This is a genomic window from Streptosporangium sp. NPDC006930, assembly GCF_040635605.1.
GTDB lineage: Bacteria > Actinomycetota > Actinomycetes > Streptosporangiales > Streptosporangiaceae > Streptosporangium.
The window spans coordinates 1-54,789 of the sequence record NZ_JBEYID010000025.1; the positions used below are offsets into that span (position 1 = coordinate 1).

At 68.9% G+C, this 54,789-nt stretch carries 41 protein-coding genes, 1 tRNA gene and 1 pseudogene; 26 read left to right on the top strand and 17 right to left on the bottom strand.

Translation table 11 applies throughout. The features are described 5' to 3' along the window. Window positions 1–270: 270 nt before the first annotated feature. The 3 genes from ABZ664_RS32620 to ABZ664_RS32630 all read right to left on the bottom strand — a co-directional run bounded on the left by ABZ664_RS32620 (window position 271) and on the right by ABZ664_RS32630 (window position 4,635). On the bottom strand, window positions 271–1,203 hold the full coding sequence (locus ABZ664_RS32620) for a hypothetical protein (protein ID WP_362518510.1): 933 nt from the start codon (window positions 1,201–1,203) through the stop codon (window positions 271–273). An 877-nt stretch (window positions 1,204–2,080) separates the two neighbouring features. Then, on the bottom strand, window positions 2,081–2,866 hold the full coding sequence (locus tag ABZ664_RS32625) for an AraC family transcriptional regulator (protein WP_362518514.1): 786 nt from the start codon (window positions 2,864–2,866) through the stop codon (window positions 2,081–2,083). Further along, window positions 2,863–4,635, bottom strand: a complete 1,773-nt coding sequence (locus tag ABZ664_RS32630; RefSeq protein WP_362518520.1) for an asparagine synthase-related protein — start codon at window positions 4,633–4,635, stop codon at window positions 2,863–2,865. Before ABZ664_RS32630 ends, ABZ664_RS32625 begins: the two co-directional genes overlap by 4 nt. Window positions 4,636–4,700: 65 nt before the next feature. On the opposite strand from ABZ664_RS32630, the gene ABZ664_RS32635 reads away from it, so the two are divergent. From ABZ664_RS32635 to ABZ664_RS32655, 5 genes are all read left to right on the top strand, one after another. After that, window positions 4,701–5,234 (top strand): TIGR03086 family metal-binding protein, encoded by a 534-nt coding sequence (locus ABZ664_RS32635; RefSeq protein ID WP_362518526.1) that lies wholly within the window; start codon window positions 4,701–4,703, stop codon window positions 5,232–5,234. Between the two features lie 99 nt (window positions 5,235–5,333). Further along, a complete protein-coding gene (locus ABZ664_RS32640) occupies window positions 5,334–6,860 on the top strand; it encodes a von Willebrand factor type A domain-containing protein (protein ID WP_362518531.1) in 1,527 nt (508 codons plus the stop codon). 147 nt (window positions 6,861–7,007) lie between these two features. Continuing rightward, a tRNA-Ala gene (locus ABZ664_RS32645) sits at window positions 7,008–7,080 on the top strand. Between the two features lie 574 nt (window positions 7,081–7,654). Then, the gene (locus ABZ664_RS32650; RefSeq protein WP_362518536.1) at window positions 7,655–9,004 is read left to right on the top strand and encodes a cellulose binding domain-containing protein; all 1,350 of its coding nucleotides are present in this window, start codon (window positions 7,655–7,657) and stop codon (window positions 9,002–9,004) included. Between the two features lie 450 nt (window positions 9,005–9,454). Further along, window positions 9,455–10,975: a condensation domain-containing protein gene (locus ABZ664_RS32655; RefSeq protein WP_362518541.1), complete on the top strand. Its 1,521-nt coding sequence runs from the start codon at window positions 9,455–9,457 to the stop codon at window positions 10,973–10,975. A gap of 89 nt (window positions 10,976–11,064) precedes the next feature. Here the strand turns inward: ABZ664_RS32655 and ABZ664_RS32660 are convergent, their stop codons facing one another. From ABZ664_RS32660 to ABZ664_RS32670, 3 genes are all read right to left on the bottom strand, one after another. After that, window positions 11,065–14,709 carry a CARDB domain-containing protein gene (locus ABZ664_RS32660; RefSeq protein ID WP_362518546.1) on the bottom strand — a complete coding sequence of 1,215 codons (3,645 nt, stop codon included), beginning with the start codon at window positions 14,707–14,709 and terminating at the stop codon, window positions 11,065–11,067. A gap of 323 nt (window positions 14,710–15,032) precedes the next feature. Next, a complete protein-coding gene (locus ABZ664_RS32665; protein WP_362518549.1) occupies window positions 15,033–15,413 on the bottom strand; it encodes a DUF3224 domain-containing protein in 381 nt (126 codons plus the stop codon). 90 nt (window positions 15,414–15,503) lie between these two features. After that, the gene (locus tag ABZ664_RS32670) at window positions 15,504–17,234 is read right to left on the bottom strand and encodes an ABC transporter family substrate-binding protein (protein ID WP_362518552.1); all 1,731 of its coding nucleotides are present in this window, start codon (window positions 17,232–17,234) and stop codon (window positions 15,504–15,506) included. Window positions 17,235–17,546: 312 nt separating this feature from the next. Here ABZ664_RS32670 and ABZ664_RS32675 point away from each other — a divergent pair, with 312 nt between their 5' ends. The 6 genes from ABZ664_RS32675 to ABZ664_RS32700 all read left to right on the top strand — a co-directional run bounded on the left by ABZ664_RS32675 (window position 17,547) and on the right by ABZ664_RS32700 (window position 23,955). Next, complete coding sequence (locus ABZ664_RS32675; protein ID WP_362518555.1) at window positions 17,547–18,857, top strand: MFS transporter; 1,311 nt, start codon at window positions 17,547–17,549, stop codon at window positions 18,855–18,857. Window positions 18,858–18,924: 67 nt separating this feature from the next. Next, entirely contained in the window at window positions 18,925–19,662 is a 738-nt protein-coding gene (locus ABZ664_RS32680; protein ID WP_362518558.1) for a peptidyl-tRNA hydrolase, read from the top strand. A 396-nt stretch (window positions 19,663–20,058) separates the two neighbouring features. Beyond that, on the top strand, window positions 20,059–20,976 hold the full coding sequence (locus ABZ664_RS32685) for a hypothetical protein (RefSeq protein ID WP_362518561.1): 918 nt from the start codon (window positions 20,059–20,061) through the stop codon (window positions 20,974–20,976). 55 nt (window positions 20,977–21,031) lie between these two features. After that, window positions 21,032–21,625, top strand: coding sequence for a nucleoside triphosphate pyrophosphatase (locus tag ABZ664_RS32690; RefSeq protein WP_362518564.1), 594 nt, complete (start codon window positions 21,032–21,034; stop codon window positions 21,623–21,625). A 99-nt stretch (window positions 21,626–21,724) separates the two neighbouring features. Beyond that, the gene (locus tag ABZ664_RS32695; protein WP_362518567.1) at window positions 21,725–22,525 is read left to right on the top strand and encodes an EI24 domain-containing protein; all 801 of its coding nucleotides are present in this window, start codon (window positions 21,725–21,727) and stop codon (window positions 22,523–22,525) included. A gap of 170 nt (window positions 22,526–22,695) precedes the next feature. Beyond that, window positions 22,696–23,955, top strand: coding sequence for a DUF4192 domain-containing protein (locus ABZ664_RS32700; RefSeq protein WP_362518570.1), 1,260 nt, complete (start codon window positions 22,696–22,698; stop codon window positions 23,953–23,955). Here ABZ664_RS32700 and ABZ664_RS32705 read toward each other — a convergent pair. After that, window positions 23,949–24,968 (bottom strand): glycosyltransferase family 2 protein, encoded by a 1,020-nt coding sequence (locus ABZ664_RS32705; protein ID WP_362518573.1) that lies wholly within the window; start codon window positions 24,966–24,968, stop codon window positions 23,949–23,951. The genes ABZ664_RS32700 and ABZ664_RS32705 overlap by 7 nt on opposite strands. 381 nt (window positions 24,969–25,349) lie before the next feature. Between ABZ664_RS32705 and ABZ664_RS32710 the strand changes: the two genes are divergently transcribed. From ABZ664_RS32710 to ABZ664_RS32735, 6 genes are all read left to right on the top strand, one after another. Beyond that, entirely contained in the window at window positions 25,350–26,576 is a 1,227-nt protein-coding gene (locus ABZ664_RS32710; protein ID WP_362518576.1) for an endonuclease/exonuclease/phosphatase family protein, read from the top strand. A gap of 18 nt (window positions 26,577–26,594) precedes the next feature. Beyond that, window positions 26,595–27,680 carry a glycosyltransferase family A protein gene (locus ABZ664_RS32715; RefSeq protein WP_362518579.1) on the top strand — a complete coding sequence of 362 codons (1,086 nt, stop codon included), beginning with the start codon at window positions 26,595–26,597 and terminating at the stop codon, window positions 27,678–27,680. After that, a complete protein-coding gene (locus tag ABZ664_RS32720; RefSeq protein WP_362518582.1) occupies window positions 27,677–28,741 on the top strand; it encodes a lysylphosphatidylglycerol synthase domain-containing protein in 1,065 nt (354 codons plus the stop codon). Before ABZ664_RS32715 ends, ABZ664_RS32720 begins: the two co-directional genes overlap by 4 nt. 102 nt (window positions 28,742–28,843) lie before the next feature. Then, window positions 28,844–29,875 (top strand): glycosyltransferase, encoded by a 1,032-nt coding sequence (locus ABZ664_RS32725; protein WP_362518585.1) that lies wholly within the window; start codon window positions 28,844–28,846, stop codon window positions 29,873–29,875. Window positions 29,876–29,878: 3 nt separating this feature from the next. After that, window positions 29,879–30,913, top strand: a complete 1,035-nt coding sequence (locus tag ABZ664_RS32730) for a glycosyltransferase family 2 protein (protein WP_362518588.1) — start codon at window positions 29,879–29,881, stop codon at window positions 30,911–30,913. 154 nt (window positions 30,914–31,067) lie between these two features. Then, window positions 31,068–32,225, top strand: a complete 1,158-nt coding sequence (locus ABZ664_RS32735) for an endonuclease/exonuclease/phosphatase family protein (protein WP_362518591.1) — start codon at window positions 31,068–31,070, stop codon at window positions 32,223–32,225. Window positions 32,226–32,279: 54 nt separating this feature from the next. On the opposite strand, the gene ABZ664_RS32740 is transcribed toward ABZ664_RS32735, so the two are convergent. The 6 genes from ABZ664_RS32740 to ABZ664_RS32765 all read right to left on the bottom strand — a co-directional run bounded on the left by ABZ664_RS32740 (window position 32,280) and on the right by ABZ664_RS32765 (window position 40,177). Beyond that, the gene (locus ABZ664_RS32740; protein WP_362518594.1) at window positions 32,280–33,161 is read right to left on the bottom strand and encodes a BTAD domain-containing putative transcriptional regulator; all 882 of its coding nucleotides are present in this window, start codon (window positions 33,159–33,161) and stop codon (window positions 32,280–32,282) included. A 62-nt stretch (window positions 33,162–33,223) separates the two neighbouring features. Continuing rightward, a complete protein-coding gene (locus ABZ664_RS32745; protein ID WP_362518597.1) occupies window positions 33,224–34,138 on the bottom strand; it encodes a UbiA prenyltransferase family protein in 915 nt (304 codons plus the stop codon). Window positions 34,139–34,204: 66 nt separating this feature from the next. Continuing rightward, window positions 34,205–35,245: an NAD-dependent epimerase/dehydratase family protein gene (locus tag ABZ664_RS32750; RefSeq protein WP_362518600.1), complete on the bottom strand. Its 1,041-nt coding sequence runs from the start codon at window positions 35,243–35,245 to the stop codon at window positions 34,205–34,207. Next, window positions 35,227–36,618, bottom strand: coding sequence for an aspartate aminotransferase family protein (locus ABZ664_RS32755; RefSeq protein ID WP_362518603.1), 1,392 nt, complete (start codon window positions 36,616–36,618; stop codon window positions 35,227–35,229). Before ABZ664_RS32755 ends, ABZ664_RS32750 begins: the two co-directional genes overlap by 19 nt. Window positions 36,619–37,174: 556 nt before the next feature. After that, window positions 37,175–39,277, bottom strand: coding sequence for a BTAD domain-containing putative transcriptional regulator (locus ABZ664_RS32760; RefSeq protein ID WP_362518606.1), 2,103 nt, complete (start codon window positions 39,275–39,277; stop codon window positions 37,175–37,177). 561 nt (window positions 39,278–39,838) lie between these two features. Beyond that, window positions 39,839–40,177 (bottom strand): hypothetical protein, encoded by a 339-nt coding sequence (locus ABZ664_RS32765; protein ID WP_350945893.1) that lies wholly within the window; start codon window positions 40,175–40,177, stop codon window positions 39,839–39,841. Window positions 40,178–40,322: 145 nt separating this feature from the next. On the opposite strand from ABZ664_RS32765, the gene ABZ664_RS32770 reads away from it, so the two are divergent. After that, window positions 40,323–40,961 carry a DUF1707 and DUF4870 domain-containing protein gene (locus ABZ664_RS32770; RefSeq protein WP_362518613.1) on the top strand — a complete coding sequence of 213 codons (639 nt, stop codon included), beginning with the start codon at window positions 40,323–40,325 and terminating at the stop codon, window positions 40,959–40,961. A 112-nt stretch (window positions 40,962–41,073) separates the two neighbouring features. Here ABZ664_RS32770 and ABZ664_RS32775 read toward each other — a convergent pair whose 3' ends face one another. Together ABZ664_RS32775 and ABZ664_RS32780 are read right to left on the bottom strand one after the other, a co-directional pair. After that, window positions 41,074–42,600, bottom strand: a complete 1,527-nt coding sequence (locus tag ABZ664_RS32775) for an ATP-dependent DNA ligase (protein ID WP_362518620.1) — start codon at window positions 42,598–42,600, stop codon at window positions 41,074–41,076. Between the two features lie 477 nt (window positions 42,601–43,077). Beyond that, a complete protein-coding gene (locus ABZ664_RS32780; RefSeq protein ID WP_350925951.1) occupies window positions 43,078–43,452 on the bottom strand; it encodes an FKBP-type peptidyl-prolyl cis-trans isomerase in 375 nt (124 codons plus the stop codon). A 589-nt stretch (window positions 43,453–44,041) separates the two neighbouring features. Between ABZ664_RS32780 and ABZ664_RS32785 the strand changes: the two genes are divergently transcribed. From ABZ664_RS32785 to ABZ664_RS32805, 5 genes and pseudogenes are all read left to right on the top strand, one after another. Further along, window positions 44,042–45,340 (top strand): ABC transporter substrate-binding protein, encoded by a 1,299-nt coding sequence (locus tag ABZ664_RS32785; protein ID WP_362518627.1) that lies wholly within the window; start codon window positions 44,042–44,044, stop codon window positions 45,338–45,340. A gap of 163 nt (window positions 45,341–45,503) precedes the next feature. Then, complete coding sequence (locus ABZ664_RS32790) at window positions 45,504–46,469, top strand: sugar ABC transporter permease (protein ID WP_362518632.1); 966 nt, start codon at window positions 45,504–45,506, stop codon at window positions 46,467–46,469. After that, the gene (locus tag ABZ664_RS32795) at window positions 46,466–47,323 is read left to right on the top strand and encodes a carbohydrate ABC transporter permease (protein ID WP_362518638.1); all 858 of its coding nucleotides are present in this window, start codon (window positions 46,466–46,468) and stop codon (window positions 47,321–47,323) included. Before ABZ664_RS32790 ends, ABZ664_RS32795 begins: the two co-directional genes overlap by 4 nt. A 66-nt stretch (window positions 47,324–47,389) precedes the next feature. Continuing rightward, window positions 47,390–47,560 (top strand): annotated as a pseudogene (locus ABZ664_RS32800) (family 1 glycosylhydrolase); the annotation flags it as partial. A 40-nt stretch (window positions 47,561–47,600) separates the two neighbouring features. Continuing rightward, entirely contained in the window at window positions 47,601–48,596 is a 996-nt protein-coding gene (locus ABZ664_RS32805) for a LacI family DNA-binding transcriptional regulator (protein WP_350945899.1), read from the top strand. A gap of 130 nt (window positions 48,597–48,726) precedes the next feature. Here the strand turns inward: ABZ664_RS32805 and ABZ664_RS32810 are convergent, their stop codons facing one another. Next, window positions 48,727–49,722: a LacI family DNA-binding transcriptional regulator gene (locus ABZ664_RS32810; RefSeq protein WP_362518644.1), complete on the bottom strand. Its 996-nt coding sequence runs from the start codon at window positions 49,720–49,722 to the stop codon at window positions 48,727–48,729. Beyond that, entirely contained in the window at window positions 49,719–51,098 is a 1,380-nt protein-coding gene (locus ABZ664_RS32815) for a GH1 family beta-glucosidase (RefSeq protein WP_362518648.1), read from the bottom strand. The genes ABZ664_RS32810 and ABZ664_RS32815 overlap by 4 nt, the downstream gene beginning before the upstream one ends. A 195-nt stretch (window positions 51,099–51,293) precedes the next feature. Between ABZ664_RS32815 and ABZ664_RS32820 the strand changes: the two genes are divergently transcribed. The 3 genes from ABZ664_RS32820 to ABZ664_RS32830 all read left to right on the top strand — a co-directional run bounded on the left by ABZ664_RS32820 (window position 51,294) and on the right by ABZ664_RS32830 (window position 54,699). After that, the gene (locus ABZ664_RS32820) at window positions 51,294–52,649 is read left to right on the top strand and encodes an ABC transporter substrate-binding protein (RefSeq protein ID WP_362518652.1); all 1,356 of its coding nucleotides are present in this window, start codon (window positions 51,294–51,296) and stop codon (window positions 52,647–52,649) included. 69 nt (window positions 52,650–52,718) lie between these two features. After that, the gene (locus ABZ664_RS32825) at window positions 52,719–53,693 is read left to right on the top strand and encodes a sugar ABC transporter permease (protein WP_362518655.1); all 975 of its coding nucleotides are present in this window, start codon (window positions 52,719–52,721) and stop codon (window positions 53,691–53,693) included. Between the two features lie 55 nt (window positions 53,694–53,748). Further along, window positions 53,749–54,699 carry a carbohydrate ABC transporter permease gene (locus ABZ664_RS32830; protein WP_362518660.1) on the top strand — a complete coding sequence of 317 codons (951 nt, stop codon included), beginning with the start codon at window positions 53,749–53,751 and terminating at the stop codon, window positions 54,697–54,699. Window positions 54,700–54,789 lie beyond the last annotated feature (90 nt).

Below are 54,789 nucleotides of genomic sequence, written 5' to 3' on the forward strand. Positions count from 1 at the left end.
CCGCGGCCCCCGCCGCCCCCCCCGCGCCCCCGCCCGTGGGGGTGGCCGGGGGGGGGGGCGCCCCCCCCCCCCCCCCGCCCCCCCCCCCGGGGGGGGGGGGGGGGCCCCCCCCCCCCCCACCTCTCCGTATTTCAGTTGACGGTTACCCGTCCGGTGCGGCCGTTTCCGGACTTCACTCTCCCGGTCCTAGGGACCTTCGAAGTGAACCGCAGGACGGGAACACCTCAATCGACCTGTTTCCATGAGACCGCTGAAAATCTCAGCAGACTCTCACGGCCGTGCAGATGGTCGGAGGAGCGGCAGCAGCCCAGACGATCGGGGCGGTGACAATCGGCGCCCTGACGATGTGGGTACTGACGATCGGGTAACCGAAAGCCGTTCCGCTGGTTGTCGCCGTTCCGGGCGGGCCTTGCGGTCCGATCGGCCCCTGAGGTCCTGCGGGTCCGACTGGTCCTGCCGGTCCTTCGGGTCCGGGAGCACCGTCAGCGCCTGCCGGTCCTGGTGCGCCATCAGCGCCTGCGGGTCCTGTCGGCCCTGCGGGCCCTGCGGGTCCTGGTGCGCCGTCAGCGCCGTCGAGTCCGTCGGCACCAGCTGGCCCTGCGGGTCCTTCGGGCCCTTCAGGTCCTTCAGGTCCTTCAGGTCCTTCAGGTCCTTCGGGTCCGGGTGCGCCATCGGCGCCTGCCGGTCCTTCGGGTCCGGGTGCGCCGTCAGCGCCTGCGGGTCCGGGTGGTCCTTCGGGTCCGGGTGCGCCGTCAGCGCCTGCCGGTCCTGCGGGTCCTTCGGGTCCGGGTGCGCCATCGGCGCCTGCGGGTCCGGGTGGTCCTTCGGGTCCGGGTGCGCCATCGGCGCCTGCGGGTCCGGGTGGTCCTTCGGGTCCGGGTGCGCCATCGGCACCAGCTGGCCCTGCGGGTCCGGGTGCGCCGTCGGCGCCTGCGGGTCCGGGTGGTCCTTCGGGTCCGGGTGCGCCGTCGGCGCCTGCGGGTCCGGGTGGTCCTTCGGGTCCGGGTGCGCCATCGGCACCAGCTGGCCCTGCGGGTCCGGGTGCGCCGTCAGCGCCTTCGGGTCCGGGTGCGCCGTCGGCGCCTGCCGGTCCTGCGGGTCCGGGTGCGCCGTCGGCGCCTGCGGGTCCGGGTGGTCCTTCGGGTCCGGGTGCGCCGTCAGCGCCTGCCGGTCCTGCGGGTCCTTCGGGTCCGGGTGCGCCATCGGCACCAGCTGGCCCTGCGGGTCCCGGTGCGCCGTCAGCGCCTGCGGGTCCCGGTGCGCCGTCAGTCCCCGCTGGGCCCGCCGGACCTGTGTAGCCTCGGGGGCCCACCGGACCCCTGGGGCCTGCTGGGCCTGCTGGACCTGCTGGGCCCTGGATCCCCTCAGGGATTCGGCAGAGGAAGATCGGCAGCCCCAGCCACCTGCACAGCGGGATGTAAATCGCATCGCTCGCGGTGGGCTGCAGGCCCCTGTGGATGATCGCTCCGGTGGTTATGACATCCCTGCTGCGGATCACGGTGGGCAGGGATACGAAGTTCGTGCAAATGCTGGAAAGCACCACAGGGCAGGGGTCCCCCTGCGTGCTTCTGGCGGATTGGATTTCGTCGTGGCGAGCCTGCGCCGATATCTGAAGTTGCGAATCGGCCGAAACTGGGACAGGGGAGTGCAGAAGCAGGACGGCCCCGGCGAGCGCGCCGCCCGCAAGGGTCCGTTTCATGAAAGTAGACACGTGCGTTGTTTCTCCCTTCCCGTTGAGAGAAAACTCCGCGCGGACATTCTTGGGGCGCCCAGGAGATAGGCCGTAGAAGTGTGCTTCAAATCTGGAATGGAAGCTTGATGGAGGGCGCGCGTTTCTTTACGCTCCGGATATTTGAGTATCTTTATAGAGTATTAATGTCGCCGTTTCTGTGATTGTTCGGATAGGTGAACAATGATGGGATAAAGCGTAAATTACGCTATGGGATTGTTTCGCGCCAAGATTCCGTGGCCGGATCCGGACCTCGGGGCTGCCGCGTGTATCCATGCGGTTTCGCATGGCCAGACGATGCCGGGGTGCGGAAGGCCCGCCGGTTTCCGGCACCGCCTGCGCCTGCTGACGTCACCTCGGCAGACGGCGGACGTACGCGGTGGGCGGCATGCCGATGACGCCGGTGAAGTCGCGGGTGAAGTGGGACTGGTCGCTGTAGCCGAGATCGGCGGCGAGCCGCGACCAGTCGGTGGCGGGTCCGGCTCTCTCGGCGGCCTCGTGGATGCGGTAACGGCGGATCACCCACTTGGGGGAGACACCGACGCGGTCGCTGAACAGCCGCTGCAGGTGCCGGACGCTCAGCCCGTGCAGGGCGGCCAGATCGCCGACGCGGACGATGGCCGGGTCGGCGAGCACGCTCGCGACGAGGTCCGCCGCCCGCTCGGCGACGGGGTCGCGGACGGGGAGCCGCGTGAGCAGGAACCCTTCCAGCGCCCGCACCGCCTCCTCGTCGGAGGCGGCCAGTACGGCCGGGGTCACCGCGTCGGCGTCCGGACCGAGGATCCGGGAGGCCGGGACGCGGAGATCGGTGATCGTGGAGAGCGGGGCGCCGAGGAAGGGACGGAAACCGGCGGGCCGGAAGCGGGTGCCGACCACGATCCCGGTGCCGTTCAGGACCTCCAGATAGTCACCGGTGATGACCCCTGCCACGTGGGAACCGCGCTCGTGGAAGACCAGGTTCACCGATGGGTGGGACACGATCCGCTGCTCGTACGGTTCTTCCAACTCCCAGCGGACGATCCAGTGATGCTCGACGAAGGGGGCCAGGGCCGGGTGGCACGCGTGGCGCCCGTAACGGAACCGGGCCGCCCCGAAGTTCAGGATGCCGCGGGTGTCGTCGGCGGGCGTGCCCGTCACGACGGGATGGGGATGTGGATTTTCGGCAGACCCTGTGGTTCCTTGCCCGGATACTCGCCCCCCAGCATGGTGGCCACGGTGTAGAGGTGCCAGGCGTGGGTGGGTTTCTTCAGGACGGGTTCGGCGAACAGCTTACGTACCTCGTCGGGCTTGACGATGGGAGACAGCAGGTCCAGGCGGCCGAGGACGTGGTCGCGCATCAGGCCGGTCAACTCGGCGCCGGGACTGGTCCGCCAGTTCCAGCCGCCCCCTCCGGTCTTCTGCGCGGTCAGCGCCGGCGGCCTGCGCTGCCAGGGGTAGTAGCGCTTCCCCGCGGTGAACCGCCACGGCTTGCCCTCGACCGGGATGTTCCGCAGAGACGGGGCCAGGATGCCGAGCAGTTCGTAGATGACCTCCTCCGACAGCCGCCAGGTCTGGTCGAGACCCAGCGCGGCGCGGACCACCCGGTTGTCGAAGAACGGCCAGACCTGGTCGCCTCTGCGCAGCGATCCCGCCCGCGCCCCCGCCTGCCAGCGGCCGACCTTGTAGGAGATGTACATGTGGTCGAGCGCCTCCAGCGGAGCCCGCTTGCGCCAGGGCTCGGCCAGTTCGCGGGCGTGCTCGTTGGCCTCCTCGGTGAACAGCGCGGGATCTCGCAGGAAGGTCACGTCCACCCGGCGGCGCAGCGCCTTCTCGCTCAGGTCGGTTTGGAGCAACAGCAGGCTTCCGGCCCGCAGGCTCTCCCCGCTCTGCCCCGACATGGTGGGTTTGGCGCTGTAGGGGAGGTAGCCGACGATCGACTCGTACGCCGACGTCATACCCTCACAGGCGCGCAACGTCTCGTAGGTCCGCGCGAGGGGGTGCTCGACGACGATCGCGTCCTTCTTCTCGACACGGGCCGGGGGGATGACGGTGTGCTCGATGCGGAGCGCGCGGGCGACCTTCCCGGCGATGACCACGTCGGGATGGGTGTCCAGGCCGTTGGTGGTCGCGCGCAGCGGGATGCCGGCCGCGTGCAGCACCGCGGCGATCAGGCGGCTGTCCCTGCCGCCGGTGAGGGCGAGGTTCACCGGCTCCCTGGTCGTGCGCAGCGGCTCCACCGTGGCCAGAAGCGCCTCGGCCAACTCCCGGACGAGGTGTTTCTTCTGCCTGCGTGACTCGGGCGCGGGCACGGCCGTGGGGAGCGGGGTCGTGACGATCGTACGCCGGCCGTTCCTGACGGTCACCGACGAGGACGGTGGCAGCGCGCTCACCCCTCGGTAGGGCGTCTCGTCCGACAGGAAGTATCCCTGCCTGACCATCGACTGCAGAGCGAGCACGTCCCACTCCACGCGCTCACCGCAGCCCGCGAGGTGGACGAGCAGCGCCCGGCTGCCGATCACGTGCACGTCGGGGGTCTCGGCGTAGTAGACCGGGCAGATCCTGTGGACCGCGGTGGCGGCGGACAGCTCGTCCTCGGTCGCCCGGAACACCGAGAAGCACCCGCCGATCGCCTCGGTGTCCAGCACCGGCATGGCCGCCAGCCGGTTCACGTCACCCGGTGCGGTCAGGTAACCGTTCACCCCGGTCACCCGGTCGTGGCCGGTCTCCAGCAGGGGAGGACGCCGCGAGTCGTCGGGCTCGTTGGTCCAGGAGAACACCGCGATCCCGGGACGGTGCCACTCCCGGGATCTGATGACCTCGGGCGGTACGGCGAACGCGCTCTCGATCGCGCCCCTCACGGTGTGCAGCATCGCCTCGGGTATTCCGGCTCCTGGGTGTTTGGCCGCGAGGCCGAGATACACGCGCATGCTGCAGGATCCTATGACGCGTTTTTTCAAGACAGCTGTGAGTTCGGCTCGACAGCATGGCAGGCATGAACGAGATGCTGTCACGCGCCGTCACCGGCACGGCGGCCGTCGCCCGCGGCGTCCGCGACGACCAGCTGGGCCTGCCCACCCCCTGCGACGGCTTCGACGTACGGGAGCTGCTCGACCACCTGGCCTGGACGGCCGCGATGTTCGAGGCACTGGCCCGCCGCGAGCAGCCGCCGTCGCAGGACGCCGACCACGCCCCCTTCGCGGACCGGGCCGCCGCGCTGCTCGCCGCCTGGTCGGAACCCGGGGTGACCGAGGGCACCAGTCCCGCGATGGGGATGCCCATGGCCATGGTGCTCCAGCTGGTGCTGGGCGACACGGTGATCCATGGCTGGGACCTGGCCAGGGCCACCGGTCAGGACTACACGGTGGACACCGCGACCGGCGAGGTCGTGGCCGCCTTCGTCGAGGGGATGGCGCCGCAGGGACGGCGCCTGGGAGTCTTCGGTGAGGAGGTGCCCGTGGCACGCGACGCCTCGCCGTTCGAGCGGGCGCTCGGGATCAGCGGGCGGGACCCGGCCTGGAAACCCTGATCACGCGCCGAACACGGTTAGCGCTCGCTTGGGTCAAGCTCCCGGCGGACCGCGGAGAGGAGTCGTCGTAGGGGATGACACGCATCCCCAGGAGGCGACATGAAGTCACGTCCGCTCACCATCGTCCTCGCCGTGCTCGCGCTGCTCGCCCTGATGTTCGTCGCCGCCTGCGGCGGATCCGGCAGTCAGCCGATGCCGGAATCCGGAAGGGCGGGCCCGTCCATGCCCTCGGACGCCGCCCCCGAGGCCGGAGATCAGAGTTCCGCAGGAACCGAGTCCGAAGTCCGGGCCACTCCCAGGAGCGAGGCCACCCGGAGGCGCGACACCTCCGCCGAACAGATCTCGACCTTCGCCCTCGACGTGGACACCGCCTCGTACGGCTACAGCAAACGGACCCTCACCGAGGGCAGGTTGCCGGAGGCGGGCCAGGTCAGGCCGGAGGAGTTCGTCAACTCCTTCGCCCAGGACTACGCGGAACCCGAGGACGACGGTTTCACCGTGCACATGGACGGCGCCCGCACCCCGGGAAACGGCACCGCGCTGCTCCGTGTCGGCCTGCAGACTCGGAGGGCGAGCGCGCAGGCCCGGCGGCCGGCGAACCTCACCTTCGTGGTGGACGTGTCCGGCTCGATGGGCGAGCCGGGCAGGCTCGACTTGGTGAGGGATGCCCTGCACAAGCTCGTCGACCAGCTCGGACCCGGCGACCAGATCTCCCTCGTGGCCTTCAGCGACGAGGCGGACGTCATCCTCTCCATGACCCCCGCGACCGACAAGGAGAAGCTCCACGCCGCCGTCGAACGCCTCGTCACCCAGCAGTCCACGAACCTGGAGGCGGGGCTGACCAGTGGGTACGCCGAGGCTGCGGCGAGCTTCAGAGCGGTGGCCGTCAACCGCGTCATCCTCCTCTCTGACGGCCTGGCCAACGTCGGCGACACCACCTGGCGCGGCATCCTCGACCGGGTCGAGGATGCCGCGGCCAAGAAGATCACCCTGCTGTGTGTCGGCGTCGGCCGTGACTACGGCGACGAGTTGATGGAGCGGCTCGCCGACAACGGCGACGGCGCCGCGGTCTACGTCGGTTCCGTCGACGACGCGCGCAAGGTCTTCGTCGAGCAGCTCGCCACCAACATCGACCTGCGCGCCCGCGACGCCAAGGCGCAGGTCGTGTTCAACCCCTCGGTCGTGGAGTCCTACCGCCTGATCGGCTATGAGAACCGGCGGCTCGCGACCGAGGACTTCCGTGACGACAGCAAGGACGGCGGAGAGATCGGCCCCGGCCACTCGGTGACGGCCCTGTACGAGCTCCGGCTGCGCGGGGGGTCGTCGGGACAGCTGGCCACCGCCACCGTGCGCTGGCAGGATCCCGACACCCGCGACCCGGCGGAGGCCTCTCGCTCCCTCGCGGCGGGCGATCTGGCGACCTCGCCGTGGGAGGGGCCCACGCCGAGGTTCCAGGTCGACGTGGTGGCCGCGGGCTTCGCCGAGTATCTCCGCACCGGGGAGGGGATCGCCGGAGCCACGCCCGGTGATCTCGCCGCCCACGCCACCCGCCTGGCCGCCTCCACCGAGGACCCCGCGGTGACCGAGCTCGCCGAACTGATCGAGAAGGCCGCGTCGCTCCGATAGGCACCCGTAGGCACTCCATGATCGAGTGGGCCGGCTCCTCGTGAGCCGGCCTCGTGGGCGGCCCGCGCCGGTTACGCCGGTTACAGGGTGCGGGGTGATCTCCTATACACTGGCGTGGTCGCCGGGTCAGGCCCGGGGCATCGACGAGGGGCTATGGCGCAGTTGGTAGCGCGCCTCCATGGCATGGAGGAGGTCTGGGGTTCGAATCCCCATAGCTCCACCTCTGACCGTTCTTGAGTCAGCTCAGTGACGGTCGACGAGATCCCGTCCGATCGCTTGATCGGGCGGGATTTCGTCGTTTCCGAGGTCTTGCGATCGCCGGCCGGGCTTCGGGTGAGCTTTGGAGCGGGGAATTATCGCGCCGGCCCTTGAGTGATCAAGGGGCGGCGACGCTTCTTGCGCATTCCGTACGGTGTCGCCGTCGGCTCGTTCCTGGAAATTTGTCCACGCTCTGCACTAATTCGCGTGGCCCCATGGCGGTGATGAAAGTTTCTTCGGGATTTCGTGCGCGGGCGAGGTCTGAGAACGAACCGAAAGGGCCTTGACAACCATCTTGAGGGGTCGGCAATGGGATGACCTTCCCCTTCCGAGCAGCCAGAAGGCGTCCACGGCGGGCGTCGTGCGCCTTTGGCCGAGATGTGGTGTTTCCATGCCAGGCTGATTGGCCGGATCCGGCCCGGAAGGGATGCCTTGACTTAAAGGGTTAAGTGAACTTGGCTCACCGAAACCATGTGAATGACCTGGGGTTTCAGTGCGTTCGGCTCCGGTCCTGCGCCCAAGAGGGAGGCAAGAACATGATCTTGCGACAACGAGGACCGGCGATCCTCAGGAGCGCGGCGGGAATCCTCTGCCTGGCGGCGGGCCTGGTCGCGGCGCCGGTCTCCGCCGCGTCGGTCTCCGCGGCGCCCGGCTGCCAGGTCGCCTACTCGGTGGCCTCCCAATGGGGCGACGGGTTCGGCGCGAGCGTCACGATCACCAATCTGGGGGACCCGCTCAACGGCTGGCAGTTGAAATGGTCGTTTACGGCCGGACAGGCCGTGACGCAGGGCTGGAACGCGACCTTCTCCCAGAGCGGTAGCACGGTGACCGCCGCGAACGCCGCCTACAACGGCGCTCTGGCGACCGGTGCCGCCACCACGATCGGTTTCAACGGCACCTGGAGCGGATCCAACCCGGTGCCCACCTCCTTCACTCTCAACGGGGTCGCGTGCACCGGTTCGGTCACCAACCCGCCGTCGCCGAACCCCACACCCACACCCACCCCCACTCCGACGCCTCCGCCGCCCAACACCACCGGTCTGGTCGGCTGGGCGACCCAGGGGGGAGGCACGACCGGTGGTGGCAGTGCGGCCGCCACCACGGTGACGAGCGCGTCGGCCCTGACGAGTGCAGCCTCGGGGACGGGCGCGGCCGTGATCCGGGTGTCGGGCACGATCTCCTGCTCGGGCATGCTGAGGATCGGCTCCAACAAGACGATCATCGGTAACTCCGGAGCGACGATCGTCGGCTGTGGCCTGAACGTCTCCAACGCGTCCAATGTGATCATCCGGAACCTGACCTTCAGGAACTGGGACGACGACGCGATCAACGTCCAGTACTCGACCCGGGTCTGGATCGACCACAACACGCTGTCCAACGGTTACGACGGCGCCATCGACATCAAGCGCGCCAGCGACTACGTCACCGTGTCGTGGAACCGCCTGTACAGCCACGACAAGGCCATGCTGCTCGGGCACAGCGACGACAACGGCTCCGAGGACAGGGGCCACCTGCGCGTGACCTACCACCACAACTGGCTCGACGGCACCAACCAGCGCAACCCCCGGGTGCGCTTCGGCAACCCGGTGCACGTCTACAACAACTACTACTCCAACGTCAGGGGATACGGGGTCGCCTCCACTCAGGGCGCCGGTGTGCTGGTCGAGGGCAACTACTTCGAGAACGTCCCCGACCCTTACCACCTGGGCGAGGCCGCGTCAGGACCCGGCACCCTGGTGGCCCGCAACAACCATCTGACCGGTTCCGGCAGCGGGCAGCAGGGTGGTTCGGTGGCCTCCATCCCGTATTCCTACGGTCTTGATGGAGCGTCCGCCGTCAAGTCCATCGTCACCTCCGGTGCGGGAGCAGGAAAGATCAACGTCTGAACGGCCGTGAAGCCGATTTCCCGGAGCGTTATGTCCGCCCCGGACGGTGTCCTCGCTCCGCAGGGCCGGGCCGGGGAGGTCCCGGCCCGGGGCGGAAAAGAGAAGAAGTCGAATATCGCTCACCGTCTTGACGCTCCCAATGGCGCTCCTTAGCATTCTTTCACCGATATCGGGAGCGAGCCGATCGACGACGACCCTCAATATGGCACTCGACCAGAAATTTGGTCGAGTGCCATATTGCTGTGTGTCTCGACGGCAACGTGGTGGGTGCGAAGGAGAAGGCTTGAACAAGCCGTTCGGCCGCGGCGGAAACTGTCGACGCGGCGGGTCGACTCACCAGGACAACCACCTCCGGCAGGAACGCGCGCCGGAGAATACGCGCGGGATTTTATGCGGTTTTTTGTGCGGTCCCCCGGCAAGGAGGACCGCGATGACCGGTAGTGGCCGGAGATGAATGACCTGAAAGTTCGCTTCTCCGGCTCCCGATCGGGCCGATGGCCCATAACGACCGGTCAGAGGAATGTGCTGAGCTGGATCAGCCCGGATCTGCCGGGGCCGGCCGACATCCTGTCAACGGTTGTGCGTGTGCCCCGGGGAAGCACCATGGACGCGGTCGGTGCGGCGCTGGGTGCGCTGATCGGTCGTCAGGAGGCACTGCGGACCCTCCTGCGGGACGGCGAGCAGTTCGTGCACGCGTCGGGGACGCTCATCGCCAGGGTGGTCGAGGCCACGGGCACTCACCAGGACTGGTTCCTGCCGGGCAGGGTTTTCGATCCCGCCGTCGACCTCCCGGTGAGGGCGAATGTGGTGACCCGATCGGGATCTCCGCTCCTGGTCGTCCTGCACGTGTCGCACGTGGCGGCGGACCTGTCGGCGATGACGATTCTGCGCGCCGAACTCGCCGCGCTGCTGGCGGATCGGCGGCTTCCTTCCGCCGTGTACCATCCCGCCGACCGTGCCACCTACGAGCTCACCCCGGCCGGGCAGCGCCAGCTGGAGGGGGCGACCGGATACTGGGCCCGTCAGCTGGCGGAAAGGCCGTTGTGCTCGCTCGGTCTGCCCTTCCGCTTTCCCGAGGCCCGCGGCCATCATCACGTCCTGCTGGGCTCCCAGGTCGCCGCGGAGGCGGTGGTCCACGTCGCGGCGAAGACGGGCGCGCAGCCGTCGGCGGTGGTGATGGCCGCGTTCGCGGCGCTTCTGACAAGCTGGACCCAAGAGCCGGAATGTCAGCTGCACTGCCTGTGCAACAACCGTTTCTCCCCGGAGTTGCGCGACTACGTCGGCACGCTCGCCCAGGATACGATCATTCCTTTCAGCGCCTCCTCCTCGTTCCTGAGGTCGGTCCAGCGGACGAACGCCGCCGCCCTGACGGCTTACAGGTACGGCCGATACGACCCGGTCCGACTGGACGAGACGATGGGCGCGGCGGAACGGGCCCGCGGCATGCGCTGTCACCGCGACGTGGTCGTCAACAACACGAGCGGCCACGTTCATACGATCCTGCCGAGGGCCGGCGTGGAACCCGGCGTGGGCGATCGCGTGTTCGGCGCTCCCGCGGAGTTCGACATCTACCGGCTGGACGGCAAGCTCGGCTGCGGGCTCGGCCTCGATGCCCGACTGGCCACCGCCGACGAGACCGCCGACATCCTCGGCGGAGTCGAGCGGCTCGTCGTCGCCGCCGCGGACGGCGACGTCGATCCGGCGGACTTCGGGATCCCTCCGGCGGAACGGGGACCGGGCTGGGTGCGTGCCCGCTCGTGCTGGGTCGATCTCTCCGGTGTTCAGGCCGCGGTGGATCTCGCCCTCGGCTCCGATGTCGCGCGGATCGAGGCCGTCGGCGACGGGCTCATCGCGCGGGTCGGGCGTGACATCGACCTCTCCGCTGCCGCCAGGGCGGTGGTCGAGGTGGTCCTGCGCGAAGGGCGTCACGGTGTCGTCGCCCCCAGCGACTACGTGCGGACCGTCGGCTGAGAACGACCGGCCATGAGCGTGCTCCCCGATGTTCTTCCCGGGGTGCACGCCGCATGACCTGTCGTCCTCACGTGCCGGACCTGAGGGGGTCAGCTGCCGGTGATCACGAAGGTCGTCCCCGGCTGTCGCACGATGTCGCCGGTGGCCGAGTTGGTTATGGTCACGTTCGTCAGCGTCGCGTTACCGCGAGCGCCGCTCATGGCGAGGATGCCGGCCCCGTTGTTGGACCTGTCGATCCTCACATTGGTGATCGCGACGTTCGGCATGTTGCCGCCGCCCGTCTTGAACTGGATGCCGTCGTAGGTCGAGTCGCGGATCTCGGTGTCGCGGATGGTGACGCCGGTGATGTCACCGCCCTGCGGGAACAACGTGATCGCTCCGAACTCCTGATCCTCGTTCCAGAAGGCGCCACCTGTGCGGTAAAGCCCGTTGTTGGCGATCAACGTGGTCCCCGAGAAGGGCAGGGGGCTGTGGTCGGTCGCCAGCATGATGCCCGGGTAGTTCATGGTGTCGTAGATCAGGTTGTTCTCGATCGAGTTGTTGTAACCGCCGTAGATCGCGATGCCGTTCGCCCGCCAGGGCAGCTGGATGGTGTTGTTGACGAAGTGGTTGTCGTGCGTGTTGTCGACGACCCGGTCCTTCACCGCCTGGTTGGCCCAGATCGCGAGGGCGTCGTCGCCGGTGTTGCGGAACGAGGAGTTGAACACCCGCGAGTTCCGTGTGCCGTTGGTGAAGTTGATGCCGTCGGCGTAGGTGTTGCGGATACGCATGCCGCTGAACAGCAGGTTGTCGCCCGGACCCCACAGGGCGGGGATGTTGTCGTAGTCGCGGCCGACCCAGGCACCCACGTTGGCGTGTTCGATCCACACGTTTGTGATCTTGGTGTTCTCGCCGAACCGGCCGTTCAGGCCCACCCCGCCCTCGTCGTTGCCGTCTCCGCCGCGAATGCGGCCGGAGCCGAAGATGGCGATGTCGGAGATCTGGGTGTTGCTGTCGACGTCGAAGCCGAAGTTGCCCTCGTGCGGGTGGTTGATGCCGCCCACCACGTCCTGCGGCTCGGTCAGGGTGTACAGCTGGGAGTGCCACATGCCCGCGCCGCGGATCGTGACGTTCCTGATGCCCACCTGGTTCCACTGCCCACGGTTCAGCGGGTCGTCGGTGAGGATCTTCTGCTCCTGCCGCCACTGTCCCGCCGGGATCCACACGCAGCCGATGACGCCGTTCTGGTCGTCGGTCACCGCCCGCTGGATGGCGGCCGTGTCGTCGAGCCCGTCGTTGGGCACCGCGCCGTAGTCGGTGATCGAAGCGCATTCGGCCGGTCGGCTCGTCGGAGGCGCCACCTGCTCCAGGTCGATCAGGTCGATGACGTAGAAGGCGGCCGTGTCGGTCGCGTCACGCTGCAACCGGAATTTGGTGCCGGCCGGGTAGGTCTGCGAGAGCAGCGCGTGCGACTCGTCGAACAACCGCCGGGCGTCGGCCTGGGGGGTGTTCGACAGTGACTCGGGGCCGTCGGTGTTCCCGTACAGCCAGCTGTGGCGCGAGGAGAGGGTGAGCTTCCGCGAGAAGGTGCCGTTGACGTAGAGGCTGATGGTCGCCTCGATGCCACCGCCGCCCGGCGCGTCGGGGATGGAGTTGCGGACCACGATCGAGTTGGAGGGGTTGGTCGAGGTGAACTCGACGAACTGACCTGTGCTGTTCAGCCGTACCGACTTGCGGCCCGAGGACTCGGTGGCGAAGTTGGTGTGCCCGAAGGTGCGCAGCGGGTCGGTCTCCAGCAGGGTGCCCTGGTAGTCGGCGGATTCGGCCTCGTACTCGACCCATGGGACGGCCGCACCGCGCCCGACCACGATCGACAGCGAGAACGTGTTGTTGTTCTCGTTGGTCTCGGCGACGGCGTTGGTCGCGTCGGCGGTCGCGGTGACGGTGGCGCCGCCGCCGGTGGCGGTCCAGCTTCCGTTCACGGCCACGTTGACCGTCGCGCCCGCGGCGATCGACGCGGTGTTGGCGTTGAGCGTGGTGCCTCCCACCGTCACACGGGTGACCGTGGTCGCGCCCGTCGCGGTGGTTCCCCGGTTCTTCACCGCCACGGTGAACGTGACCGGCGCTCCGACGGCCGGGTTCGGCGGGTTGGAGGTGACGCCGAGAACCTGCAGGTCGGGGCCGGGAGCCTGCGAGACCACCAGCGGTGACGACGCGGTGAGGGTGTTGTTGTCCTCGTTCTGCTCGAAGACCGAGTTGTCCGGATCCACCCTGGCGCTGACCGTGTGGCTCCCCTCGCCGCGGGTGCCGATGTTGTGGGTCACCGTGGCGGTGCCGTTGACGGGGAGCGCGGGGACGGCGACGGTCGCGACCGGAGTGCCGTTGAGGTTGAGGTTCACGCTGTCGGCGGGGGAGGGCGCGGTGCCCGCGTTCCTGACCGTGGCCGACAGCGTGATCGCGCTGGTCTCGTTCGGGGACGCCGGAGTCCACGAGAGGTTCGTGACCGTGAGGTCGGGGTTCGGCGCGGGGACACCGAAGATCTGGAACTCGGCGACCTGCCCGCCGGGCGCGCCGCTGTTGGAGGTGAACCTCAGCTGGACGTCGGCGACGGTGGCGTTGAGGGGGATCGTCACCGAGTTGCCGCCGGAGGCCGGGGCGAACGTGTAGTTCTGCGCCGACACCAGGCTGGTGTAGCCCGTGGCGTTCTGCTCGCGGCCCAGGATCTGGATGTTCTGCGTGCGGGTCCCCCATGTGGAGTCGGGGTTGAGCTTCAGCACGACGGAGCTGACGTTCGCGTTGGCGCCGAGCTTGGCGGTGAGTGTGTTCGGGAACGCGCCGGAGTTGGCCTCCCAGTAGGTGGAGAGGTTGTTGTCGTTCGCGTTCGCGGCGACGAACGAGTGCACGTGGCCGGACTCGGTCATCTCCTTGCCGATCGCCAGGTTGGATCCCGGGGTGCCGGTGCCCTCGCGGGTCACGGAGTTGCTGTTGGCCGACTGGTTGCCCGCCGCGTCCTTGGCCCGCACGAAGTACGTCACGGTCGCCGACGCCGGCTGGTTGTCGGTGTAGGTCAGCACGTTGCCGACGCTGCCCCGCAGCTGGTTGTCGGCGTAGATGTCGTATCCGGTGACGCCGACGTTGTCGGTGGAGGCGTTCCAGGTCAGCCTGATCTGGCCGGCGGCGGGCTGGGTGAAGGCGAGGTTGCCGGGGGCCGTCGGGCGCTGGTCGTCGCCGCCGGTGGCGGTGCCGTAGATCTCGAACTCGGAGATCTGCGCTGCGGGCCAGCCGGTGTTCGCGGTGATGGTGACGCGCCAGTACCGGTGGGTCGCGGCACCGAAGTCGATCGTGACCGTGTTGCCGGTCGCCGGGTTGAACGTGTGGTTCGCCGAGGCCACGACCGTGCTGAAGGTGCTGCCGTCGGCGCCGCCCTGGATCGAGAGCGTCTGGGTGCGGGTCTGCCAGGCGGCCGCGGGGGGCACCTTCAGCACGATCCGGTCGACGCTCGTGGCGGTGCCGAGGTCGATCCGCGCCCACTGCGGGAAGCTGTTGTTGGGACTCTCCCAGTAGGTGTCCGGGTTTCCGTCGTTGACGGCGGACACCGGGTAGCCGCCCGTGGAGCCGCTCGCCAGGGTCGCCTTGCCCGGCGACAGATTGGGTCCGGCCGCGGCGGAGGCCGGGACGACCGACCCCACGACGAGGAGTAAGCCGGTGACGACCATGGTCGCCACCAGCCGTAACGGTCTGTACAGCATTCTCATTCGCCTTCTTCTTCTCTCGTCGGGCACGGCGGGGCCGAGGCGTGAAGGTGGGACCTTCACCGCACACGTAATGGGGGGCAGGTGCACGACGCGGTGCATCCCTGGAGAGTTGCGATGAGTAGCAAGAAAACGAACAGAGCTTTGCAATATTCTTGCGTGGTGTTGGCCAAAGGTTACATACGTGCTACGGGCGCGTCAACGGCGGGGAAGCGGCTTTCTCGATTGGCTTGACGCGAGATGTGACATGTCACCAAAACCGACAAAAGGGTGGTGAGCCCCTCTCGCGCGCCGGGTGCGAAGCCGGCGCGCGAGAGGAGGCGTTCTCAGCCCAGCTCGTAGTCGAGGTGGAAGGAGTGGGCGCCGCCGTCGTTGACGATCTGGCCGCCGCCCCGGATGCCCAGCAGCTCGCCGGTGCCGGAGTCGGGAAGGATCGTCCAGCTCAGCCCCGCCTCCCCGGCCGTGTGGTGGAGCACGAAGGTGCCCTCGCGGCCGTGCGCGGTGCCGGTGAAGCGTTCGAAGCCCACGTAGGCCGCCGATGTCTCGACCCGGGGGATCGCGGTGATGATGTCGGCGGTGCTGGTGCCGACCAGGTCGCCGTCGAAGGTCTTGGTGAGGTGCACGCGGGTGAGCGCCGCCCCCTCGGCCTCGTCGTAGGTCTGCGGCTCCCAGCTGTCGATGGTGAAGGTTCCTGTGGCGCGAGGCATGTGTGCTCCCATGTGGAGTTCCGGATCTCGCGCCAATCCTGGCGACCGTACCTGACGTCTGATGTCAGGTACGGATCCGCGCCGTATCCGCTATGAGAGCTGCCATTTGTCCATGTTCCAGGTGATGGTCGACTGCGCGGGGTTGGGGACGACGTTCTGAAGCTTCTCGTCCCAGGCGCTGAGGCCCGGATGCTGGAAGAGCGGGATGGTGGCCAGGTCGCTCCAGAGCCTCTTCTCGATCTCGCCGATGATCGGGTTCTGGGCCTCCAGGTCCACCGTCGAGTTCAGCTTCGCGATGAGGCGGTCCACCTGCTCGCTGGAGTAGCAGCCGTTGTTGCTCCCCTTGTTCTGGGCGTCGCACTTTCCCGGCGAGGTGAAGTTGGAGGCCCAGCCGCTGACCAGGGCGGAACCCGACCAGGCGAACAGGGCCACGTCGTAGCCGTTGTTCGGCAACACGTTGCCGAGGAAATCCTCGGAACCCTTGTCGACGACCTTGAAACCGGCCTTGTCGCAGGCCTCGATGATGAGCTGGACCGCCGCGGTACGGCGCGGGTTCGGGGTCTGGTAGCCGATGCTCACCTCCAGGCCCGTCTTGCCGGCCTTGCGCAGCAGCGCCCTGGCGCCCGCGATGTCCTGCCGCTCGTACAGGCCCGCGCTGCCGCTGGCCGCGACGACCGCCGCGCTGTTGGCCTGGAAGGGGGCCACGGTGCGGACCTCGAGGGGCTTGGCGGCGGGCGCGACGGGTCCGATCAGGGTGTTGACGATGAGCTGCCTGGGCACGCACCTGGCGAACGCCTCACGCAGCCTCCTGTCCCTGAACGGGCTGGAGTCGAAGTTGAAGTCCAGATGCTCGTAGGTGTACTTCTCGAAGACGCCGACCTTCACGCCCCGCAGCGACTGCAGTTGCCTGAGCACGTCGGGCCCCGGCTGGGGCTCGACGATCTGGACCTCGCGGTTCTGCAGCGCCTGGGCCTGCTCGTCGAGGGTGATGAAGCGCTCGACGATCGTCGGGGTCGCGGCGGGGGTGCCCCACCACCTGTCGTTGGCGACGAGGGTGAGCCGCTGCCCGGCGTCCAGCTTGGAGAGCTTGTACGGCCCCGAGGACGGGATCAGCTCGGCGTCGGGCAGTCTGCCCTCGGAGACCCAGCCGTCGTTGAAGAACCTGATGCCCTTCTCCATCTTCTTCGAGTCGGCACTTCTGACCGCCGCGATGAACTCCTCCTCCGACAGGCCGTCCTGCTTGGCGACCACATGGGCGGGCATCATCTCGGTCGCGCCGGGTCCTCCGGCCACCCAGTCCGCGAACGGCTTGTCGTAGACCAGGGTGAACTGCCTGCCGCCCTTCTCGCAGTCGGGGATCCGGGTGTCCCGAAGGCCGGTGGTGTCGGCGGAGGCGAAGCCCTTGACCTTGCCGGACCGAAAGGCCCACCACAGCATGACGTCGTCGCAGTCGATGGGGGTGCCGTCCGACCAGACCGCCTTGTCGTTGATGGTGTACTTGACGCTCAGCGGGTCGTCGGAGATCTTCTCGTACGTCCCGAAGTCCTTGTCGGGAGTGATCGCGCCCTTCTCGCCGTAGAACCAGAAGCCCGTCAGCACCCGCTGTAGCGGGGCGGCGTTGCGCGTGGCGTTCTCCGCGGTGGTGTTGTTGTTGTAGGAGTGGAACTCCTGCTCGTAGGCGTAGGTGATGGTCTCTCTCGGTGGACCCGACTCCGAGGCCGTGGGGTCGTCCGCCGTGCCGTCGTCCGCGCAGGCGCCCAGCAGAAGCGAGCCGGCGGCGAGCAGCGCGAGAAACCCTCCCGGCCTTCGTGCGTGGAACACGGCACCACCCCTTCGATCGCCCGGTCCCCGGCAAGGCCCCCGTGCCGGTCGAGCATCGTCACCTCTCGCGACCGGGCGAGCCCCGGACGGGCATCGTGCCCGCTCCGTGACCATGCCGGGCGCGAAACCCTCAGGTCAGGAGAATAGGAAAAACGTAACCTTTGAGCGAATTCACCCAAAATGTGAGATGGAGATCTTCTGGGTTCGCGTCACGGGTGTATCCGTGAGCGAGGAGGCTCTGGCCTGATTCTTGCGGTTATTGGCACTCGGGCCACTCGCTGGGCGAGGTGCCGCCCCACGATTATGGGGCGCATGACAACGACACTTCGGGCGCCCAACCGCAGACTCCACCGCGCCTGGATCGTGGCGGGAGTCGCGTTCGTGGCCATCCTCGGCGCGGCGGGGTTCCGGGCGACGCCCGGGGTGCTGATCACACCGCTGCAGGAGGAATTCGGCTGGTCCCGGGGCACGATCTCGCTGGCCGTCTCGGTCAACCTCATGCTCTACGGGCTGACCGCGCCCTTCGCCGCCGCACTCATGGACCGCTTCGGCATGCGCAGGGTTGTGACGTACGCCCTGCTGCTGGTCGCCGCGGGCAGCGGGTTCACCATCCTGATGAACGCCCCCTGGCAGCTCATCCTCTGCTGGGGCGTCCTGGTCGGACTGGGCGCCGGCTCGATGGCCCTGGTCTTCGCCGCCACTCTCACCGAACGCTGGTTCGTCCGCCACCGCGGCCTCGTCACCGGCGTGCTGACGGCGGGCGGGGCCACCGGGCAACTCGTCTTCCTGCCCGTCCTCGCCCATCTGGCGGCGGACAGGGGGTGGCGGTCGGCGGCCGTCACGGTCGCCGTCGCCGCCCTCGCCGTGGTCCCCCTGGTCTGGTTCCTGCTGCGCGACCGGCCGGAGGAGGTGGGCACCACCGCCCTGGGCGCCGATCCCGCCGCACCCCCCGCCGTTCGGCCGGCACGGGTGGGAGGCGCCGCCTCACGCGCACTCGGCGTGCTGTGGAGCGCGGCGCGTACGCGTCCCTTCTGGCTGCTCGCCGGAGGCTTCGCGATCTGCGGGATGAGCACCAACGGCCTGGTGGGCACCCACTTCATCCCCGCCGCCCACGACCACGGCATGGCAGAACCCGTGGCAGCGGGACTGCTCGCCCTGGTCGGGATCTTCGACGTGGTCGGGACCGTCGCGTCCGGCTGGCTGAGCGACAGGGTCGACTCGCGCATCCTCCTCGGCGTCTACTACGGGCTGCGCGGCCTGTCGCTGATGGCCCTGCCGAGCCTGTTCGGAGCCACCGCGGAGCCGAGCATGCTCGTCTTCATCATCTTCTACGGCCTCGACTGGGTGGCCACGGTCCCGCCGACGGTCGCCCTGTGCCGCCAGATCTACGGTCCGGAGGGGGCCGTGGTGTTCGGCTGGGTCTTCGCCTCCCACCAGGTCGGTGCCGCGATCGCGGCGGTCGCCGCGGGGATCACCCGTGACCACTTCGGCGCCTACGACCTCGCCTGGTACGCCGCGGGCCTCCTATGCCTCGCCGCCGCCGTCATGTCGATCGCCATCACCAGGAAGTCGTCCCTCGGCGGGGAGTCCACCGCGGGGAAGCAGGCATCCTTGAAGGCGTGAGAGAACGAGGCGGGCGAACCGCGGGAGACGGAACCGGAACGGACGCGCGGTGGCCGGAGAAGACCGCATGACCGGCGCCGGGGACGACGCGACAGGGGCGACGGGCGGGACGGCCGGCAGGAACGGCGGGGACGGCGGAGACGCTGATCGGGACAGGAGGGTCCTCCCGCTCGTGGTGCGCATCGAACGCTCCGCGCCGCCCGAGCGGACCGACGCCCTGGAGGCGGCGGCACTGGCCGTGCTGGCGCTGCTCGACGACCCGCGCGCTCTCGACGGCGGCGAGTGGGCCGAGGCGGTACGTGTCTGGGACGGCAGCCGGTTCAGGAAGGTCGTCCGGCGGGCGCGCGGGGCGGAGTGGCGCAGGGTGCTCGACCTGCCCGGTGTCACCGTCACCTCGGGCACCGCCGAGGTCCGCGTCCACCCGCCGGTCCCGCTGGACGGCTGGCCCAAGGACCTCTCCAGGCTCCAGGTCTCCGGTACCGAACTCACCGACTCCTCCGAGCCGGGACCACCGGGAGACGTGGTGCTCTGGCTCAACCCGGGACTGACGATGTCGGCCGGCAAGGCGATGGCCCAGGCGGGACACGCCGCCCAGCTCGCCTGGCAGGCGAGCGGGGACGACGCCAGACGGGCCTGGCGGGAAAAGGGTCCGGCGGTCTCCGTGCGCACCGCCGATCCCGCCGCGTGGGCCGGGCTGGTCGCCTCGGGTCTGCCGGTGGTGAGAGACGCCGGATTCACCGAGATCGAGCCCGGCTCCCGTACGGTCGTCGCGGACGCCCCTTGGCTGCGCGAGGGCGGCCGGTGACCCCTTCAGGGAGTTCGATTCCCGTACGGCGCCTCGTCCGCGGTCGGTGAGGGGCCCGGGGTGCCGGCGCGCGCGATCGGCAGGTCGGTGTGCGGCTCCCGCCTCGCGGGAGGAGGCATCGGAGGTGAGCCCGGCCTCGCACTCCACGAACATTCCGAATTCGTCGCGGAGCGTTTGACACGGGGGCGAGAAAGGTACTCGTTCCCGAAGTGTGATGGGGATCCCGCACGGGAAAACCGGATTTGTCGTACGCTCCCGATCGTGCTCGATGGGTTGGGTGGGACTCAGGGGACCCGGGAGACGGGTCCCGCGCCGACATACGTGACCGCCGAGGCGGCCACGTCGGAGATGCCGAAAATTGTGGCGGAGAGTCCCCCGAAGCTACCGGATTCCCCCGTGAAACGGTCCCGCATCGGCGACCTGCCGATGCGCGTGATCTACCGAATCCTGGCCGTGGGCGTCGCGGTGATCGTGGCCGCGGTCGCGACGGTGGTCGGCTTCGTCTCCTCGGGCTCCTCAGATCAACCGGGCGAGGGAAAGACGGGGCAGATCGCCGCGCCATCTGCCGCGCCCCCCTCGCCCGGTTCAGTCTCGGCGGAGCCGTCCACCTCGGTGTCGGAGCAGGCGTCCACGCAGGCCTCCGCCGCGCAGGCGTCCCCCTCGGACACCCCCTCCGCGTCGGCGTCCCCCTCGGGGAGCCCGAGTCCTTCCGAGACGGCCGCCCCCGCCTCGGCGTCCGACGGCTTCGAGCCCGCGCCCGACCGCAGCGCCGTCATCGCGGCCCTCACCGATCCCCGGGTGCCCGACCCGCCGCGCGACAAGCGGCTCGGCCGCCTCTCGGGCAAGGCGGCCAAGAGCAAGCGCCGCGTCCAGGACGAAAGATCGGGCGTGTCGCTGGTCCGCCTGGGCAAGCCCTGGAAGGTCTTCGGCGCGTCGCCGTTCGCCACCAAGCAGGTGCTGCCGAAGGCGAAGGGGGCCGGTCACCGGGCGATGGTCGTGAGCTGCCCGGTGCCGATCCTGGTGCAACGGGAGTCCAAGGACACCGCGCTGCTGGCCGCTCGGTGGACGCTCAACCACCACCCCAAGGGCGGCAGGATCACCTGGACCGCCTCGCAACCGATCAAGAACGGCTGGCTGCTCGCCTACCGGGTGAAGTACAAGCTGAAGGGCAAGACGCGCTTCTCCATGGCCGCCGTCGCCGTGACCGAGATCTCCGGTGCCAAGCCCGCGATGCTTTTCGCCACGATTCCCGACACCCAGAGCAAGTACTGGCGCGCCATCAACACCGCGGTCTCCTCCCTTCGAGTGAAATAGCGTCACCCGAGTCCGTGGCGAGAGGGCAGGGAGAGCCGCGCTAGGCTCGGTCGCCGTGACCCAGATCGTCCTCGCCTCCGCCTCTCCCGCCCGCCTCGCCCTGCTCCGCAGCGCCGGACTCGATCCCAAAGTGATCGTCAGCGGTGTGGACGAGGACGCCATCACCGCCGACAGCCCGAGTGAGCTCTGCCTCACGCTGGCCCGCGCGAAGGCGACCGTGGTCGCCGGCGGCCTGAGCAGCGGGCTGGTCATCGGCTGCGACTCGATCCTCGAACTCGACGGTCGTGCCTACGGCAAGCCGTCCTCGCCCGAGGAGGCCGTGGCCCGCTGGCGCGACATGCGCGGACGTGAGGGACGACTGCTCACCGGCCACTGCGTCATCAACGTCGCGGACGGGCGCGAGGCGGCGGAGGTGGGCGCGACGGTGGTGCGCTTCGGCACCGCCGGAGACGACGAGATCGCCGCCTATGTCGCCACCGGCGAGCCTCTCCACGTCGCGGGGGCCTTCACCCTGGACGGGCGTGGCGGCTGGTTCGTCGACGGCATCGACGGCGACCACGGCAACGTCCTGGGCATCTCCCTGCCCCTGCTCCGCCGCCTCCTGGGCACCCTCGGGGTCTCCGTTCCCGGCCTCTGGCAGCGCCCCTGAGGCCGCGGCTTCTTTTCCCGGGACATCTGCCGTCCGCGCTCTGTTCGCGGGATCGCCGACCGTCCTCCCAAGGGGATCCGATCCCGATAATCTTCCGCCATGGGTCATTTCCGCTCCTTTCTGGACGGCATCGGGTTCTTCTTCCAGGGACTGCGCTGGGTCGCGCGAAACCCGCGCTGGTGGCTGTTCGGGTTGATCCCTGCGCTGATCGCGTTCGCCCTCTACGTGACCGGCCTCTACTTTCTCGGCACGAACGCGCTGGACCTCGCCGCGTGGGGCACGCCGTTCGCCGACGGATGGGGCGAGGGGGCACGGACCGCGCTGCGGGGACTGGTCGGACTGGCGATCTTCGTCGCCGGGCTGATCCTGTCGGTGGTGACCTTCACGGCGATCACCCTGATCCTGGGCGACCCCTTCTACGAGAAGCTCTCCGAGAAGGTGGAGGAGACCTACGGGGAGGTGCCGACCGGCCACGACCTTCCGCTGTGGAAGTCGATCCCCCGATCCATCAGGGACAGCGTGATCACCCTCGGATGGCTGTTACTGTTCACGATCCCGCTCTTCTTCCTCGGTTTCGTGCCGGTGATCGGGCAGACGGTGGTGCCGGTTCTGGGTGCCCTGGTCTCCGGGTTCTTCCTCACGGTCGAGCTGACCACCCTGGCCCTCGAGCGCAGAGGGCTGGTGCGCAAGAACAGATTCGGCCTGCTCAGGGGGAACAAGGCCCCCGCGCTCGGCTTCGGGGTCCTGCTCTTCCTGCTCTTCCTCATCCCGTTCGTCGCGGTGGTCGCGATGCCCGCCGCCGTGGCCGGTGCGGCCATCATGGTCCGCACCCGTCTGGCACCGGCCGTCCTGCCTGAGGGAAGCACGGCCGGGGGCCCACGCGTCGACAGGGGTGTCTGAGGGGGCGACTCCAGGAAGGGAGTCACCGGGCCTTCAGCGGGTCCCGTTCAGGTGCCGGCGGCCAGGTGAGGGGTGACGGGGGCCGTCCGGCTGTGGACGGTCGCGGGCTCTGTCCACAGAATGCCGTTCGGGGCGGGAGCGGTGGCCCGGTTCCGGCGAGGCTTCCCGGCATGACACCAGACCACCCGGCCTCGCCCGAGTCCTCCTTCCCTCGGTTCCCGACCTCGTCGAACGATTCCTCGGCTTCGTTCGAAGCGCTCTCTCCTTCGTCTGCGGTCTCGTCCGAGTCCTTCTTTCCGCAGTCTCCACCCTCCCCGCTCGCCTCGGCGCCCCGGCTCCTGCTCGGTTCCACGGAAGACGTCCTGGGGGCCGTTCCCTACCTGCTGGGGTTCCACCCCGCCGACAGCCTGGTCGTCATCGGACTCACGGGCAGTCCGCCCAGGATCAGGCTGCACCTCACCGTCCGCTGGGATCTGCCTCTGGGCTCCGGCGCTCTCGGCCAGATCGTCCCGCTCTTCGGAAAGGAGGGCGTCGCCCAGGTCATCCTGGTGGGGTACGGTCCCGGCCCGCTGGTGACCCCGGCCGTCGACGAGGCCGTGGCGCTGTTCCGCCGGAGCGATCTCGTCGTCGTCGACGCGCTCCGGGTGGAGGGCGGTCGCTACTGGTCGTACGAGTGCTCGCGGACCGACTGCTGCCCGGCCGACGGCGTGCCGTACGAGCGGCGGGCCGACGCGGTCGCGGCCGAGGCGGTCCTGCACGGGCTGGTCGCCCTGCCGGACAGGCAGACCCTGGAGCGCTCGCTCGACCCAATCGCCGGGTCCGCGCGGGAGGCGATGAGCGAGGCGACGGACCGTCTCACGGCGGAGCTTCGCGGCAGGCTCGCCAGATGCCGCGACGCCGACGGGTTCGCGGCGGAGTTCGTCGCGGACGGCATGGCCAGGGTTCGCGAGGCGATCGTCACCTACGCCTCGGGAGGGCGGCTCGGCGAGGAGCAGGCGGTCAGGCTGGGGATCGACCTGGCGGTGATCAGGATCCGTGACGAGGCATGGGCGCTGGTCGGCGAGGAGAGTCACGAGGCGCACCTCAGGCTCTGGCACGACCTGACCCGGAGGCTCGAGCCGCGGTTCGTGCCTCCGGCGGCCTCGCTACTCGGCCTGGTCGCCTGGCAGCGGGGAGACTCCGCGCTGGCGGGCGTCGCCCTCACCCGGGCGCACGAGGTCAACCCCGGTTACTCGATGGCCAACCTGCTCGCGCACGCGATCCACCATCTTGTCCCACCGCACGCGCTCAACGACAGGATGCCCAGCCCCGAGGAGCTCGACCGGGAGATGGGCACTCCCCGGATGGCCTGGCTGCTTCCGATGGCCGCGCTGCTGGAGAAACCCGGCGGCCCCGCATCCGAGGGGGCCGCTACGGGGGCGCGTCATTGATGCTTCAGCTCACCGGTCTGGGGGACCCAGGGAACACTCGGCCGCCCTCCCACGAGACGCTGAAGCACGCCGACCCCAGCTCCCGCCGCTCCCACGAAGGTGACCAGAAGATGGACGGCGCCGAAGTAGAGGCCGAAGAGGAGACCTCGGCGGGCGAACACCCGCCGGTAGGTGCTGCCGTCGAGGACCACGGCGGCGGCGACGAGGAGCGGCGACACGAGGGCACCGGCGGGACCGACCAGCAGTGGCAGCGAGATCGCCGGTACGGCGGCGACCAGCAGGACACCGCCGAACGCGCGCGGTACGGAGTCACCGGGCGTCTCGCCCCGGGTCCATTCCCGGGCGCTCACCCGTGCGCGCCGGAACACCTTGCTCACGATCATCCGCAGTGTGGAGTCGTGGTCGGCCCGGCCGCAGACGGCGTCGGTGATGCGCACCTCGTAGTTCTTCCGCATCAGCCGGGAGCGGTAGTCCGCGGACACCGTGTCGCTCAGATGGGGGTTGAAGGGGCCGATCTCCTTGAACACCTCGGTCGGCACGGCGAGCACGGCGGCGTGCAGCTCAAGGGTCGGGCGGTCGGTCGGCATCCACCAGTGATACATCTGCAGCGCGCGATACTGCGCGGCGAGGCTTCTGGTCGCCAGCGGCTCGGGGTGGAGGATGCCGCCCAGGGCACCCAGCCTGGGCTCGGATCTGAGGATGTTCACCGCGTTCTCGACGCTGTCCGGGTCGAGTGCTATGTCGCCGTCCTGGAAGAGCAGGATCTCGCCGTGGGCGTGCTCCGCGCCGAGGTTGCGCGCGGTCGACGCCCCGCTGTTGACCTCGGTGCGCAGCACGGTGACGCCCATCGACCTGGCCACCTCCGCCGCGTCCTCGGTGCCGCAGTCGTCCACCACGATGACCTCGATGGGCGAGTAGGTCTGCTCCTTTATCGCACGTAGGCACAGGCGTAGCACGTGGGACCGGTTGAAGCTGGGGATGATGACCGAGACTAGCGGGCGTTCTCGATTCATGGGTGCTCCATTGGCTGAAGGCCGCTCTTTCCGAACCGCGGGGTGTTGGCCGATGATCAGGGCGGACTGCCCCGGTGGGTTCTCGGTCGACCGGCCGTGGCTCGTCGCCAGGCCTCGGACCGCCTTGCTTCCGGCTTGCTTCCAGTCCACGCTAGCCGCGACGGCTTGTCTCATTCTTGTCGTCCGGTTCGCCGCGTCGTACGGTTCCCTTTCCATGCGGCCTGTGCCGCGGCCCGTGTGGTCCGCGGCGCGGTTGATTCCGCGGGCGCGGACGACAAGGAAGCGACAAGAACCGGTCAGTACGTTGAGGTGTCGCTGGAAGTGATCGCGGATCTTCAATGGCTGTCGCCGGCCTGACCTACGTGCCGAGGTGGTGTGCTGATGGGCGACCGGGACATCTTGACCGAGGATCAGCCCACGGAGATCCCCCCGGAGAAGCCGGTCGGCCGGTGGGCTCGCCTCGGTCGGTTCATCCGGCCGCGGCGACGATGGTGCCTGGGAACCCGGCTGGTGGTGACCGCCACCACGGGGTGGCTGCTGTTCGTGGTCGTGCACCTGCTGGTGAGCGGCCGCACCTCGCTGTGGGCTCCGCTCGACCTGATGCCGCCGTTCATGTTCGTGGCGGTGCCGGTTCTGGTGCTGGTGGTGGCGCCGCTGGCGCGCCCGGTCCGCTGGCGGGTCATCTCGGTGCTGGTGTTCGCCCTGGTGCTCGGCGCGGGACAGAGCGGGATCAATGTGGCGACCCTCTGGTACACCCCGCCGCCCGCACCGCCCGGGGCGATCACCGTGGTCACCTGGAACACCGAGTTCTGGGACCAGGATTGGCGCACCTCCGACGGAAACAGCTATTCACCCGACTTCTATGACTACCTGCGCGAGATGGACGCGGACGTCTACCTGCTCTCGGAGTATCTGTACGTCGACACCTCGGCGGGGGACATGATGACGTCGAAGTGGACCGCCGACATGGCACTCCGCATCGACAAGCTGCCGGAGTTGCGGCGCGAGTTCCCCGGATACGAGGTCGCGACGTCCGGGGAGCTGATCACACTCTCCCGGCTCCCCATCGTCGGGGAGCGCGGGATCGACATCACCCGGTGGCTGCCCGACGACCAGAAGGCGGTGCCGGAGGTGATGCGGGACTGGCCGACCTCCTACACGGTCGAGACGCTGCGCACCGACATCCAGGTGAACGACACGGTCGTCTCCTTCTACAACACGCAGATCAACCAGCCTCCGATCGAGTGGCGGCTGTACGACGGCGAGGCCCGTGACTCCAACCAGTACGCCCACAGCCGGCGGGAGGCGAGCTATCGGGCGCTTCGCGCGGACATCGAGGCCAACGACCATCCGGTGATGCTCGGCGGCGATCTGAACACCACCTCGGCGATGGGGATGCTCCGGCTGCTGCCGGAGAAGCTGGTCGATCACACCCGGGCGCTGCCGTCCCTCTACCCGGTCACCTACCTCGCGGGAGTCGCCGAGCTCTGGCGGATCGACTGGGTGCTCACCACGCCGGACCTCCTCGTGCACCGCTACGAGATGCCCGAAGCCGCCGGACTGTCCGACCACCGCCCTCAACAAACGGTTCTATCGGTTGGCCACTGAGCCGCGGAAGGAATTCACATGACGGAACCGGCGACGGCGCGGCCCGAGGACGTCGCGGTCATCGTGCCGAACTACAACAAGAAGAAGACTCTCCGAGCCTGCCTGGAGGCGGTGTACGCGCAGACTCACCCCCCGGCCGAGGTGATCGTGGTCGACGATCGCAGCACGGACGGCTCGTTGGAGATCGCGCGGGAGTTCCCGTGCACGATCATCGAACTGCCGAGCAACCGGGGGCCTTCGGCGGCGCGCAACACCGGGGTGGACGCCAGCAGCTCGCCCCTGCTCTTCTTCGTGGACTCCGACACGGCGCTGGCTCCGGACGCCGTACAGAACGCGGTGCGCGCCTATCGGGACACGCCCGGCTGCGGCATGGTCCAGGGGATCTACGACAAGGAACCGCTCTTCGACGACGGCCCGGTGGAGCGCTACCGCGTCTTCTCCGAGCACTTCGACCGCCAGCGGGCGGTGTCCACGTTCCTGTCCAACTCGCTGATCCCGCGCACGGTCTTCCGCGAGGCGGGTGGGCTGGACGAGCGGTTGCGCGACGGTGAGGACTTCGAGTTCGGCAACCGGGTGCCGTCCAAGTACCGGCTGGTGGTGACCGCGACCGTGGTCACCAGAGCGGACGATGTCGACCGGTTCTGGGAGTGCATGTGGGAGCGGTTCGTCAGGGCCAGCACCCTGCCGGTGATCATGTTGAGGGCGCGGCGGCTGTACGACGACGACACGATCGGATTCCGGCTTGACATGATCGGGCCGGAACCCCGCACCCGCCGCCTGCCGCCACGGATCTCCTCCGTCTCGGCGGCGCTGAGCCTGTTCACGCTGCCGTTCGTCTTCCTCGCGCCGTGGCTGCTCCTGGTGCTCGCGCTGCTGCTGGCGGCGTTCGTGACGGTGAACCGTGACTTCCTTCGATACTCCTACCGCTACAGGGGCGCGGGCTTCGCGCTGCTCATGGCCTCGATGCAGTTCTGCTATCACACGGCGTTCTTCCTCGGAGCCGGCGCGGGGCTGCCACGGCTCGTCTTCGAGCTGCTCCGCCGCCAGGGGCACCCGGCCAAGACCGGCCTGACCACGGTCTCCTCGGCCGGCGCGCCGGAGTGAGCGAGAGCCGGTCGTGGCGCCTGTCGTGGCGTCCGCCTCGTGCGCTCGTACGCGCCCTGATGGCGGCGTTCGCCCTGGTCCTGGTGGGTGCGGTGGCGATGGCGCTGGCCGGGCAGGACTGGAGCGTGGTCTCGGTCATGCTCGCCAGGAGCGACGGCGGGCGGATCGGCCTCCTGCTCGCCGGTGCGTTGCTGATCAGCATGGTCGGGCTGGGGTTCGGCTATCTGGCGTGGCGGGCGGTGCTGTTCGAGCTCGGCCCGCCGGTGAGCGAACCACGGGTGGCGCGCGTCTTCTTCGTGACGTTCCTCAGCAAGTACGTGCCGGGGAAGGTGCCGGGCCTGATCGCCGCGACCAAGGTGGCCACGGCCAACGGCGTCGGTTTCGGGCGGTTGATGAGCACGGCGGCGCTGAGCATGAGCCTCGTCCTGCTGACCGGGCTCACGATCGGGCTGCTCGCGGGCGTGCAGATGCTCGGCACCCAGGTGGCATGGCTGGTGGCGGCGGCGACGGTGCTGGTCGTGGTCGTGCTGGTACGACCGCAGCTGGTCAACCACGGCGCGCACCTTCTGCTGCGGTTGCTGCGCCGGCCGGACCCGACCAGGTCGGCGTCGGCACGTGGGATACGGCTGGCCGTTGTCTCGCAGGCGGTGTCGTGGACGGTCACCGGCCTGCACCTGTGGCTGCTCGCGGTCGCGATGGGGGCCGACCCCGTGCGGTCCCTGGGACTGTGCGTGGGCGCGTTCACCCTGGCCACGACGGTCGGAATGCTGACGGTCGTGCTGCCCGACGGGATCGGTGTCCGCGAGGCGGTGCTGACCGCCGCCCTGACGGTGGTGCTGCCCGCGCCGGCCGCCGCGGTGGTGGCGGTGGCGAGCCGGTTGGTCTCCACGGTCAGCGAAGTGGCCTTGGGAGCGGCGGCGCTGGCGGTGGCCGAGGTCGCCATCAGGCGCGCTCCGGCCTCGGCGGCGGAACCGGAACCGGAGCTGGCGACAGAGCAGGCGACAGAGCGGGCGACGGAGGCCGAAGCGGCAGCGGCACCGGCACCGGCGGGAGACAAGTAGCCATGTCAAGCATCGGAAGAAGACACGAATGCGCGCGAGCGTCCGCCGGGCAGGTCCCCTCCCGGCCGGCGGACGCCCGCCAACCCGAAGGGGGCATCGACCATGGATGAGCAGCGACCGCTGGTCTCGGTCATCGTGCCGAACTACAACTACGCCCGCACGCTGGACCTGTGCCTGAGCGCGCTGGAGCGGCAGGACTATCCGCACATCGAAGTGATCGTCGTCGACGACCGCAGCACCGACGACTCGGTGGAGACGGCCCGCCGGCACGGGGTGCAGGTGGTGGTCACCGACACCAACATCGGGGCGCCGGCGGCGCGCAACCTCGGCGTCCTGCACGCACGCGGGGAGGTGCTGTTCTTCCTCGACTCGGATGTGGCGCTCACCCCGGACACGATCGGGAACGCGGTGGCGCTGCTCACGTCCGATCCCACGCTGGGAGTGGTGTGCGGCACGTACGAGCCCGAGCCGTTGATCCCCGACAGCCGCGTGGAGCGGTACCGCAGCCTTCAACTGCACTACTGGATCTCCGGTGACGCGGGCGACATCACCACGATCTATTCGGCGATCTTCGCGATGTGGGCGAGGGTCTTCCACGAGGTGGGTCCGCTCAACCCGGCGTTGCGCCACAGTGAGAACGCCGACTACGGTCACCGGATCACCCAGCGCTACCGCATCGTGCTGGACACCACGATCAGGGGCGCGCACGACCACGACGACCGGCTGAGCGTGGTGCTGTCGAAGTTCTTCCACCGCGCGCGCCTGCACATTCCGCTGTACCTGCGCCGGCCGGACTTCAACGGCGGCCCGACCAACAGCAGCCGCGGCTGGGGTTCGCTCGCCGCCCTGTTCGCGGTGGTCACCGTGGTGCTGCCGGTGCTGTTCGGCCCACTCTGGGCGCTCGTGCCGATCGTGCTGCTGATCGGCTCCATCGCGTCCGACCTGGGGATGTACCGCTTCGTCTGGCGCTACGCCGGTGCGGCGTTCACCGTCTACTTCACCGCGATCCACTTCCTGGTGAACGTCACCGTCGCGGTGGCGGTGTTCGTCGGCGTCGCGCAGTGCCTGCTGTCCAGCAGGTTCCGGCGCACCTACGACATGCCGAACCCGTCCGCGCCGGCGATGGGGGCGTGAGCGATGACCCGCCCGCTGGTATCGGTGGTGGTGCCCAACTACAACTACGCGGCCTCGCTGGAGCTCTGCCTGCGCGCCATGAGGGAGCAGACCTACCGGCCCATCGAGCTGATCATGGTGGACGACGGCAGCACCGACGACTCCGTCGCGGTCGCGGAACGGCTCGGTGTCCGGGTCGTCCACACCGGGCGCAACATGGGCGTGGCCGGCGCGCGCAACCTCGGCGCCGCCCACACCGGTGGAGAGATCCTGGTGTTCGTCGACTCCGACGTGGCCGCCTATCCCGATGCCATCGAGGTGGCGGTGGGCATGCTCGCGGAGAATCCGCGGCTCGGGGCGGTGTGCAGCATCCACGACCCGGAGCCGCTGATCCGCGACAGCCTCGTCGAGGAGTATCGGGCGCTGCAGTACTACTACTGGACGGCGAGCTCCGAGGGGCCCATCTCGTTTCTCTTCCCGGCGATGGTCGCGATGCGCCGCAGTGTGTTCGACGAGGTCGGGCCGTTCAACACCCGGTTGCGCGAGACCGAGGAGGTCGATTACGGCCACCGCCTCACCCAGCGGTACGACATGGTGCTCACCACGGCGGTGCGGTCCCGGCACGACCACGACGACCGGCTGTTCACGTTGCTGCGCAAGCTGTTTCGGCGAGGGCGCGCCCGGGTGCCGCTGTACGCGCGGCGCAAGCGCTTCGCCCGTGGGTTCGAGACCTCGAACCGGGCCGGTGGAAGTCTCGCCGCCCTGGCGGCGGTGGTCACGCTGCCGGCGGTGGCGCTCGGTCCGGCCGGTGCCGCGTTGCCGGTCCTCGCCCTCGCCGTGTCGATCCTGGCGGACCTCGGCATGTACCGGTTCGTGCTGCGGCGGCGCGGCCCGCTGTTCCTGCTCTACTACGGTACGGTGCATTTCGTGGTGAACGTGACCATCGCCGCCGGAGTGGCGGCCGGAGTCGCGCAGTGGTTCTGCTCCGCCAGATTCCGCCGACTCTACGATTCCGACCTGCTCGTGCGGCCACCGGCAACCGGGGAGGCGACGACATGACAGCTCGCCCGTTCCCGCCCATGACGTCCGCGACGTCCGCGGTGCTCACAACACCCGCGACGTCCCCGGCGCCCATGACGACCGCGACGACCGCGACGACCGCGCCACGCGCACGTTCCGGACCCGGTCGCCGTCGATGACCGATACGCGGGTCGTGACAGCGACCGCAGGGTCCCGGCCCGCGTGGCGGTCGCGCTGGAGGACCTGGCCGCTGCTGTCCGCGCCGGTCGCCTGGCTGGTGTTCGTGGTGCTCCATCGCGTGCTGTCCGGCCGGGTGTGGTGGTGGCAGGTTCCGGAGCTCGTGCCGCCGATCGCCTTCGCGGTCGTCCCTGTCCTGCTGCTCGCGGTGGCCCTGCCGGCGCGCCAGGCACGGGGGTGGATCGCGGCGGTGACGCTCGCCTCCCTGGTGCTCGGCGGAGGCGGGAGCGGGCTCAATCTCGCGGCCCTGTGGCACCGGCCCCCACCCGCGCCGCCGGACGCGATCACGGTGTTCTCCTGGAACACGTTCTATTGGGACCAGCGGCCGGAGAACGGGGCGGCGATGCCGCCGCCCACCGGCACTCCGCCACGTGACATCGCCGACTTCTACCGGTATCTGCACGACCAGAAGGCGGACGTGTATCTCCTACAGGAGTACGTCTACTTCGGCCAGGACTCGAAGGCGATCCGGGTGGACGACCTGGCCAGGCTGCGCCGGGAGTTCCCCGGCTATCACATCGCCGCGGCGAGCGAGCTGGTGACGGTCTCCCGGTTCCCGATCGTCCTGGAGTCGGGGATCGACCTGCGTCCGTGGTTGTCGGAGGAACGCGACAAGGCCATACCTCCCGACCCGGGTCTGCCGGATTTCTCCACGGTGAAGACGCTGCGCACGGACGTACGCGTCGGCGGGGACGGCAGGGACGGCGGAAAGACCGTCTCGCTCTACAACACGCACATCAACTCTCCCGTCCACGCGTTCCCCCGGGGCCCGGATCCCCGCCGCCTCAACCGGACCCAGCACGAGCGGCGGCAGGCCAACCTCCGCGCGCTCGCGGCCGACGTCGAGCGGAATCCGCACCCGATCCTGCTGGCGGGGGACTTCAACGCCTCACCGGCGATGGGCATCCTGCGCCTGCTGCCGGACCGGCTCGTCGACGCCACCCCGGTGCTCGGATCGCTCTACCCCACCTCCTGGGACGACCGCTGGCCGCTGTGGCGGATCGACTGGGCGTTCACCACGCCGGACGTCACCGTGCACCGGTACGAGTTGATCCGGTCTGGCGGTCTTTCCGACCACAGCGGGCAGCGCCTGGTCGTCTCGACGAGCGGTTGACCTGGGAAGAATCGCCCGGAAACGAGGATGCTCAGAAGGACCGGGGAAGAACGGTCAGGGCCTCCGGGACAGCACCCGGTCGGGCAGGTGGGCCGTGGGACGGGTCCAGCTCAGCGATTCGGCGCGTGCTGGCTTCCCGAGGGGCACCCAGCCGAAGCCGGCGTGGTCGGCGCCGGCCAGGACCACGTCCCCGGCCGCCCAGGTCGGCTGATCGTGATCGCCTCGCAGGATCTCCTGGTGCAGCGCGCGCAGCTCAGGCCCCGGCTCGATGCCCAGGTGGTCGGCCAGATATCCGCGCAGGAGCGCGTACTGGGCCACCGCCTCCGCGGTGCGTCCCAGGGCGCACAGTGCGCGCATCAGCATGCTCGCGAGCGGCTCCACGAGCGGGTAGCGGGGAACGAGGGGGGTGAGCTCGGTCACGACCGTGTCAGGCCGTCCCAGCCGCAGGTGCGCCTGCGCCCAGGTGACGACGGCGCCGACGAACTGCTGCTCGATGCTGTAGCGCATTCGGGAGGCCCAGTCTCCCGAGATGCCGGTCAGCGGCGAGCCGCGCCACAGCTCCATCGCCTCGGCGAGTAGTGCGACCCGGACGGAGTCGTCGTTCGCATGGGTCTGCGCCTGTTTCGCGAGCCGATGGAACCGGTGGGCGTCCACCCGCTCCGGGTCGGCCTCCAGCACGTAACCGCCGCCGCGGCGCTCGATGGAGACCGCGGATCCCGTCAGTGCCTGCCGCAGGCGTGCGATGTGGGCGTACAGCGAATCCGTCGCCCGGTCCGGAGGAAGGTTCCAGACCCGGTCGATCAACGTCGGAAGTGACACGGGATGATTGACGTCGACCGCGAGGGCGGCCAGCACCGCACGTCGTTGCGGTGGTCCCAGGGGAACACGCCGGCCGTCGACGGTCACCTCGACCGGACCCAGTATGCGGACTTCCATTCTTTCCTTCCGTGTCGCTTTCACAACGCCGCTTTCACAACGCCGCTTTCACAACGCCGCTTTCACGACGGGACGAGATGGTGGGCGAGCACGAGCGTCACACCCAGGGTGGCGGCCCACAGCACCGAGTTGGCGACCATGACCCGGTCCCGAAGCAGGATCCGGACCGGGTCACCACCGTCGTCGTCTATCAGCTGGATCTGCAGGTAGCGGAAGAGGGCGAAGAGCGCGAAGGGCGTGGACAGCAGCATCGCCGTCTGACCGTACTGTGGGCCGAACGGGCCTTCGTCGCGCAGGTAGATGAGGCCGGAGAGGAGGGCGAGCACGGAGGCGATCTGCAACAGCCAGTTGGTCAGCTCCATCGAGTAGCCACGGAGTGCCGGGCGGTGCGCGGCACCGCTCTTCAGTTCCTGACGTCGCTTGCCGATGAGGAGCAGCAGGGAGATCGAGAACACCGTGACCAGCAACCAGGCGGCGGCCCGCCCTCCGGTCACCTCGTATCCCTGGATGACCCGGAGGACGAAACAGACGGCTATCGTGCCCACGTCGACCAGCGGTACGTGTTTGAGAAAGCCGCTGTACGCGATGTTGATCACGAGGTAGGCGAGGATCGGCCAGTAGGGGCCCGGGGTGAGCCCGACGATGGCGCCGAGCAGCCCGAGCAGGATGGCGCAGTAGACGTACGCGAGCCTGATCCCCACGCGGCCGGCCGCGACAGGACGGTGACGCTTGACGGGGTGGTGCGCGTCACGGTGCCGGTCGGCGATGTCGTTGCCGACGTAGACGGCGGCGGAGGCGAGGATGAACGCGACCGTGGCCAGGACGATCTCACCCAACGCGGCGAGGCTCCACAGGGAGGTGTCGACGAGCGCGATCGGCACGAGGAGGATCGCCTTGGCCGCGTGCGACGGCCGTATCAGCCTGAAGAGGTCCGTGACCAGGTGTGGCCGGGCCTTCGCTGCCTCTTCCGGTGCCACCTCCCGGGGCTGTGGGAGCTCTGGGATGTCTGCCGATTCGACGACGTACATGCTTTCCCCGTCACTTCAGAAGAAGACTTTCGCCAGGGACAGCGCGCCCTGCCGCCACGCGTCGCGGCTGGTCTGGCCGGCGCCCCGAGGCGAGCCGGCGCCGCGATTCTCCCGCCACCAGGCGTACGTGCGGAGAATCGCGTCCCGGTTGGACAGCCGGGGCCGGAAGCCGAGCCGCTCCCCGGCCTTGTCGATGCTGACGTAGGAGTCGGCGAGCAGTTTGTGCACCAGTCGTCCGTACACCGGCGACAGCCGGGTCCTTTCCAGCAGTCGGAGTCCGGTCAGGGCCGGCCGGACGGGCAGTGACACGACACGTTTTCCGTGACCGGCCGTGTCGAGTACCGCCTGGAAGTCCTCTCGCAGCGTGCCGAACTCCGCGGCCGCGAGATTGTAGGTGTCGTTCGCGATGTCGGCCGGCACCGTCAGGACGTCGGCCACGGCATCCACCAGGTCCTCTATGGCGAGCATCTGGATGCGCACGTCCCCGCGGCCGAGGACCGGGAAGTTCCGGCCCTCCTCGGCCCACTCGAAGAGCATCGCGAACAGGCCCATCCGGCCGGGACCGAGGAAGGTCTTGGGGCGCAGGATCGGCACGCACATTCCGCCGGCGCGATACTTGTCGGCGAGTTCCTCCGCCTCGGTCTTGGCCCTGGTGTAGGGGTCGACGGGCTCGCGCGGGTGCTCCTCAGGGGTGGGCACCAGTTTCGGGAGCCCGTACACGGCGGTGGAGGAGATGTGGACCGTTCTTTCCACCCCGGCCCGGCGCGCGGCCTCCAGCACGCTGTGGGTGCCACCGACGATCAGGCTGTGGATCTGCTCCGCCGGATAGCTCGGCAGCGCGCCGGCGCAGTGCACGACCGCGTCCGCCCCGGCCATCGCCTCGGTCATCAGCGAGACGTCCCGTACGTCGCCGACTCGGTGGACGTATCCGGGGTCCGGCTCCGAGGGCGGGCGCAGGTCCACGCCGACCACCTCGTGACCCGCGAGTACGAGCCGCCGGACCAGGTTGCCGCCGAGCATTCCGGCGCTGCCGGTCACTACGACCCGATAGGCCACCGTGACCCCACCTTCTCTCGCACGAACCTGGCGAGCAGGCGCGGCAGGCCCTTGGCCAAGGTCTTGTGGAGGCTCTCCAGGAAGTACTCGAGGTCGTCGGGCTCGATGGCGAGGGTCGGCGCGACGACGAGCGGGTTCTCGACGTTCGGGCTGTAGTACGACACGATGTCGTGCTCGCGGTAGAGTTCCGCGATCACCGAGAGGGTGATCAGCTTGGTGCGGAAATTCGGGTCGCCGGAGAAGCCCGGTGCCAGCTTGCCGGCGAGGTCGAGTACCTTGGGGCCGCCGGTCAGGAACACCCCCCACAGCGCCCCGGTACCGGTCACCTGGCCGACCACCTCCGGATAGCGCTTCTGGATGTTCTCCAGTCCGGGGCCCAGGATGCGCTCGATCTGCCTGGCCCGCGCGGGGTAGTCCTCCTCGACGATCACGTTGATCGCCTCGATCGCGGTGGCGGTCTCCTCGCCGAACCCGTAGTAGGTGGTGCTGTGCAGGATGACGTCGGAGAGCCGGTCGTATGCCTTGCGGAAGATGGGCTCTCGGGCGGTGTACCCGGCGATCGACGCCTTCCCGCCGCCGAGCGATTTCGAGTAGACGAGGATGTCCGGCAGCAGGCCCGGATATCGCATGAAGTAGAAGAGACTGCCGGTCTTACCCCATCCGGTGTACACCTCGTCGAAGATGAGGATGATGTCGTGCTCGTCGCAGAGCCGTCGCAGCCCGTGCAGGTCGGCCTCCGACCAGGAACGCATGCTCGAAGCACTGAAGGGCTCGACCATGATCGCGTAGACGTCGCATTTCCCGTCGGGGGTGCGCGCGGCGTCGACCGCCGCCCGTACGGACGCGAGGTCGCCGTAGGGGTGGATGACGATGCCGGGAAGCCCGGGGAACCGGAACGAGTTCTCCGAGGATCCGGTCAGGCTCCCCGCACCGAGGGTCTTGCCGTGGAAGCTGATGTCGGACCGCAGGATGGTGTTACGCCGTCCGCCGTGATACTTGTACGCCATCTTGATGGCGCCCTCGTTCGCCTCGGCGCCCGAGTTCGGAAAGTAGGAGATGTTCAGGTCGCCCGGCAGCAGCGTGGCCACGTTGTGGCTCAGGGCGGCCACGTAGGGCGAGAAGAACGCCTTGTGGACCTCCATGCGCCCTCGGTCGGCGAACCGGCGGCGGGCGGCCAGGATGCGCGGGTGGTTGTGGCCGTGGTTGAGTACGCCGACCCCTCCGGTGACGTCGAGGATCCGGCGGCCGTCACGGGTCCAGATCCAGGCGCCCTCGGCTCGCTCGGCGAGTTCGCGACCGAAACCGAAGGAGGTCATGAGGTTGACCTGGCTGCGGCTGACGTACTTCCCGTAGAGGTTCTGGACCTGCTTCACGGTAAGGTTTTCACACTCATCGATGCCGATTAGATCCGACACGTCCGCCCTTTCCTGGCGTTTTTCTGAAACTTTCAGCTTCTGGCGTCACGGATGAGTTCGGTTCGAGGATGGCGATCGTCGCGAGGCGGGTGTCCGTCGGGTGCCTGCGGTGGTGCCACCGCTGTCATCGATCAACCCCCGGAGCTTCCTGTGCAAGATGCCGGCCTTCTCTCTACAGATGTGAGAAGACGAGAGAGATGTCGCTAATAGTGATGAATGTTGCTATACCTCGCACCACACAAGTTTGTGTAGGTCGAAGCTTTGCTCGATGAGGCATGGGCGCGAAAAAACGGCGCGGCACGCGATCCCGGGGATTCGCCTTTCGAGGCCCGTGGCCATTACGGAGATGTGGCGATGATTTCGGACATGCCGAATCCGATATTTACGGTGAGATGGATCGAGAATGATTTCACGCGCGGTGAATCCGCGGCCACCGCAGATGCATGGAGAGTGATTTCCGGCGCGTCAGATTCTGTGATTACGGCGGCTGGAGACGAGGATTGTTTCCACCGCGTCAGATCCTTCGCCGGTTTCGATCGCTCATTTCCCATCGCCACGACGGCTGGCGCGAAGCGGCGCCGTGGACGGTCGAGAGACCGGTGACGTCCCCCGCCGCGCCGGGCGCCTGGCGGGCGGTGGAGATCAGGTCGGCCATCTTGGCGTTGAGCCATCGGGGATCGATCGTGCAGTCGTCGGGCGACATGCTGAAGCGGCCGAGTGCCAGGTGACCGAACTTGGCGTCTCGCCTGGCCCGTCGGTGGCGCACGTCACCGAGGGTGCAGGCGATGACGAGAGAGCTGTGAAGCGCCCGCCTCACGGCCTGCACCTGCTCCTCCTCGGTCTCCTCCTGCCGGGTGCGCTCGCGGGCGAACAGGCAGAGCAGGTCGTGCATGCGATACCGGCCGGCGTCGCGCACCTCAAGGAGCTGGGCGTCCGCGAGATGATCCAGGAGGTCCGCGGTCTGTTCCTCCGAGCGATCGGCCAGCGCCGCGGCGACCGCGACGCTGATGTCGGATCCACCGAGCAGGCCCAGCAGCCGGAACAGGCGAGAGTGCTCGGCCTCCAGGGCGCGGTAACTCACCATGAAGCAGGCCCGGACCGCCCGGTCGTCGGCCTGCAGTTCGGAGAGGCGATGATCCTCGACCGCGAGGCGGTCGGCGAGCCCTCGCAGCGACAGGTCCGGCCGCGCCACCAGCCGGGCGGCGGCGATCCTGATCGCCAGCGGCAGGCCGCCGCAGAGCCGCACGATCACGCGCGCCGCCCGTGGGTCGGCCGCGACACGCTCGCCGCCGATCAGGCGGCTCAGCAGGGTGGTCATCTCGTCCTTGGCCATGACGCCGAGGCGGAGATGCGCGACGGTGTCCAGAGAGGTCAGCATCCTCCGAGCGGTGATCAGCACGCGGCAGGTGGGGCTGGCGGGCAACAACGGCCGCACCTGCTCCGCGTCGCGAGCGTTGTCGAACAGGAACAGCAGGTGTCTGCCGTCGGTCAGCGAGCGGAATCGCGCGGACGCCTCGTCCACCTCGGTCGGGACGGCCACGTCGTCGCCACCGAGGGAGCGCAGGAGGCGGGCGAGGACCTCGGCCGGGTGCAGTGGTTTGACGTCGGGGGTGGAGCCGTGCAGGTTCACGTAGAGCTGCCCGTCGGGGAACCGGTCCGCGATCTGGTGGGCGACGTGTACGGCGAACGCCGACTTGCCGATTCCCGCCGCTCCGGCGACCGCGGAGACGACGATACGGCCAGGGGCCGCTGAGGTGAGCGCCGTCCGTAACCAGGAGACCTCGGAGGCACGCCCGGTGAAGGCGGCCGAGGCGATCGGGAGCTCTGCCGGCGCGAAAACCCGGCGGACGGCGACCGACGGTGACGGCGCCGCCAGCGCGGAGTCGTCGGCGAGGATCTGCCGATGCATGCGGACCAGGTCGGGGCCGGGATCGACACCCAGTTCCGCGGCGAGCATCTCCCGCGCGTGCTGGTACACCGCGAGCGCGTCGGCTCGGCGGCCGGAACGGTACAGGGCGAGCATGAGCTGCGCGCGGAGTCGTTCGTTCAGCGGATCCCTGCGAGTCAGCGCCTCCAGATCGGGAAGCACCTCGCCATGCTGGCCCAGCGCGAGGCGGGCCTCCAGCGAGGCGTCCACGACGATCGTTCTCAGCCGTTCCAGCCGTGCCGCCTCGCCTCGCAACGGCTCGGGCAGGGAAAGCCCTTCCAGAACCGCCTCGGCGCGCCACAGACCCAAGGCCCGGGTGTACCGTTCGAGCGCGACGTCATTTCGCCCTTTGGATAACATCAGACGTCCTTGAGCGGCGAGTTCCTCGAACAATCTCACGTCTATTTCATCGGGGGCGACCCGGAGCACGTACCCGTTGGAGCCCGCCTCGATCCGGGAAGGCGAGCCAAGCACCCGGCGCAGCGCGGAGATATAGGTGTAGAGGTTCGACTCGGCGTTGGCGGGAGCCTGTTCCCCCCACAACCAGTCGAGCATTCGATGGGTGGGGATCGCCTTGCCGGCATTGAGGAGCAAGGCGGCAAGCAACACCCGCTGTTTGCGTCTCCCGAGGGTGATCGGTTGCCCGTTGGCCGCTCGCACTTCGATCGGCCCGAGAATCTTGAAATCCATCGGCATCACTCTTCAGCGGATACCATGCACCAACATGAACCGTACAAATGCGTATAAATCCGTTTTTACATAGCGATTCATGATCGTGGGCTCTAACCTTCGGAGGGTACTCACCTGAAGGGAAGAAAAAGATTACGCGGCAGGCGCGCCCGAACACTCACGCTCCGGTGCGACGTTCCTCGCCGTGTGTCGTGATCACCCCTGACCGGCCGCCCTGACCAGGGCATCGCGCATCGTCAGAGGGTGTGCCACGGCGCGGGTCCCGGACGCGCCGACCGGTGCCGGCAGCGCCGTCGGCGTCGGCGAATCAGGGCCGGCCACTCGATGGGGGCGTTCCTCGCGGGTACCGGTGGCCCCGGGCCGGTCGGTCATCCGGCCGACGCGATCCTCGGCCGCGTCGGCGGACCGCAGCCGGTCATCCCGTCGGCCTCTGTCCGTACCGCGGTAGGAGTGAGGCGGCCCCTGGCGACGAGAGGGCCGCCGGTTTCTCGTGTCCCCGTGTCACCGGATGACCGCGGGGCTCCCCGGTTTCGGTGATGAGGGGAGCCCGGCTCTCTCCGCTCAGCCCTCGGCGCGTTTCTGACGCTCGTTGTAGGCCCTCATCCGGGGGGGATAACCGGTCAGCTGGACGTCGTAGACGGGCAGGGCCAGGTCGCGGGCCACCTTGCGGATCACCGCGGGGGAGCCGACCCGGCGCCGGGTCCACTCACCGTCGTCGGCGACGGCCACCGCCGTGGTGTTCGTCGCGAATGTCTCGGGCTCGACGTAGAACTCGACGCTCTTGCGCGACTTCGCGAAGGCGATGAGCGCCTCGATGTCGGCGTCGGTCGTGGCGCGGTCGAACTTTGCGATCTTCGGCCCGCGTAGCCGCCTCAACCCGTAGCGATCTCGCCATCTCATGTTTTCTTGTATACCTCTCCTGCTCGTTCCGTGGCGGAAGGCCAGGGATGGGTCTCAGGGGCTTATGGGGGTTCATCCTGATATACGGGGCCGACAATCTGGACGAACATTGAGGTCGAAGCGGCGAAGAAAGGGTATCGGTCTCATGGCAGGCACAGCGACACCAGCAGGCCCGGGGTACGGGGGAGTGCCGGCGGCAGGCCCTCGGTCCGGTCACGCGGGGCTTCGGGTCAGCAACCAGGATCGCGAGCGGGTGGTCGAGCACGTCCAGGCCGCCTACGCGGAGGGAAGGCTCGACAAGGCCGAGTTCGACGACAGGCTGGAGCGGGCGATGACGGCCCGCGTCCACGGCGACCTCGTCCCGATCATGAACGAGCTGTACGGCACGCGTCCGGCCCGTCTCGCCTCCTACCCGCCCGCCACGGGCCAGGTCGCGTACGGTCATCACGCACACCCCTTCGGCCGGGGGGAGACCGGAGCGGAGCGTCTGGGGGCGGTGGCGTCGCACCTGCTTCCGCTGGTGGGCCTTCCCGTCATCGGTCCGGCCGTCATGATGCTCACCGCGGGCAGGACGTCGCCCTACATCCGGGCGCACTCGGTGGAGGCACTCAACTTCCAGCTGACGATGCTCGCGGCCACCATCGTGCTGGCAATCACTTTCATAGGCTTCGTCCTGACGCCCCTGCTCTGGATCGGCGGCGTGGTGCTGTCCGTGGTCGGCTCCGTGGCCGCGGCGGGCGATGGCGACTTCCGATACCCCTTCACCCTGCGTCTCGTGAAATGACGCCTCCGGCGTCCTGAGGCCGCAGGACCTACGGGACGGCGGCCGCGCGAGGGACGTGGCACCCGCGCGGCGGTACGCCGGACCACGGACGTGACACGAGCGCGAAGACAAGTCAGAGCATGAGGGCGCGGACCATGTCGACGGTGTCGGCCTGGTCCGCCGTCTTGTCGGTGCGGTAGCGGATGACTCTGGCGAAGCGCAGCGCCATGCCGCCGGGATAACGGCTCGACTGCTGCACGCCGTCGAAGGCGATCTCGACGACCGTCTCGGGACGGACGGTGACCGTCCAGCCGTCGGTGGGCCCTTCGGCGATGCCGAGGAAGCGGTCGGTCTGCCAGGCGAGCAGCTCGTCGGTCAGGCCCTTGAAGGTCTTGCCGAGCATGACGAACCCACCGGTCACCGGGTCGCGGGCGCCCAGGTGCAGGTTGGAGAGCCTGCCCTCGCGGCGACCGTGGCCCCATTCCGCGGCCAGGACGACGAGATCGAGCGTGTGCCGGGGCTTCACCTTGATCCAGCCGGCACCGCGCCGCCCGGCGGCGTAGGGAGTCAGGAGCGACTTGACCACCACGCCCTCGTGGCCGCTCCTGATCGCGTCCTTGAAGAACGCCTCGCCGTCCGCGACGTCGCCGGTGACCAGGCGGGGGGTCACCAGCTCCGCGGGCACGGCGGCGGTCAGGGCCGCGTGGCGTGCCTCACCCGGCAGGTCGAGCAGGTCGGCGCCGTCGACCCGCAGCGCGTCGAAGAAGAAGACGCTCAGCGGGGTCCTCTCGCGCACGCGCGGCAGGTCGGTGCGGCTGGACACGCGGCCCGAGGTGACCTGGAAGGGCTCGGGGCGACCGTCGGCCCGCAGCGCGATAACCTCGCCGTCGAGGACGAGGTCGCGGGAGGGTAGGGCGCTCACCGCCTCGACCAGCTCGGGCACCTGCGCGGTGATGTCCTCAAGGGCGCGGGTGAAGACGGTGATCCGGTCATCCGAGCGGTGAGCCTGGACCCTGACGCCGTCGAGCTTCCACTCGATGGCGACCGGCTCGCCGAGCTTGCCGAACGCGGTCGCGATGGAGGTGGCGCTCTGGGCGAGCATCGGCGACACCGGGCGGCCGACCTCCAGGTGGAAGGCGCGCAGTGCCTCGACCCCGCCGCCCAGGGCGGCGGCGCCGACGGCGGGAAGCCAGCCGCGCAACGTCAGCGCCCGCCTGACCTCGGTGGCCGGCACCCCGGCCGCCTTCGCGATGGCCTCGACCATCACTCCCTCAAGCGCGCCCTGGCGCAGCTCGCCCCGCAGCAGCCGTGACAGGAAGACCTGCTCCTGGCGGGTGAGGGCGCCGAACAACTCGGAGACCAGCGTCCTGCGCGCGCTCTGCGAGCCGGGACCCGACAGGGCCTTGATCTCATCGAGGAGGTTGTGGACCCCGCGCAGGGTGGCGGTGGCGGCGAGCCGGGGTTCCGGCGGGTTCTGCAGACTCGTCCAGCCCACTCCGACGTTGCGCTGAGGCAGCTCTCCTGAGAGGTAGGCGATCGCGATCTCGGCCTCGTCCGGCTCGACCCTGCCGAGCAGCTCCGCGAGGTGGGCGGTCTTCGCCAGCCGGGCGGAGACGGCGGTCACGGCCGCGGAGGTGCGCGCGAGGTCGATCAACAACACAGTGACTCCTCCGCTCCCCGAAGGGAGCGGCTTCTCGCTTCCCTCGGTCGAGGTAGGCGACGGCCAAGCCCTGACCGTTTCAAACACACGAACGGTAACAGGGAGACGATTCACCTGCCAGGTAAACCTGGCAGTTCCCTCGCTAAGAACGATGGCCATTCTAAGAGCTACGAGCGGAATTTCGGTGAGGTGAGGCGCTGCTTTTCTGAGTCATCGCGCCCCGCGGGGAGGTCGGACCTGCCCTTGAACCTCGCGAACGTGAGATGGCCGTCAGGTCGGGGCACACAGAGGACGACATCGGACACAGAGGGCGACACCGGACGCAGGGGACGATGCCAGGCGCGGGGGATGGCGCCGGATATTGAGGACGGTGCAGGACGACAGGGACGGCAGTGGGGGCCGGGGAGGTGACAGGACACGCGGGGCGGGCCACCCGTCGCCGGTGAGGCCCGCCCGCATGCGTCGTTTCGTCCCGAGTCAGCTCACGCCGAGGAGGTCCACGACGAAGATGAGCGTCTCACCCGGCTTGATGCGGTTGCCCGCGCCTGCGTTGCCGTAGCCGAGGTGCGGCGGGATGGTGAGACGGCGGCGGCCGCCGACCTTCATGCCCGCGACGCCCTGGTCCCAGCCCGCGATGACCCGGCCCCCGCCCAGCGGGAACTGGAAGGTGTCTCCGCGGTTCCACGACGCGTCGAACTCCTCGCCCGTCGAGAAGGCAACGCCGACGTAGTGCACGGTGACCTGGTGTCCCGGCTTGGCCTCCGGGCCGTCCCCTACGACGATGTCGACGATCTCCAGCTCCGAGGGCGGGGCGCCTTCCGGAAAGTCGATCTCCGGCTTCTCCAGTGCCACGTGGTTCTCCTTGGTTGGATGCGCGCCGGTCGATTTCCGACCGGCCGGACGACTCTACGGGTTTCGGCGTCACCACGAGAGACGTGGGGGCCGGGGTGGCTTCCGCGTCGTCTTTCCGAAGTCGTCCTTCCGAGGAGGGGAGGGGCGGGTGGCCTCCCGTACAGGGGTGGCGAGCACTCGTACGCGAGGTCGCCCGGGATCATCTCGCGAGGGCGGCGACCAGCGGTGCCACGGGCGCGGGCGGCGCGTGGACCACGGGGAGAATCGCGAGGGAGCGCTCTCTGAGATAGAGGGTGGCCCGCTCGGCGGGGAGTGTCAAGAGGTCGGCGCGGCTCTGTGGAACACGGTGGAAACGCGACCTTAATGTGACCTTTCATCGTGGGAGCGCTCCATTTTCTATAAAATTTAACTTAAAAACCTCTCTGGGCTGCGGAAACATCCAAGAGAGCGAGAGGGGGCTTTCCGTGAAAAGCCGACCGTCAGGCGCGGGGCGAGGTCGGCGGGGCCGTTGACACGCAATCCCCTTGGCGTCAATCTGCTCAGAGAGCGCTCTCTTCATGATCATTTATGAGAACCCTGGGAGGGTTCCATGCGTAAGTCACGTCAGCGGTTCCTCGCCCCGATGGTCGCCGTTTCCGCTCTGGTCCTGGGCCTCACCGCCTGCGGTGGTGGCACCGAGACCGCCGGGAGCGGCGGGACGGCCTCTCGGCCGGCCGAGAAGATCAAGCTGACCGTCGGGCTGTTCAGCGACTTCCACTACGCGCCGCTGTACGAGGAGTTCAAGAAGACCCACCCCAACGTGGAGATCGTGGAGCGCCGCGCGCAGTTCAACGACCACCACACCAACCTCATCACCCAGCTGACCACCGGCGCGGGCGCCGCGGACGTGGTCGCCGTCGAGGGCGGTTACATCGGCGCCTTCACCCCCGTGCCGGACAAGTTCCACGACCTCAAGGAATACGGCCTGGACAAGCGCGAGAGCGAATACCTCGACTGGAAGTGGAAGCTGGGCGTCTCCAACGACGGCTCCGCCCTCCTGGGCCTCGGTACCGACGTCGGCGGCCTGGCCATGTGCTACCGCCCAGACCTGTTCAAGAAGGCAGGCCTGCCCGTCGACCGCGACGAGGTCTCGGCGCTCTGGCCAACCTGGGACGCCTACATCGAGACGGGCAAGAGGTTCGTCGCGGGCAAGGTGGAGGGAGCCAAGTTCACCGACGGTCCCGGCGAGCACTTCCGCGCCATGGTCGAGCAGGCCCCCATCGGCTTCTACGACGCCGAGTACAACATCGTCGCCGCCACCAACCCCGACGTGCGCAAGGCGTACGACACGGGCGTGAAGATGATCCACGAAGGTCTCTCGGCCAACCTCGCCGCGTTCTCGCCGCCGTGGAACACCGGCATCGCCAAGGGCAGCTTCGCCACCATGGTCTGCCCGGCCTGGAAGACCGGAACGATCAAGGACCAGAAGCCCGGCGAGGGCACCTGGGACATCGCGGCGGTCCCCGGTGGCGGCGGCAACCAGGGCGGCACCCACCTGATGCTGCCCAAGCAGGGCAAGCACCCCAAGGAGGCCGCGGCGTTGATCGACCTGCTGACCAGCAAGGAGAGCCAGATCAAGCTCTTCAAGGAGGCGAGCGCGCTGCCCTCGCTGCCCGCCCTGTACGACGACCCCGCGGTGAAGGACTTCGTCAACCCGTACTTCGGCAACGCGCCGATCGGCAAGATCTTCACCGACGCGGCCAGGTCGCTCAAGCCGCAGCCCGTGGGTCCCAAGGCCGGTGACGTCCTGCAGGCGATCGGCGACGGTCTCCAGCGGGTCGACCAGGGCAAGCAGAACGCCGAGGAGGCCTGGGCACAGGCGCTCAAGGACGTCAGCAGGATCAAGTAGTCGCCCTCCCGGCCGGCCGGTCTCGTACCGGTCGGCCACCTGCTCGTGCCCCTGTCCGGTGGCGGGCGCGCGTCCCGTGCCGCGGAACCGCACGCCTCCCGCCGCGACGGGCCGCACGTCTCCCGCCGTCCGAAGAACCGCAGAACCGCAGAAAGGAGCTGCCATGGCCACCCGCGCGCCCGATCGCCTGGCGGCGGTCCCACCGAACAGGCAGGCGGGACCCCGCCTCCGCCGCCAACTGGTTCACCAACTCGACGTCAAGGGCTCGCCGTACGCTTACGTGGCACCCTTCTTCCTGCTCTTCTCCGCGTTCGGGTTGTTTCCCCTCGCGTACACCGCCTGGGTGAGCCTGCACGAGTGGACGCTGCTCCAGGACGAGCAGACCTTCGTCGGCCTGGAGAACTTCAGAACGCTGCTCGCCGACGACTACTTCTGGAACGCCACTTTCAACACCCTGTCCATCGGGGTGCTGTCCACCGTGCCGCAGCTGCTGCTCGCCATCTGGCTCGCCCACCTGCTCAACCGGCCGCTGCGGGCGCAGACCTTCTTCCGCATCACGCTGCTGCTGCCCAACGTGACCAGTGTGGTCGCGGTGGTGGTCATCTTCAGCCAGTTGTTCGGCCGGGACTTCGGCATGATCAACTGGGTGTTCTCCCTGGTCGGCGTCGAGGGCGTCGCCTGGAACGAGGGGGTGCTCAGCTCTCACTTCGCCATCTCCACCATGATCATGTGGCGGTGGACGGGCTACAACGCCCTCATCCTCCTGGCGGCGATGCAGGCGGTGCCGCGCGAGTTGTACGAGGCGGCCACCATCGACGGCGCGAGCGGGATGACCCAGCTCCGCAGGATCACCATCCCGATGATCAAACCAACGATCATCTTCGTCGTCATCACCTCGACGATCGGCGCGATGCAGATCCTCGCCGAGCCGCTGCTGTTCGGCTCCTACCTCGTCACCGGAGGGGTGGACCGGCAGTATCAGACGCTCTCCCTGTTCATCTACGAGAACTTCACCAAGCTCGACTTCGGTTACGCCTCGGCCATCTCCTGGATGATGTTCGTCTTCATCGTGGTGGTCGTCGGCGTCAACTACCTGCTCACCCGTCGTGGGAAGGGAGGGCTGACATGAGCGCCCACACCGCCGCCCCCGCGGTCCGCCGTCGTTCCGGTGGCGCCGCCCGCAGGCTCACCTACCTCACGCTCGCCGCGGTGGCGTTCTTCTCAATGATGCCGCTCTACTACAGCGTCGTGGTCGCCTCCCGCGACAACGCGGCCCTGGCCGACGTGCCGCCGCCGCTCATCCCCGGCGGCAACTTCTTCGCCAACGTCGCCCGCGTCTTCGACACGGTCCCCTTCGCCCTGGCGATGCTCAACTCCGTCGCCGTCTCCGGCACCGTCGCGTTCGCGGTGATGCTCTTCTCCACCCTGGCCGGGTTCGCCTTCGCCAAGCTGCGCTTCCGCGGGCGCAACGCCCTGCTCCTGCTCACCGTGGCGACGATGATGGTGCCGACCCAGCTCGGCATCATCCCGCTGTACATGCTGATGGTGAAGCTGGAGTGGACCGGCACCATGTACGCGCTGATCGTGCCCGCGCTCGTCAACGCGTTCGGGGTGTTCTTCATGACCCAGTACCTCTCCAGGGCGCTGCCGACCGAGCTGCTCGAGGCGGGCCGGGTCGACGGCTGCAGCACCTGGGGCCTGTTCTGGCACGTCGTGCTCCCGGCCGCCCGCCCGGCGGCGGCGGTGCTGGGCATGCTCACCTTCATGTCGGTCTGGAACGACTACTTCTGGCCGCTGGTCGTCCTGACCCCGGAGGATCCGACGGTCCAGGTCGCCCTGTCCACACTGGCCAGCGGATACGTCAACGACTACGTGCTCGGCCTGGCGGGCACCACGCTCGGCACGCTGCCACTGGTCATCGTGTTCGCCCTGCTCGGCAAACAGATCATCGGAGGAATCATGCAGGGGGCGGTGAAGGGATGACCGTCGTCGGCACTCGGGGGCCACCCTTGCTTCCGTCATGCCGACGACAACGGCCACCCGCGCGTCGTGCACACCGCGATCGCCGAAGGGGCGGACGCGCGTGGTTATCTGGTCTGGGCGCTGCTGGATAATTTCGAGTGGGCCGAAGGGGGCCGGCGTAGGTTCGGGATCGTGCGTGCGGACTTCGCCACCCGGCGCCTGCTCAAGGACGGCGCGCCGTTACACCGCGATGTCATCGCACGTAACGGACTGCAATCGACGGTAGGGGAAGAACACGATGAGACGTCCCACTCTGGAGGCGGTCGCCGCCCGTGCCGGGGTCTCCCGGTCGACCGTCTCCCGGGTGGTGAACGGCCAGACCACGGTCACCGCCGACATCCGGGACCTGGTCATGCGCGCGGTGAACGAGCTCGGCTACGTCCCCAACGGGGCGGCGAGAAACCTGGTGACCCAGCGGACCAACTCGGTCGCGCTGGTCGTCTCGGAGTCGCCGAACCGTGTGTTCTCCGACGATCCGATGTTCTCCACCGTCATACGCTCGGCCAGCCTGGAGCTGGAGGCCGTCAACAAGCAGGTGGTGCTGCTGCTGGCCGGGTCGCCGGAGAGCCATGCCCGGGTGGAGCACTACATCGCCGGCGGCCACGTCGACGGCGTCATGCTCGTGTCCAGCCACGGCGCCGACCCGCTGCCGGTCGCGCTCACCCGGCTGCGCGTCCCGGTCGTCTCCTACGGCAGACCCGCCGTGCCGGTCGAGATACCGTACGTCGACAACGACAACGTCGAGGGCGCCGCCACCGCCGTGCGGCACCTGCTGGAGCGAGGCAGGCGGCGCATCGCCACCATCGCGGGGCCGCTGGACATGATAGGCGGGCAGGACCGGCTGACCGGCTACCGCGAGGTGCTGCGCGACTCCGACCGCCGCTCGATCATCGCGGTCGGCGACTTCACCCGGGAGTCGGGGGCGGTCGCGATGCGGCAGCTGCTCGCCGACGACCCGGAGATCGACGCGGTCTTCGCCGCGAACGACCTGATGGCGATCGGTGCGATGCACGCGCTCCGCCAGGCGGGCAGGAGGATTCCCGACGAGGTCGCCATCGTGGGTTACGACGACATAGAGGCCGCCCGCTACACCGACCCGCCGCTGACGACCATCCACACGCCGCACGCCGAGCAGGCCGCGGCGATGGTCCGCCTGCTGCTCTCCCTTCTTGAGGGAGGCCCCGCCGAGTCGATGATCGTGTCCACGGATCTGGTCGTCCGGGCGTCCTCGTAGTCCCGGTTCGGCGCTCTGGCCTGACGCCGGCCGGGTGCCGAGGCTCCGGCACCCGGCCGGGGATCCGGACTCGTGGTCGTCGTCGGATCTTGAGCCTCGTCCGCTCGCCGCGGCCGGAGGGCGACCGGGTTCAGGACGCGGTGGACTCCCGGACGACCAGCTCGGTGGGGAGTGTCACCTGCGCCTTCTCCTCCAGTTCGAGGACCATGCGGGCGAGTCTCCGTCCCATCTCGACGGTCGGCTGCCTGACCGTGGTCAGCGGGGGCTCGGCGTAGGAGACGGCGGGGATGTCGTCGAAGCCGACCACCGCGACGTCGTCGGGGACCCGTCGGCCCGCCTGGCGCAGCGCCGGTAGCGCGCCCAGCGCCATCAGGTCGTTCGCCACGAAGACCGCGTCGATCTCCGGGTCGTCGGCGAGCAGCTGCCGCATCGCGATCGTCCCCGACTCCCGGGTGAAGTCGCCGACGGCGACGATGGAGCGGCGGTCGGAGTCGCGCAGCACGGCGCGGTAGCCGTCGAGCCGGTCGATTCCGGCGATCATGTCCTGCGGTCCGGCGATGGCGGCGATGCGCCGCCTGCCCCGTTCCATCAGGTGCCGCACCGCGCGCTCGGCGCCGCCGACGTTGTCCACGTCCACGTACGGCAGGCTGCTGGGCACGGTCGGCCTGCCGCTGCACACCACCGGCACCCCGCGCCTGGCGAGGATGGCCGGCAGCGGGTCGGTGCCGTGCATCGACGCGATGACCACGCCGTCCACGTGGCCGTTGGTGGCGTAGCGCTCGGCCCGCTGGTAGCCGCCCGTCGCGCCGATGAGCATCAGCACGAGCTGCTTGTCGGCCTCCTCGATCTCCAGGCTGACCCCGCGGATGATCCCGGCGAAGGTCGGGTCGTCGGAGAAGACGCGGGTCGCCGGCTCGGGGAAGACGAGCGCTATGGAGTCGGCCCGCTGGGTGACCAGGCTCCGCGCCGCCTGGTTGGGCACGTAGCCCAGCTCCTCCACGGCGCGGTTGACCGCGTCGCGGATCTGGGGTGCCACGCGCGTGGAGCCGTTGACCACGCGCGAGGCCGTCGCCCGGGACACACCTGCCCGGGCGGCCACCTTCTCCAGGGTGGGACGGGTCCTCACAGTCCGTTCCGGCGTACGACCTGGCTGTACCACAGGGCGCTGTCCTTGGGGGTGCGGCGTTGCGTCGCGTAGTCGACGTGTACGACGCCGAACCGCTTGTCATACCCCTCGGCCCACTCGAAGTTGTCCAGGAGCGACCACACGAGGTAGCCGCGCAGGTCGGCGCCGCCCTCGATCGCCGCGTGCGCCGCGCGCAGGTGGCCGTCGAGGTAGGACAGACGGCCGACGTCGTGCACCTCGCCGTCCTCGACGACGTCGTCGAAGGCGGCACCGTTCTCGGTGATGATCAGAGGGGTGCCCGGATAGTCGCGCGAGAGCCGCAGGAGCAGGTCGGTGAGGCCGAAGGGCTGCACCGGCCATCCCATCGCGGTCTGCGGCGCGTCGGCTCCGCCGAAGGCGATGCCCTCGCTGCCCGGATAGACCGGGTTGGCGGGCTCGCCGGCGTGGACGGTCACGGTCTGCGGGTGGTAGTAGTTCACGCCCAGCAGGTCGATCGGCTGACCGATGATCTCCAGGTCCCCGTCCTGGACGAAGGACCAGTCGGTGAAGCGACGGGCGCGCTCGACGACGTCGGCGGGATACTCCCCGCGCAGCACCGGGTCCAGGAAGATCCGGTTCTGCAGGCCGTCGACGAGCTCGACCGCAGGGGCGTCGTCGCCGATCACGGGGGAGAGGTTGAGCGTGATGCCGATCGTGGCGGCGCCCGAGGCGCGCAGCGCCTGGACGGCCAGGCCGTGGCCGAGCAGCAGGTGGTGGACGGCGGCGAAGCCCAGCGCGGGCTCGGCGAGGCCGGGGGCGTGGATGCCCGACGCGTAGCCGAGGAAGGACGAGCACCAGGGCTCGTTCAGGGTGGTCCACGTCTCGACCCGGTCACCCAGCCTGCCGTGCGCGATCGCGGCGTAGTCGGCGAAGTGCGCGGCGGTCTCCCTGCTGGTCCAGCCGCCGCGGTCCTCCAGGGTCTGCGGCAGGTCCCAGTGGTAGAGCGTCACGATGGGGGTGACGCCCTTTTCGAGGAGCTCGTCGACGAGGCGGTCGTAGAAGTCCAGGCCGCGCGGGTTGGCAGGCCCCGACCCGTCGGGCTGCACCCGGGGCCAGGAGATGGAGAACCGGTAGGAGTGCAGGCCGAGGTCGCGCATGAGCGCGACGTCCTCGGGATAGCGGTGGTAGTGGTCGCACGCGACGTCACCGGTGTGGCCCGCGTGAACCTTGCCGGGGGTGCGGGAGAACGTGTCCCAGATGGAGGGGCCCCTGCCGTCATCCCGGGTGGCGCCCTCGATCTGGTAGGCCGCGGTGGCGGCACCCCAGATGAAGCCCTCGGGGAATCTCAGCACGCCGGAGTCCTGAAGGTCGTAGGACTTTTCGGCGGACATGGTCATGTCCTCACCGCCCCATTCTGTTCGGCTGTTACGTGAGAGCGCTCTCTGGAGCATCACGGTACCGCATAGATGGTGTCAAGAATTCTGGGATGGTAACCGTAATATCACGGTTCTTGACTTTGCGTTGCGGGCAGACAACTCTTCCGGAGAGCGCTCTCACGCTCCCCGGCAATTGTGTATTTGGAGGATGGTTTCATGTCGCTCCTCTCTCGCTCCCGGCGCACCGCCCTTGCGGCGGGCACCATAGGGCTGGCGTTGGTCGTCACCGCCTGCGGATCCGCGGACCCCACGCCATCGGCGGGTGGCGACGCCGGTACGTCCCCCGAATGTGCCGCCTTCAGCCAGTACGGCAAACACGAGGGCAAGACCGTCAGCATCTACTCGCCGATCCGCGACGTGGAGGCCGACCGCTTCGAGAAGGCGTGGAAGCCGTTCGCCGACTGCGTCGGAATGAAGATCACCTACGAGGGCACCGGCGAGTTCGAGGTTCAGGTCCAGGTCCGTTCGGACGGCGGCAACCCCCCCGACATCGCCTTCTTCCCCCAGCCGGCCCTTCTGGAGCGTTTCGCCAAGGCGGGAAAGCTCAAGCCCGCCTCCAAGGAGATCAAGGAGCTCACCGCCGAGGGCTGGTCTGAGGACTGGGCCAAGTACGCCACCGTCGACGGCGTCTTCTACGGCGCCCCGCTCGGTGCGAGCGTGAAGTCCTTCGTCTGGTACTCGCCGAAGATGTTCACCGAGAAGGGCTGGGCCGTCCCCAAGACCTGGGACGAGCTCATGACGCTCACCAACACGATCGCCGACTCCGGCGTGAAGCCGTGGTGCGCGGGCATCGAGTCCGGTGACGCGACCGGCTGGCCGGCGACCGACTGGATCGAGGACCTCATGCTCAGGGAGGCCGGTCCCGAGGGATACGACGACTGGGTGAGCCACAAGACCCCGTTCAACGACCCCAAGGTCACCGCGGCGGTCGACAAGGTCGGCGCGATCCTCAAGAACGAGAAGTTCGTCAACGGCGGCTACGGCCCGGTCAAGTCGATCGCCAGCACCGCCTTCCAGGAGGGTGGCGTCCCGATCACCGAGGGCAAGTGCGCCCTGCACCGCCAGGCGTCCTTCTACGCCAACTTCTGGCCCGAGGGGACCAAGGTCGCCGAGGACGGCGACGTGTTCGCCTTCTACCTGCCGGGCAACGACCCGGCCAAGAAGCCGGTGCTCGGCGCGGGTGAGTTCGTGGTGGCCTTCACCGACCGCCCCGAGGTCCAGGCCGTCCAGGCGTATCTCGCCTCCGCGGAGTTCCCCGCCGCCCGCATGAAGCTGGCGACCTACGTCACCGCGCGCAAGGGCGTCGACCCGGCCAACGCCCAGAACCCGATCGACAAGCTCTCCATGGAGATGCTCCAGGACCCGAGCACGGTCTTTCGTTTCGACGGCTCGGACCTGATGCCCGCCGCGGTCGGCGCGGGCACGTTCTGGAAGGGCATGACCGACTGGATCAACGGCAAGGACACCAAGACGGTCCTCGACTACATCGAAGCCTCCTGGCCCAAGTCCTGATATATCCCGATGAGTCCGGTTCCGCGTGATGTGCGGGACCGGACCGTCGTCCTCCCGGGAGATTCTCCGATGGACTTCGACTTCGCCGCCGAACTGCCCAAACTCCTCCAACTGCTGATCGGCGTCGCCGCCTTCCTCGTGGTGGTGGCGGTGATCCTGGTGCTCCTCGACCGCGCCCCGATGCGGCGGCGCGCGTGGACCCACGCCACGATCCTGCTCCTGCCCGCCCTCCTGCTCCTCGCCATCGGCCTGGTCGTACCGGCTGTGCGCACCACCCTGCTGTCGTTCATGAGCGGCGACGGCAGGGAGTGGGTCGGCATGTCCAACTACGCCTGGATGTTCACCCAGCCGGAGGCGGTGATCGTACTCCGCAACACCCTCATCTGGGTGCTGCTCGTCCCGCTGCTGGTGACCTCGGTCGGGCTGGTCTACGCAGTCCTGGTCGACCGCACTCGTTTCGAATCGCTCGCCAAGTCACTCGTCTTCCTGCCGATGGCGATCTCCTTCGTCGGGGCGGGCATCATCTGGCGCTTCGTCTACGCCTACCGCTCCGAGGAGCAGGACCAGATCGGCCTGCTCAACCAGATCACGGTCGCGTTCGGCGGCGAACCGCAGCAGTGGCTCCAGGAGGCACCGCTCAACACGCTGTTCCTCATCGTGGTCATGGTCTGGATCCAGGCGGGTTTCGCCACCGTGGTACTCTCCGCCGCGATCAAGGGAATCCCTGCCGAGATCGTCGAGGCCGCCCGGCTGGACGGGGCGAGCCCGCTGCAGATGTTCTTCCGGGTGACGCTGCCGTCCATCCGCTCGGCCGTGATCGTGGTGCTGGTCACGCAGTCGATCGGCACGCTCAAGCTGTTCGACATCGTCCGCACCATGACCGGCGGCCAGTTCGACACCGGCGTCATCGCCAACGAGATGTACAACCAGGCGTTCCGGTACGGCGAGACGGGCAAGGGCGCGGCCCTCGCGGTCTTCCTGTTCGTCCTGGTGACCCCGATCGTGATCTACCAGATCCGCCAGCGCAGAGAGGCCGTCGGGTGACCGGGCGAGCAGGCAGGCCCCGCGTCGCGAGCACGCGGACGGCGAAGGAGTCCACATGGCCACGTTGACCCAGACCATGGTGCGGCCCGAGGTGACGACGGCACCGCAGCGCGTACGGCGGAGGCTGAGCGGCCGCATCGCCGGCGTCGCGGCGATCGTCATCGCGGTCCTGTGGACCACCCCGACCTTCGGTCTGCTGCTGTCCTCGCTGCGCCCGGAGGACCAGATCAAGACCACCGGCTGGTGGACGTTCTTCTCCGACCCGCAGATCACCCTGGAGAACTACCAGCAGGTCCTGTTCGGAACCTCCTCGTCCTCCGGCCAGATGATGAGCTTCCTGATCAACTCGATCGTCATCACGATCCCGTCGGTGCTCTTCCCGCTCGCCCTCGCCACCTTCGCGGCGTACGCGCTCGCCTGGCTGCCGTTCCGCGGCCGAGAGTGGATCTACATCGGCGTCTTCGCGCTGCAGATCGTGCCGCTGCAGATGGCACTCGTGCCACTGCTCTCGTTCTTCTCCGAGGGCGTGTCCGTCTTCGGCCTCCAGTTGATGCCCGCCTGGGAACTGGAGGGCCCCGCCCGGTTCATCCAGGTCTGGTTCGCCCACACCTGCTTCGCGCTACCGCTGGGCGTCTTCCTGCTGCACAACTTCATGTCCGAGCTTCCCGGCGAGCTGATGGAGGCGGCGAGGGTCGACGGGGCGAGCCACGGGAAGATCCTGCGCACGATCGTCCTTCCGCTGGTCGGGCCCGCGCTCGCCACCTTCGCGATCTTCCAGTTCCTCTGGGTCTGGAACGACCTGCTGGTGGCCCTGATCTTCGCCGGGGGCACCCCGGAGAGCGCCCCGATGACGGTACGGCTGGCGCAGATGGCCGGTACCAAGGGCAACGAGTGGCAGCGCCTGACCTCGGGAGCGTTCGTCTCGCTGATCATCCCGCTGATCGTCTTCCTGTCGATGCAGCGCTACTTCGTCCGCGGCCTGCTCGCGGGCGGCGTCAAGGGCTGAGCACCCTCTTCCACGTCCACCTGCCGGGGGGGGGGGCGGCGGGGGGGGGGCCCGGCGGGGGTTGGGGGGGGGCTGGTGCAGAGAGCGCGG

Coding starts and splice junctions, on each gene's coding strand:
- ABZ664_RS32795 (WP_362518638.1), top strand. CDS start 46,466: ATGAGCGCCCACACCGCCGCCCCCGCGGTCCGCCGTCGTTCCGGTGGC.
- ABZ664_RS32725 (WP_362518585.1), top strand. CDS start 28,844: ATGGATGAGCAGCGACCGCTGGTCTCGGTCATCGTGCCGAACTACAAC.
- ABZ664_RS32695 (WP_362518567.1), top strand. CDS start 21,725: ATGGGTCATTTCCGCTCCTTTCTGGACGGCATCGGGTTCTTCTTCCAG.
- ABZ664_RS32815 (WP_362518648.1), bottom strand. CDS start 51,098: ATGACCATGTCCGCCGAAAAGTCCTACGACCTTCAGGACTCCGGCGTG.
- ABZ664_RS32785 (WP_362518627.1), top strand. CDS start 44,042: ATGCGTAAGTCACGTCAGCGGTTCCTCGCCCCGATGGTCGCCGTTTCC.
- ABZ664_RS32765 (WP_350945893.1), bottom strand. CDS start 40,177: ATGAGATGGCGAGATCGCTACGGGTTGAGGCGGCTACGCGGGCCGAAG.
- ABZ664_RS32630 (WP_362518520.1), bottom strand. CDS start 4,635: ATGCGCGTGTATCTCGGCCTCGCGGCCAAACACCCAGGAGCCGGAATA.
- ABZ664_RS32660 (WP_362518546.1), bottom strand. CDS start 14,709: ATGAGAATGCTGTACAGACCGTTACGGCTGGTGGCGACCATGGTCGTC.
- ABZ664_RS32805 (WP_350945899.1), top strand. CDS start 47,601: ATGAGACGTCCCACTCTGGAGGCGGTCGCCGCCCGTGCCGGGGTCTCC.
- ABZ664_RS32655 (WP_362518541.1), top strand. CDS start 9,455: ATGAATGACCTGAAAGTTCGCTTCTCCGGCTCCCGATCGGGCCGATGG.
- ABZ664_RS32640 (WP_362518531.1), top strand. CDS start 5,334: ATGAAGTCACGTCCGCTCACCATCGTCCTCGCCGTGCTCGCGCTGCTC.
- ABZ664_RS32665 (WP_362518549.1), bottom strand. CDS start 15,413: ATGCCTCGCGCCACAGGAACCTTCACCATCGACAGCTGGGAGCCGCAG.
- ABZ664_RS32740 (WP_362518594.1), bottom strand. CDS start 33,161: ATGGAAGTCCGCATACTGGGTCCGGTCGAGGTGACCGTCGACGGCCGG.
- ABZ664_RS32790 (WP_362518632.1), top strand. CDS start 45,504: ATGGCCACCCGCGCGCCCGATCGCCTGGCGGCGGTCCCACCGAACAGG.
- ABZ664_RS32730 (WP_362518588.1), top strand. CDS start 29,879: ATGACCCGCCCGCTGGTATCGGTGGTGGTGCCCAACTACAACTACGCG.
- ABZ664_RS32830 (WP_362518660.1), top strand. CDS start 53,749: ATGGCCACGTTGACCCAGACCATGGTGCGGCCCGAGGTGACGACGGCA.
- ABZ664_RS32650 (WP_362518536.1), top strand. CDS start 7,655: ATGATCTTGCGACAACGAGGACCGGCGATCCTCAGGAGCGCGGCGGGA.
- ABZ664_RS32675 (WP_362518555.1), top strand. CDS start 17,547: ATGACAACGACACTTCGGGCGCCCAACCGCAGACTCCACCGCGCCTGG.
- ABZ664_RS32820 (WP_362518652.1), top strand. CDS start 51,294: ATGTCGCTCCTCTCTCGCTCCCGGCGCACCGCCCTTGCGGCGGGCACC.
- ABZ664_RS32700 (WP_362518570.1), top strand. CDS start 22,696: ATGACACCAGACCACCCGGCCTCGCCCGAGTCCTCCTTCCCTCGGTTC.
- ABZ664_RS32770 (WP_362518613.1), top strand. CDS start 40,323: ATGGCAGGCACAGCGACACCAGCAGGCCCGGGGTACGGGGGAGTGCCG.
- ABZ664_RS32705 (WP_362518573.1), bottom strand. CDS start 24,968: ATGAATCGAGAACGCCCGCTAGTCTCGGTCATCATCCCCAGCTTCAAC.
- ABZ664_RS32680 (WP_362518558.1), top strand. CDS start 18,925: ATGACCGGCGCCGGGGACGACGCGACAGGGGCGACGGGCGGGACGGCC.
- ABZ664_RS32825 (WP_362518655.1), top strand. CDS start 52,719: ATGGACTTCGACTTCGCCGCCGAACTGCCCAAACTCCTCCAACTGCTG.
- ABZ664_RS32760 (WP_362518606.1), bottom strand. CDS start 39,277: ATGGATTTCAAGATTCTCGGGCCGATCGAAGTGCGAGCGGCCAACGGG.
- ABZ664_RS32715 (WP_362518579.1), top strand. CDS start 26,595: ATGACGGAACCGGCGACGGCGCGGCCCGAGGACGTCGCGGTCATCGTG.
- ABZ664_RS32710 (WP_362518576.1), top strand. CDS start 25,350: ATGGGCGACCGGGACATCTTGACCGAGGATCAGCCCACGGAGATCCCC.
- ABZ664_RS32620 (WP_362518510.1), bottom strand. CDS start 1,203: ATGGCGCACCCGGACCCGAAGGACCCGCAGGACCGGCAGGCGCTGACG.
- ABZ664_RS32635 (WP_362518526.1), top strand. CDS start 4,701: ATGAACGAGATGCTGTCACGCGCCGTCACCGGCACGGCGGCCGTCGCC.